The sequence below is a fragment of the Planococcus beijingensis genome (assembly GCF_016820615.1).
In the GTDB taxonomy this organism is placed as follows: domain Bacteria; phylum Bacillota; class Bacilli; order Bacillales_A; family Planococcaceae; genus Planococcus; species Planococcus notacanthi.
Window position 1 is genome coordinate 457,841 of record NZ_JADHDZ010000001.1, and the last position, 57,671, is coordinate 515,511.

Genomic DNA, 57,671 nt, shown 5'->3' on the forward strand with positions numbered 1-57,671 from the left:
CAGCTCTTCTTGGAGCCGGTCGACAATTTTCACGTCATAAGCGGAACTGGAAGGGCTCACCCGCGTATCGAGAAATTCAAGCTCTTCCACCGTAACTTCTATTTCGCCGTGATCCTTCATTTTCACTTCTTCGCTGCAGCCGGTGAGCAAGCCCGCAAACAGCAGTGCAGCACCGGATAGCCAAAATTTTCGTTTCATTATGTAATCCTCCATTAGTTGATCGGAATCATTAAACCTTAGTAACTTTACCATATATGAAAGTTATATTTCAATTTTATGATGGATTTTTATTACTTTCAATGAAGGGAATTTAAAGGAATTTGAATTCTTTGTGGCGAATGCAACTGAAAACGAAGCAAAGGAGTGTTTCCAATGGCAGAAGAAAACAAAGTACAGCCGGGATCCATCATTTCTTCAGATTTAACCGTTCATCATGCAGAAACGGTCCGCGATTTCTATAAGGAAGTCGTGGGGTGGGGGCATAGTGATTTTCAGATGGGAAACTATGCTGATTATATGATGAACACGCCGGATGGAAATCCGGCTGCAGGAATTTGTCACCAGGCGGGAGTCAATGAAGGATTGCCACAGCTATGGCTCGTTTATTTCGCGGTTGCGGATCTGAAACAAAGTCTCGAAGCTTGCCAAAACCGCGGCGGCATCGTCCACCGTGAACCCGAAGGCGCCATCGTGCCAGGAAGCTACGCCATCATCGAATATCCAGCCGGCGCTTTCTGCGGGCTGAGCCAGATTTAAAAAAGCTGTTGCCTAGAGAAAAAAGCGGAAAGCGCAGGCCTGCGCTTTCCCATACTTGGGCATCCGGCGGGTTTAGGGTGTTGGACAGTATTCAGGTGAGAACGGACCGTATTTTCCTCAATCTGACAGTATTTGTATCCCATTGGACTGTATATGCCAGAGTTTGGACTGTATATGCAACAACTGGAAGAATCATCGGCCTCGCATTTAAAGAATATTGACGATACCTCCATATAATCTCCTCGACAAGAATGATAGTCTATAAGTAATGAATTTATGATTGAAATGCGTTTCGGATTCTGTAGATAACGGACAAAAAACTGCTTATTCAGGAATTCCATTTCCTGTTCCAGGCGGAAAATAGCGTTGTTGAATCAAAAAAATATATTTAATATATACGCTTCAAAGTACTTATATTTTTTCCGGTATATGGTATGATTCAAAATAGATCAGCTATACGGAAACGATATTAATATATTAACTCACTCGACAATTTTTGAGGGTTGTCCGGTCGATTCTGTATGAAATGTCTATTATCAGCCGATCAGGATTCACCATCAGTTCATTAATTGGAGGTTTATTATGTACACTATAGGATTTGTCATCAGCCACAAAAATAATGAAAAAAGAAGAGCGCTTTTGCCGCAGGATATGCCGAACATCAAGAATATCAAACAGCTATTTTTCGAAGTGGGATATGGCGAGGCACTGGGTTACTCGGATGCCGAGTATGAAGTGTCAGGCGCTCAATTCGTTTCGCGTGAAGAAGTGCTCCAATGTGATGCCATTGTTGATGTGAAATTGGGCAATGCGGATTATTTCGACCAATTGACGCCAGGGAAACTGTTGATCGGTTGGGCACATGCCGTTCAGGATATTGCCTTTACAGATTCGGTGCTTGCAGGAGACCATACAGTGGTCGCTTGGGAGGAGATGTTTGAAGACGGCCGTTACATCTTTTACCGCAACCGCGAAGTTGCTGGAGAAGCGGCGATTCTTCAAGCCTACCAATATTGCGGCAAAATGCCTTATGAAACGAAAGTGGCGGTTCTTGGAAATGGCCATACGACAAAAGGTGTGCTGCGCATTCTTCACGGCTTAGGTGCCGATGTCGATGTCTACGGCCGCAAGCTGGAATCCCTGTTCATCAAGAACATGGGCAATTACGATGTGCTCGTCAACTGCGTTATGTGGGATACGACACGTACAGACCGCATCATCTATAAGGAAGATCTGAAGCGCCTGAAAAAAGGAGCGATGATCGTCGACGTCAGCTGTGACCCGAACATGGAAATCGAAACGTCCCGTCCGTCGACCATCGATGATCCCGTCTATACAGTGGATGGCATCATCCATTACACGGTGGACAACACGCCGGCAATGTTCCCGCACACAGTCACGAAAGTGCTGAGCGAAGGATTTTCCCCAATGGTCGATCACTTTGTCGAAGGCAATTGGACCGACATGATCCGTGATTCCGTAGTCATCGAAAACGGCCACATCATTGATCACCACATTAAAGAGTTCAGAGAAGCCAGAAACCTATTAGTGAAATAAAGAAAACAGCCGTTTCCAGTGAAATCATTGATTTCATGGGAAGCGGCTGTTTTTTATTGACCTCTTACTTACCGATCAGTTCCGTAGCCATGTAAACTTTGAGCTTATCAAACAAATAAGCTTGCCCTTTCGTATTCGGGTACAGCGAATTCTGCATCAATGCCGTTTGGGAGATGGCATCACTATGGATTTCAGTAGCCATCACTCCGTAGAAATCAAAGAAATGAACGTTGTTGGCAGCAGCCAACGCTTCGCTTGCCTTCATATAAGGCATCATCTCTCTATTGTCCCCGACAGAAGTAGTCGGGTTCGGCGTGCGGATCAGCACTTCCGTATCACCAGATGCCGTGATTTCCTCTAATATCACTCCGTAGTTTTTGGCATACTCTTCAACCGGAATTCTCCAACCGCCGAGTGCATCGTTCAGTCCAGCGGAAATGACGACCAAATCAGGTGAATGATTCAAGACGTCACTGGCAATGCGCTGTTTCATATGGGAAACGGTATTGGCATTCATCCCGGCGTTGACGATTGTTGCTTGATCCGGATAATTGGATTCGAACCATTTTTCCAGCAATGCCACATGATTCGGATTGCCGTCCGGCAGCGAGTCTGGGGACGTCACATAATCGCCTAGAAAGACGATGGTGACAGAATCTCCTGCAGCCAGTTTCTCCGCAAACGTCATGGGTTCTTCTGCAGCCAATGCCTGAGCGCTGCTCGTTTCAGGGAGGAGTGCTGTTTCTTCTGTGATTTCGATATGGCCGAAGTTGTTTTCGCCGATGATAATCACTAGGATTAGGCTAATGATAAGTACGTAAACTAACTTGTTGAGCATCATATTACCTACCTTTCTTGTTAAACGTAATTACATATTACCATAAATGATAGTATAATTAACTAAAATTTCAGAATTTTTATGAGTATTCAGCCTTAAATCCCTTGAATGGACTGTTTTCATAGTTTTAAACGGTTATAATGGGGAACAGTATAAGTAATGTATAACTGTCACGGATATAAAGGAGGCGCCGGAAATGAAGCAAATAGGAGAGAAATTGAAAAAATTAAGAGAAGGCAATCAGCTGAGTGTAGACGAGCTGGCGCTTGCATTGGGTTTTGCAAAAACAGTGATTTGGGGATATGAAAGCGGCAAAAAGCAGGTAAGTGTTTCCCATCTGGAAATATTGGCCGATTATTATAAAGTGACTGTCGATTTCTTATTGGAACGGGAACAAATCTCTGACACATTGGACCTTCTAAACCTAACGGATTTGAATTCCATCAAACTGGTTGTAGATGACCAGCCGGTGAATCAAGAAGAACTTGCAGAAGTAACCTCTTATCTACAGGTCAAACGCCGCTTAAAAGAAGAAGCTAATCAGCTTCAAGGACGGATTGCAGACTTGAAAGAGGGCTAATAAAAAGTGCAAAGCAGCCATCAATGGATGGATGCTTTTTTTAGTGGGTACAGAGTGCCGGGCAGTCACTTGGAAGTAGAGCGGACATCGATTCAGCTCTTTGTTTGAAATGCCCTTTTCAAGGGAAGAGACCCCAGTAATCGAACTGGAAGTATTGGAGGAGATAGGCATGACGGCGGCTTTGGCGACGGTTTTATTGTGCATCGGTTATTTGGCATTCACAGTTGATAAAAAACAAGAGAACTTTCCGGTGCCTGTCGTACTTGTGCTGATCGGCATCGGTTTGTCATTCATCCCTTATTTCAAGGAGATCGAAGTGACGGAAACGATGATTTACGATGTATTTCTGCCGGGGCTTTTATTTGTATCGGCTTATCAGTTCTCTACAGATGCACTGCGAAAAAATGCCGGCATTATCGGGTTGCTCAGTACTGTCGGACTTGGATTGACGATCGCCTTGGTCGGTTTGGCGGTCTATTGGATCGGGGGCTGGTTCTTTTCCGTCTCGTTGGCAGGGGCGATGGTGGTTGCGGCAGTTCTGGCGCCGACAGATCCGGCTTCGGTCGTTTCAATCCTGAAAAAGTCTTCGCCTGACAAGAGCATCGCCGATATCGTCGATGGAGAATCCATGATCAATGACGGCACCAGCATCGTTTTGTTCAGTGTATTGGCAGGGATCTATCTTGAATCGCAATCGCTCGATGTGCTGTCGGCATTGGGTGAGTTTTTCTATGTCTCAGCAGGCGGTGTTATTCTTGGCGTTGCAGTGGGGTGGCTATTGAGCAAAGCCGTCCATATCACCCATCACCGGGATTACCAGGTCATGCTCAGTATCGCTTTGGCATACGGGGCTTTTCAGCTGGCCGAAAGCTTCGGGTTTTCGGGTGTTTTGGCGACTGTTTCAGCAGGCATCATGCTGTCCTGGGAATTTTCCCACACCAATAAGGAAGACCATTACCGGGAGGCCTTATCCGGCTTTTGGGATGTGGTCGAACCTTCCTTATTGTCGCTGCTGTTTTTGCTGATCGGGATTGAAGCGACAGAGCATCTGGTCTGGGACAATTGGCTATTGGCCATCCTTATTTTATTCGTCAGTATCGCGATTCGTTTTGTGATCGTGGGCGGTACGTTCAAGCTGTTGGCTGGTGCAAAGCATGAAGCGATTTGGAAAAAAGCGCTCCTTATTTCCTGGTCCGGCATACGCGGTTCGATGTCGGTATTCCTTTTGCTCCAGCTCGGGGTGATGGCAGCAGGAGGCGCTGCAGATGAGTTGATTTCACTCAGCTTTTCCGTGGTCATCTTGTCGCTGATCATCCAGAGCCTGGGCATCCATCCTTTGTCTAAATTATTGGAATCAAAATAAACCAGCCCTCGTGTGGAAGCTAAGGCTTCTGCATGGGGGCTGGTCTGTTTATGCTTTTACATATAATTCTTCAATCATTTCAGGAAGCATCGGTTTATGGAAGAAATAGCCCTGAGCTTGATTGCATTTTTTGGTTTTCAAAAAAGCCAGTTGTTCCGGCGTTTCCACACCTTCTGCAATCACATTCAGCTCCAGGTTATGGGCCATCTGAATAATGGTATCAACCAGAGCCGCGTCTTTGGGATTGCTGTGGATATTGCGTGTGAAATGCTGGTCGATTTTTAATGTATCAATCGGGAACATTTTCAAATAGCTCAAGGAGGAATAACCCGTGCCGAAATCATCAATCGACAAATGGATGCCCATAGCTTTCAATTCCTGCATTTTTGAAATGGCGGAAGCTGTTCCTTGGATGATGCTTTCAGTCAATTCGAGTTCCAAAAACTCAGGAGCAAGCCCTGACTGGTTCAAAGCGGATGTAACGATTTCGGCGATATTGCCTTGGGAAAACTGCTTTGCAGAAATGTTTACAGCCACGCGGAAAGGCTCTAAACCAGCATCCTGCCAGGATTTATTCTGCTGGCAGGCCGTATGGAGAACGTATTCGCCGATCTGGAGAATCATGCTGTTTTCTTCCGCGATGGGAATGAATTCTGCTGGAGAAATCGGTCCCAAAAGCGAGTGATTCCAGCGGACCAACGCTTCGACGCCGATGATTTTTTCGGACGTGATGTCGATCTGCGGCTGGTAATGGACCGTAAACTCGCCAAGCTCCAATCCTTTACGGATACTCATGGAAATTTTGGATTTCCGTGAGACCAACTCATTCATTTCGGAAGTGAAGAATTGGAAGTTGTTTCGCCCTTCCTCTTTGGCGCGGTACATGGCGATGTCGGCATTCTTGACCAGTATTTCCGGTGACTGGCCATCAGAAGGGAAGAGGCTGCCGCCGATTGACGAAGTAGTAAAGACGGTTTCATCATTTAATAGGAAAGGTTCGTTCAGCGCACCGAGAATTTTTTGTGCAACCGCTTCTGTTTTCGTATAATCCGCATTCAGCAGCAATACGATGAATTCATCGCCGCCAAGGCGTGCTAGCGTATCTGTTTTTGAAAGGCAGGATTTGATGCGTGTGCTTGCCTCAACCAACAGGCGATCCCCGGTTTGATGGCCATAAGTGTCGTTGATCAGTTTAAATTGGTCAAGGTCCAGATAAAGGATAGACAGCACTTTCCCATTGCCTGCTGCCTGATCGATTGACGACTCGAGACGATCGTTGAATAAGCGCCGGTTCGGCAGTTCGGTCAAGGAATCCAAATAAACGAGATTGCTGATTTTCTCTTCTGTTGCTTTCCGTTCGGTGATGTCCCGGATGATCAGGCTGTAATAAGCGCTGTTCGCCATCTGCCAAGTGCCCATGGACAATTCCACTGGAAATCGGGTGCCATCTTTTTTAAAGCCAATCAATTCAATGGTTTTGCCGATCAGGTCCAATGAATCGTGTTCCAGATGAGTTTGATGTTCGAAAATCATTCGGACATTCTGTTGTAGGATCTCTTCTTTACTGTAGCCGAAAAGCGATTGAGCTCCATTATTCCATTGGCTAATGGTTCCTGCAGCATCTGTAACGACAATGCCGTCTGCAGTGGACTCGATGACCGAGTGGAATTGGCGATCGTAATCGTCTGACAGAGACTTCACTTTCGTCTCACTGCGGATCCTGGTGATGGCAATCAGCAAAATCAGCGCCATCCCAATTCCGACATTATAGGCAATATAACTGCTGCCCATCGTATTTCCGGCCATTGTATGTGTGTGTGAATCCATTTTAAATTGCACAGCTGCCATGCCGACATAATGCATTCCTGAAACGCCTATGGCAATCAATGCTGCACTGACGACTTTCAGTCCAATCAGCTTGCTGCGTGCCCGCGCATAAAACAGCAGGAACATCGCCAGGAGCGAAGCGGCCAAAGCGACGAAAACTGACAGGATAACCAAAGGCACATCGTATTGGATGTTGGCCTGCATCTGCATAGCTGCCATACCGCTGTAATGCATGGCAATAATGCCGATTGTAATCATTATGGCACCTATGGCCACTTCTATTTTGCGGACTTGTGGTTTGCTGGTGATGGCAAAGGCAATTCCGCTGGCAAATAAGGCAGGGAAAATAGAAAGAATGACTAAGGGTGTATGATAAGTGACCTCCACTGATAGATGGGAAGCCAGCATGCCGATGAAATGCATGGACCAAATTCCAAGGCCCATGACCAGAGCGCCATGAAGAATCCATTTAACCCGATCTCTGCCGACAGTGGAAAATAATGTGCTGCTTATAGTTAAAGCTGTATAAGCAGAAATGAAAACGACAGCAATGGATAAAACAAATAATGGCCAATCGTAAGATAATGGTAATAAGTTCAAAAATTTCACTCTTTCTTTTAACTTGAATGGGTGTTTAGGGTTGACTATACAGAAAAAACAGGAAGTTATTAATAGATTTATAGACCTATAGTCCATTTATTTTAGCATCTTAGTACTGTTTTGATAATAAATTTAAATTTCTGTCAACTCAAGGGTGCTTAATTGCTCAGACTGCTTTATACTGAATAGTAAATGGAAAATAAAGAAAATAATTTGGTTTATTTGTAGAACATTGTTCGGATTCAGCAAAATGTATGCAATGAGTTGTATCAGTCAAAAATGTGGATTGGGAAGGTGAAGAGATGAAAGTCAAAAAAGCGATTATTCCGGCTGCGGGGCTCGGAACCCGATTCTTGCCAGCGACAAAAGCCATGCCGAAGGAAATGTTGCCCATCGTTGATAAACCCACTATTCAATACATAGTCGAAGAAGCGATCGCTTCGGGAATTGAAGATATCATCATCGTAACGGGCAAAGGCAAGCGTGCGATTGAAGACCATTTCGATCATGCTTTCGAACTTGAAGATACGCTGTTGAAAAAAGGCAAGACCGATATGCTGGATTCTGTTTTGGAAACATCTACTGTCGAAATCCATTACATCCGACAAAAAGAGCCGCTGGGCCTCGGACATGCTATTTGGTCTGCGCGCCGCTTTATCGGCAATGAACCGTTTGCTGTCTTATTGGGCGATGACATTGTGGAGAATGAAGAGCCATGCCTGGGTCAGTTAATGAAGCAAAATGAAGAGACCGGCAAAAGCATTATCGGTGTTCAGCAGGTGCCGGAAGATGAAACCCACCGCTACGGCATCATCAATCCTGTTTCAATTGACGGGAAATTGATCAAAGTTGATAATTTCGTCGAGAAGCCCGCCGCGGGAACGGCGCCTTCGAATTATGCCATTATGGGGCGTTACATCCTGACACCGGAAATTTTTGAGTTTTTGGGCCGCCACCAGCTTGGCGCAGGCGGCGAAATCCAACTGACGGATGCTATTCAAATGCTGAATGAAGTCCAATCGGTCTATGCCTATGAATTTGAAGGACGTCGTTTTGACGTTGGTGAGAAATACGGCTTTATCGAAACGACCATTGAATTTGCGTTGAAGCGCCCTGAATTGAAAGATCGGTTGCTGAAGTTATTTGATGAAAAGTTAAAAGAGTCGTATATCAACGAAAAGTGATGGCCTGTGTATAGATAAAGCAAAGCGCTTCAGCCACTAAGGCGAAGCGTTTTTTTGCCTGCAGCCGGTTATTGCAGCCGGCAGATAATGGTACACTGAAAAGGTTCTATATCCATTGGAATAGGATTTGAAATTTTTATAATCGACTCTAAAAGAAATGAGTGTTTGAAGTGGTGAAAAATTTGAGTTTCAAAAAAATAGCGGTGTGGCTGTTGACGCTTTTCTTCATGGTCGGCTTACCGCTTGCAACATTGTATGTCAGTGAACGGCTGGTCCGTGAAGTGCTGACTTTGCCGCTGCGGGAATGGGTGGTGGAGTTGCCCCAGCGCTTTATGGTCAATGTGCTGTTGTTGCTGGCATTGTTCAATCTATTGTATATCCTGCCAAGAAAATGGTTCATGGTTACAAGCCTGATCTTGAGCAGCTTTTTGGTGGTCTTCGCTTATGCCAATCAAGTGAAAATGGAGCTCCGCAGCTCGCCGATTTCACTCGGGGATTTTGCGTTGCTGAAAGAATTGGGCAGTCTGGAGCAGCCGGTGGGCGTCAACATTCCGTTGCTTGCGGGCATTGGTTTGGCTTTCATTGCGTTGATTGTGGCGATTGTGGTCGGTGTACCGAAACTGAAGGAAAACTGGATCCTCAAGACAGGTGTTTTTCTTGTTTCCGTGTTGTTCCTGGCGATGATTTGGACCGAGAAACCCGCTTCTCCGATGAAAAATGCGCAATTTGAAAATACGTGGTGGAAGTTGGAAGTGGCACTAATGCGCAACGGCGTCTTCGGCAACTTCGTCATGCTGGCGAAAAATTCCCGAATTGACCCGCCTGAAGGTTTTTCTGCAGATAACATGAAAACCATTGCGGAAAAGTACCAGCCGGATGAAAGAGCAGGCGGGGAAAAACCGAATGTCATTTTCCTGATGAGTGAATCGTTCGTTGATCCATATTTATTTGGGGAACAGCATTTTGCTAAAGATCCAGTCCCTAATTTCCGCCGCCTGTTTAATGAATCACTGCATGGCGGAATGTATTCCTCGGAATTCGGTGGAGGGACGGCCAATGTAGAATTTGAAGCGTTGACTGGCTTCAGTATGCAGTTCATGCCGGCGAATTTCGTGCCGTACCAGTTGTATATTACCAAGCCGTTGCCGTCCGCGGCTTATGCTTTCAGGGAAGCGGATTATGAAACAACTGCAATCCATTCCTACTTTGGCTGGTTTTACCAGCGTGAATCGGTGTATCGCCAAATGGGCTTTAACCGTTTCATCTCGGGTGAATTCATGGATTTGGACCAACCCAACGATCCCGGAAAAGGATTTCCAAAAGACAAACACATTACAGATTCAGTTATAGCGACTCTGGATAGAACCGAAGGACCGGATTTTATTCATGCGGTGGCAGCTGAAGGCCATAGTCCCTATTACAAAACCGAGCAATCGGAATTTATGAACAGCGGCACGCTGCCGGAGGAAACCGAACAATATCTGGCCAATTATACGGGGAAAGTGCATGGCGCTGATGCCGAACTCGGCCGGATGGTGGAGGAAATTGAAGCGCGGGGCGAGCCGACAATCCTGCTGTTTTTCGGAGACCATTACCCATCTTTTACAGATAATGAAGCGATGTATGGAGAAGCGGGCACAGGCATTGCGAACGACATGCTGGGGGATTACGACGATTTTATTGCCACCCATAAAGTGCCGTATTTCATCTGGAAATCCGATGGCAATCAACCCGCAGAACTTGACGTCACCCCTAATCAGTTTAGTGCCTTGGCACTTGAGATGGCAGGCGTCCAGGGCAATACGGTGACGGCGATACTCGACGATATGCGGGAACAGGGAGATGCGGTGATTCCGTACAATCAGTGGCAAAGTGAAATGGGGCCGCAGACTCAACAGATGAAAGACTTGCAGATGATTCAATACGACTTGCTGCATGGCAAGCGCTACTCGGAATACTTGATGCCGGAACTTGTTAGGACGCCTTCTGCAGATTACCATTTAGGGCTTTACCCTGAAATGCTTGCACAAAAAGTCGTAGAGACTGCAGATTCGTTTGAATTTTATGTTGAAGGAGCTCCCAGATTTTCAGAAGTTTTGGTTGATGGCGAGCCTGTCACTGCCGAATGGCAGCCAGCGGAGCAAGGTTTGGCAGTATTCAGTGTGTTGAAAGATCAAGTGAAAGAAGATGCAGCGATTCAAGTGGTTGTCTACAACTCCAGAGGAGCCGTATTAAAAGAAACGTCTGAATTTACAATTGAAGAAACTGTTGTAACGAGCAGACAGTAAAGCAGCGGCCGAATTATCGGGCCACTGCTTTTTCACTAATTGGATAGTATCAGCGGAGTTATCTCCATAAATTCACATGAAAATATCCTCACATATTTAATAAGTACCCTCCATGAGTATCTGATAAATCATGGAAACTGCAAATGATAAATATTATAAAGATTTGATTAGTCGAAGGCGCCAGCTTATTTGTTTAGGAGAGGAGAGCCATTGTCATATGCTTCTACCTTGCAGTAGAGCTTGTTCTTTTTTCAGTCATTAAACAAAATTTCAGGGATCGATCAACTTATTTTGAAATTAAGTAGTTCAAATAATCTAAAAAATCAGTATTATCAGTGGAAATTCTTTGGAAGTATGATAAACTATCTAACTATAGATGAAATAATGTAAACGGTTGGAAATTCAACAAGAATACTGACTTTGCTATGGCAAAGAACAGCTACAAGGAGGCAGGGCCCAGGTGAAAGATATTTACTTTGAACGTGATTATGGGCGTTTATACGAAAAGATTGAGCAGGGGACATGCGAAGTTTTTGAATTCCAGCATCCATTAGGGAGTGTCAGCCATTTGTTCATCAAACGGCTTATTCCGGTATGCATCAATGAAGAGCCCTATTATGACATCAGTACCCCTTATGGCTATGGAGGACCAAGAATCATCAATTGCCAAGAGGGCAGCGAGAGCCAATTGGTTCACGCATTCCACGACGCCTTTGAAGAATATTGCCGAAAAGAGAACATTGTCAGTGAATTTGTCCGTTTTCATCCTTTATTTACAAATGCACAGGATTTCAACAGCAACTATGAATTGACATTCCGCCGCTACACTACCGGAACAAACTTAAAGGATTACGAAGATCCGATCAAATCGGAGTTTTCCAAGTCTAAGCAAAAAAGCATCCGAAAGGCGTTGGCGGCAGGCGTGGAGTATAGAGTGACAGTAAATCCGCCCGATTTGGAAGAATTCAAGCGCATTTACTATCGCACGATGAGCAGAAAAAATGCTGAGGCTGTCTATTATTTCAATGATGACTATTTCAAAGAGATGCTCGAGCATTTGGGCGAACATATTTTATTAGTAGAAATTCTATATGAAGGCCAAGCGATCGCAATGGGCCTGAATATGGTCTACGATAAATTTATCCACATTCACCTGTCCGGTACCATGGAGGAATTTCATCATCTGTCTCCGGCATTTGTCATGCGCCAGGCACTGGTGATGTGGGGGAAAGAAAATGGAATAGAACTGATCCACGAAGGCGGCGGTGTCACAGGCGAGATCGATGATCCGTTGTACTTGCTGAAAAAACAATTCGGCAAAAATACAGAATTCAAGTACTATGTCAGCTATAAGATATGGAATCAGAAAGTCTATGAATTGCTTTGCAAAACGGTGGGGACAGAAGTGGGCACAGGATCATTTCCGACATATCGTTCAAAGAAGAATCTTGAAGAACCTGTTGTTCCTTAAAAAATCAATAGGCTCTCTAGTAAAAAGTCTGCATCTTGATGCAGGCTTTTTTTATAGTTCGGTAAAAGTGTGGAACGAATAATGAGTGGAGGATCGAGTGCTGATGTCAGGTGAAGTTTTCCAATGCCGAATGCTATAATAAAACGAATGCCATTAATTGATTCTACTAGAAAAGGATTTGTAAAATGACTGCATATAGAAGTATTTCCTGGATTGCCGCCTTTTCGTGGATGGCTGTCATTTTTTATTTGTCGCATCAGCCAGGTTCGGCATCAAGTGATTTGAGTTCAGGCATAGTTGCGACACTTTTGAATTTTATCGATCAAGTAGCTCCGAACCTTGAATTAAATGTGGAAAGTTTCCATACCTTCGTCCGGAAAAACGCTCATTTTATGGCCTATTTGTTTTTGAGCCTGTTAAGTTTGAATGCTTGGAAAAGCAGTGGATATCGAGGTTGGAAACAATTGTTCTTGGGTTTTGGGATGTGTGTGTTGTTTGCAGCGACCGATGAAATCCACCAATTGTTTATCGAAGGGCGGAGCGGTGAAGTTAGAGATGTTCTAATTGACAGCACAGGAGCTGCGGTCGGAGTCGGGGTCTACATGATTGCCGCTAAAGTTGTGGGCTTATGGAAAAATAGCGATGATAAGCAGAAAAAAGCGGAATTGTAGTAATTGCCGCTGCCTATCTTATGTCATTAGATTCATCGATACTCACCTTTCTGTGACAAATGAACCTAGTAAATGCCAAAAATTTATCGTAAGATGGTATAAATAAGAAAAGCTTTATACTTGTTTGGGAGCAGTTTTCATCAAACTAGTATTTTGGAAATCACAAGGAGTAGAGTATGAATGACATCAGCAAGGTTGGAACAAAAGAGGTGGATCGTATGTGGGCTTTAATTACCGGCGGCTTTTTGTTTGTCCTGGCCGTTGTTTTTTCTTTAGGAAAAGCGAGCTCGAAGAGAGAAGATGTGGCCCGTGGCCATCGTCAGGAATTGCTTGCACGAGGAAACGAAACCATGCAGGAAAGCATAGTGGAAACATCCCTGATTGAAGAAACTGAACCCCCTAAACTTCACAAAGAGAGAAAAGCGCCACATCCATCAGAACAACTCTAATGGATGTGGTATTTTTTAGGACTAATTTACTGAATAAATTATAAACATTGAATTTTCAGTTATAAAACTGTGATTTTGCACCTATATTCTGTATGATAAGAAGGAAGGCTATTCTGCCTCAAGGAGGTGCATATCATGAAGAAAAACAAAAAAATAGGATCTGTTTTGCTGATGCTCTTAGGAGTTGTGGGACTCGGCTATTTCTTTTTGATGATTGAAAAGTTAACGCAAGGAAATGAAGAAGAAAATGGCCAGGAAAGTTATAGTGCCAATTTAGAAGAAGCGGTTGATAAAACGGTGGAACTTCAAACCGCCATTGATGAGACTCCAGCAGGAGGTACGCTGGAAATTCCGCCAGGCGTATACAAACTCAGTAAAAACCCTGATAATTTAGCCGTTACTGAATATGGCGAAAGTTATTTTGCTCTAAAGATCTCAAAACCAATTACTATTTTAATGGAGGAAGTCATACTCCAAACAACGGCAGAGGAAGAATATGGGGTATTTTTGATCAATGAAACTGACGATGTCCATTTAAAAGGCGGCGTTGTAATGGGAGAGCGTGAGCCGACAGAAGGAGAATTAACTTCCCATGTGGGAGTATTGTTTTTTTATACAAACGATAGCTCAATTGAAGGCACCTATCTGAAAAACTTTTCTCAAGGGGTCCACCTCAATCATTCAGATAATAATGTCGTCCGAAAAGTAACTTCAGAGTTCAATCATGGATCAGGCATTATCAGTTTCGATTCCAATAGAAATCTTATTGATTCTTGTGTGGTGAGGAATTCCGGTGACGGCCATTTATCTTTGTATGGAGGTGGCGAAGAGAACCATGTAGTCAATTGCATGGTTACTGAAGACCGCCCGGAATTTACCGATCAGCAGGGCATTACGGTAGAAAGTGAAAAAGGCAGTTTGATTGAAAACAACACCGTCAGCGGTTTTTATTACGGCATCGATGTTAAAAATGGATCGGAAGGGAACATTATCAAATCGAACATCGCTTACGATAATGAGTACAATATTGCTGTACGAGGCGGGGATGGCGGTGCAAATCTCCAACTGCCTAGTTACAACACGCAAATTTTGAACAATATGGTAGTCGATCCACGCGATAAATCTTCATACGGCATCTATGTCGGGGCGGGTGACGGGCATGTCGTGACTGGCAATACCTTGAACCCGGGCAATCTAATTCTGCCTGAGGAAGATTTAGAACTTTATGAAAGCCAAAATTATTTTGTGACGGAAGATGGAAGCTGAACACGTATCCTGTTGGGGCCAGCAATGGCATCAAGGGGAACGTGTTTTTTTATGGACAAAAAGGGGGGCGGCAAAAGAGTATGGAGGTGCGCTCTTTGGTTAGTGAAGTGCGGAAATCGGCTGTTGAGGTGCGGTTAGAACGAGTTGAGGTGCGCTTAAAGCCAGTTGAGGTGCGTTCAGCCAATTCTGATGGAAATACTTTCATACAGATTTCCTTCAAATGGTATAATTGAGGCAATAAACATCTTTTATGAGGTAGAGGAGGAAAAGGATTTATGGCAATACTGGTTTGTGGAGGCGCCGGGTACATCGGCAGCCATACAGTGAAGGAATTGGTCGATACATATGAAGTGGTGGTGCTGGATAATTTGACCACCGGTTTTGAATCGTTGATTGATGAGCGGGCGACTTTTGTCAAAGGGGATTTAGGTGATGGCGCGGTGCTTGATCGCATTTTTACGGATCATGCGATCGATGCCGTATTCCATTTTGCAGCCAATAGCCTGGTAGGCGAATCGGTGGAAAATCCGTTGAAGTATTACCGCAATAATGTCAGCGCGACGCTCGTGTTGCTCGAGAAAATGATTGAACATAATGTTAAGCGCTTCATCTTTTCATCAACCGCTGCCACTTATGGAATTCCGGATACGGAGATGATCACGGAAGAAACCGCCAATAAGCCGATCAATCCATATGGCCGCTCTAAACTGATGGTGGAACAGATTTTGGCTGACATTGCGCATGTCCACGATTTCCAATATGTCGTGCTCCGTTACTTTAATGCGGCAGGCGCGCATGAATCAGGAACAATCGGTGAAAGCCACGATCCCGAATCGCATTTGATTCCGATCGTGCTTCAGCATCTTTTGGGGCAGCGGGAAAAAATTTCAGTCTTCGGAACGGACTACGATACGGCTGACGGCACTTGTGTCCGGGATTATATCCATGTCACCGATTTGGCGCGTGCGCATATCCTGTCCTATGAGGGAATGGCCAAAGGGGAAATTGCGAATGAAACCTATAACCTTGGCAATGGAGCAGGATACTCAGTGAATGAAATCATTAAAGCTTGCGAAGCGATTTCAAAACGGCAAGCAACAATTGAGTATGTCGATCGGCGCGCGGGAGATCCGGCTACTTTAGTCGCTTCCTCCACTAAAATTGCAGCGGCTTTGGGGTGGAAACCGGCATTCGATTTGGAAGCCATCATTTCCAGCGCCTGGGCATGGCATTCAAAGTGAAAAATAACAGTTGAAAAGATCCCTTGAGCATCCAAACGCTCAAGGGATTTTTTATGCCTGTAAACTAAGGGCGATCAAACACTTTTGATGATTAAAAGCGCTGAAATTTAAATAACATAATTTATTTTCTAAATAGAGCGAATTATCTATATTTAAACCTATTGTTTGTGATAGAATGGGAAAAACAAAACGGAACTGAGTATATAGTAATGGTTTCGAATTTGTTTGCTTCCTCCATTTTTAAGATAGCTATTACCCCTTATCACTCAATCCCCAAATTACATTAAGAGGAGAGAAACTTATGAATAAGAATCCATTAGTCAGCGTTGTCTGTACAAGCTATAACCATGGGGATTATCTTGCTGAAGCAATCGACAGCTTTTTGATGCAGAAAACAAATTTTGATTTTGAAATTTTGATTTATGACGATGCCTCAACCGATCAAGGGCCGCGTGTCATCCGAGAGTATGAAAATCGCTATCCTGATCTGATTAAACCAATTTACCAAACCGAAAACCAATACTCAAAAGGAGTCCGTGTGGAATTGTTCAACCACAACCGGGCGAACGGAAAGTATATCGCTGTTTGCGAAGGGGACGATTATTGGACGGATCCTTATAAATTGCAAAAACAGATTGATTATATGGAGGCGCATCCGAATTGCAGCATGACTGTCCATGCAGCCGACCGGGTTTTATCGGATAAGAAAAAAATCCTTTCCACAGTGCGGCCCGAGAAGGCCAATGCCATTTTATCCATGGAACGCGTCATAGAAGGCGGAGGGGACCTGGTAGCCACAAATTCGATGGTTTATTCAAAAGAAAAAATCCCGGAATTGGCTCCGTTTTATTTAAATGCGACGGTAGGCGACTATCCGATGGTTATTTTAGCTGCGCTTCATGGAACGGTGGATTATTTGGATGACAATATGTCCGCTTACCGCGTCGGGGTGAAAGGGTCTTGGACAGAACGTGAGCTGGCGACCAGTATGAAACGCATCAACCATTATCACGATATGGAAAAAATGTTTGATGAAATCAACGAGTATACGAATTTTCAATACAACGGCGCATTGGAAAAAGCAAAACGGGGCTACCAATTTTCGCTTTTGGTGGAGCAGAGGAAGTTCAAAGAAGCAAAAAGCGGTGAATTTCGGCAAATCTATTTAGAGCTTGGCACAAAACAACGTGTCTTGATGGGGATGAAACGCTATTTCCCGAATGTTACTGAAAGCATCCGCAAAGCAAAGTGGAAATTTGTCCAGTAAATAGAGCAGTAAGAAGGACTGGGGGATAGGAGACCGTTAAATGGAACCACAACCATCATTGAAGAAAAAAACAATTGGCGGTCTGGTGTGGAGTTTTGGTGACCTGATAGGCAACCAAGGCATACAGTTCCTCATCCAGATTATTTTGGCGCGGTTGTTGCTGCCTGAACATTTTGGATTGATCGGCATGATTCTGATATTTATCGCCTTGTCAAATTCGTTGGTCGACAGTGGATTTACACAAGCTTTAATCCGTGAACGCCACGCCAACCAAACGGATTATTCAACCGTCTTTTATTTTAATCTAGTTGTATCGTTCTTGATTTATTTGATCTTGTTCCTGGCTGCTCCGGCAATCAGCCGTTTCTTCGGCGAACCGCAGCTGGTGGCACTGGTCCGTGTATTATCTATTGGAATCGTCATTAACGCATTTGCCGTCATTCCAAAAGCCATGTTCGCCAAAGAAGTAAACTTTAAAACGCAGGCCAAAATCAATTTAAGTTCCAGTATCTTGTCCGGTCTTTTTGCGGTGGGGCTGGCATTGGCGGGCTACGGGGTTTGGAGTCTGGTGCTGCGGCAATTATCGATGAATGCCATCCAGTCTCTGTTGTTCACGGTGACGAAAAAGTGGGTGCCTTCTTTGGTGTTCAGTGTGTCTTCGTTCAAGCGTTTGTTCGGATTTGGCTGGAAACTTCTTGTCTCCGGAATGATTGATACTTTCTATACGAATGTCTATTTCCTGATTATCGGAAGGCAATATTCAGCGGCACAGTTGGGCTATTATACAAACGCCTCCCGTTTCAGCGAAATCGTTTCGCAGAATTTGGCGGCGACTATTTTAAGGGTGACTTATCCGGTGCTCAGCAGCATCCAGGATGAACACGAACGCTTGAAACAGTCCTATAAAAACATCACCAGGCTTGCCGCTTTCCTCATTTTCCCGGTAATGGTCGGCATGGCTGCGATAGGGGAACCTTTAGTGTTGTTGGTGTTCGGTGAAAAGTGGCTGCCGATGGTGCTTTATTTCCAATTGCTGTCCATCGCTGGAATGCTGTACCCCATTTTGGCTCTCGATTTAAGTATTTTGCAGGTGAAAGGACGATCGGACCTTTACCTGTATTTAGAGATCATCAATAAACTTTCATTGACGATTCTTTTGTTCCTGGCAGTGTGGCTGGAATTGGGGGTCATCGGGCTGATCGGAGCAGCTATTTTAAACACGTATTTTGAGTTCTTCGTCAACAGCCATGTTTCCAAAAGGGAAGTGGCGTATCCGGCTATGGAGAAATTGGGTGACCTGCTTCCGATTTATTTGATTTCGTTTGGGATGGGCGCTGTAGCGTGGCTGATCGGTCAGCAAGTTGAAGGGAATCTTCTTTTCCAAATGGTCTTGCAGGTAACTGCTGGAATCTTTATTTATATCGCCGTTTGCCGAATTGCAAATATCGCAGAACTAAGAACGGTTTATGGGTTAATGACGTCAGTTCTTACTAAAAAAAACAAACGGTAAGCAGGATTATCTGCTTACCGTTTCAGCTTGTAGACAAAAGAATATTTATGTCGTTCAAAGGGTGAATATGCAATTTGTTGTCTTTCTATTGGATCCTGCACTCCAGGCGGACGCTTTCCTGCGGGCTTGCGCCGAACTAACTCGGACTGGCGCCCGAGTGGATTTCGGCACTTCGCTATCCCGCTGGAGTCGCCGCCTTGCGCTACGGATTTTTGTATGAAGGAGTTACTAAGTTTATTGGGACGATGGTTTCCGGATCCTGACTAGCAGACTATTTCCTTTGATTGAAGCTACACGCCCCCGATCGGGCCGGCCACGGAGACTCCTGTGGGACAGCGAAAGCTGAAGACCCCGCAGGAACGCAGTGACGAGGAGGCTGAAGCTGAGCCCACGGAACGCGAAGTGGCCGGACCGGTTGGGGTATGCACCGCTATTCATTTTGGAAAGACTTTATCTACAGTCTGAAACGGTAAGCAGGATTATCTGCTTACAGTTTGTTCTTTGGGCCACCGATATGCTGGGAAAAGTTCGCTTTCTGTATCGGTATTTGTCAGCTGATTCAACTGCTCGTATATTTGTTCATTCCAAACTTTATTGCCTACATAATAGTCGAATTCGGTATTTTTACCAAATCTTTTTTTGAATACATAGAGGGAGTCGTCGGGGCCAGGATGGACGCCGCCGCCGGAATGGATATATTCCACTCCGTGTTCTTTTGCCCACTCTACGATGGCGTAGGTCATGACATAAACAGGGGATAAATGATTGAAGCCGTCCACAGTTCCTGATAGGTGTGTATGGACAAACGCCCCCGTGTGAAAATGCATTTCTGCTCCAATCACTTGGGAGTCGTAGATGGCCTCAACTATTATAAGGTGTTCGCCTAGATTATCGATAATTTTGGAGAAGTATTGCTTGTCGAAAAAGTAGAAGTCTCCAGCGCCGACGCGCTTCATCGTCGTCAAGTAGATGTCCTGAAACTCGTCTAAATTAGAAGGATTTCTGGTAATCCGGTAAGTCACGCCGTCCTTTAACGCTTTACGGATTCTCTTTCGGGTTGAACCTGAAAACTCTTCCTGCACAGGATCTTCGAAACCTTTCAAAGTGACGCCGGTGGTATGGCGTCTGAACAAAACGTTATAGCAGGACTTGAAATCCAAAGCATTGTCAATAAGCGGGTGGAAGCGGACAAATTCCGTAACAATCTTATGGTCATCGCAATATACTTGAAAAGCCTGGCAAAAATGTTTGACCAGTTCATCTTTGCGCGTGTCATCTTTCAGTTCCGTGATGACTGGCCCCCCATAACCGTAGGGGGTGAGCAGATCAAAGTATGACCCGCCTTCCAGTTGGATGGGAATTTCCCGTTTAATGAATTGATGATAGACAGATCCCAAAGGATGTTCGAATTCGAAAACTTCACAAGTTCCTCCTTCGATATGCTCATACAACTGGGCATAATCTTTTATGAAAAATAAATCTTTCAAATCAAAACCTCATTTCTTCGTATATTTTGATGTGGATTCACGTCTTCACTAGTAGTGCAGACTGCAATCTAAGAGAAAATTCTGCTATATTAGCAGCTGTATGTTGAAGATGATTGATATTACTAAATTTTCAATTAAATTTAACTTCATACCGATTGTAACGAAAAAAGTAGGTAAATGCTAGTGATAATTTTGTTTTTGTCGAATTCATATAAGGAAAAGTAAGCAGTAAGAAAGGAAAAATTGTAATTTAAGTTTTTTATGGGGTATTAGTATTCAGAAAAATGTGCATTTTTAGAAAAAATATTCTATACTAAAGAATATGAAGTTCAGGGTGGATCGGCAATTTTAATCTTCAATTGCACTTAAGAGGAGAATGTGAATGGTTTCCAATAATAACCACAGCAAATGGCTCTTGTTTCTTTTGGGAATGATCGGAGTGGCACTCATTTTTTTTACCGGAAAACTTTTTTTACTGGAGGAAAACAGGATTGATGCAGGAGTACAATTTGAGGCGGAAGGTGACGGTGTGACGGATGATACAAGAGCGATACAGCGCGCGATTGATGAAACTCCAATTGGCGGGACGATTCATATTCCTCCTGGTATTTATAAATTGAGCAAAAATCCTGATTTCAAAGCAAGCACTGGATACGGGGACAGTTACTTTGCATTGAAGGTATCCAAACCTATTACCATTATCATGGAACAAGCGATATTCAAAACAGAATCCAAAGGCGAATACGGCGTATTCTGGATTACGGATACGGCGGATGTCCATTTGAAAGGCGGATTTTTGCTGGGAGATGAATTGCCGAAGAGCGGGTCATTGATTTCGAACATTGCCATTTTGCTTCAAGACAGCCAGAAAAGTTCGATAGAAAATGTGTATACAAAAAATTACTCTCAAGGCATCCACTTGCATCACGCCAATGACAATATCGTCCGGAATGTGACGAGCGAATTTAATTATGGTTCAGGCATCATTAATTTTGCGTCGGACTACAATACAATTGAATCTTGTGTTGTCAGAAATTCGGGAGATGGCCATCTTTCCTTATTCGGTGGTGGCAAACAAAATCTAGTCAAAGGCTGTGTAGTAACGGAAGACCGCGAAGGCTATACCGATCAGCAGGGAATTACGATTGAAAGCGAAAAGGAAAGTGTGATCGAAAAAAATTCAGTCAGTGGGTTTTATTATGGCATCGATGTTAAAAATGGCGCGGATTCCAATATCATCGTCGGCAATCTGACGTACGATAATGAATTCAATATTGCGGTCAGACCCGGTGATGGAGGCAATAATTTGATGACTCCTAGCCACAACATACGCATTTTTAATAATTTGGCCATCAATTCTCGGGAAGATTCCGAGCGGGGCATCTATGTCAATGTTGGGAAGGGACATCAAATACAAGGAAACACAGTAGAAGAAAATAATTTAATCATTCGAGATGAGAAGTTGCGGAAAGTTTATAAAAAAGATAATTTTTTTGTGAAAGGCGAATAACCTGAAATGAGTTACGAAATTGTTAAGTTATGGTTAATATTTCTGAATAATACGTTTATTCAGTTAAATTCATGCTAAGATGTAGTGTGTATAAAAGTTTCAGAGGCATTCCATTCAGCTGAAGCAGGTGCATACTAGTAAAGCCGAGGCACTATAGCTGGTGACGGAAACTTACTTAATTGAAGAGGAGTCTGTGGCTTATGGCAAACGAAATAATGGTGAGCGTTGAGTGCAACAGCTATAATCAGGAAGATTTCATAGCGGAAGCATTAGAGAGTATATTGATGCAGAAAACAAATTTCGCTTTTGAAATTCTAGTACATGACGATGCATCGACTGACCGGACAGCTGATATCATTAGAAGCTATGAACAAAGGTATCCGGATATCATCAAACCCATTTATCAGACGGAAAATCAGTATTCCAAAGATGTTCCGTTTGAGACGTTCAACGATGAACGGGCGCGAGGGAAATACTTGGCGATTTGTGAAGGTGATGATTATTGGACCGATCCGGAAAAGTTGCAGAGGCAAGTCGATTATATGGAGGCGCACCCCGAATGCAGCATGTGTGTCCATGCTGCAGAAAAGGTCTCTGCGGTAAGCAAGAAAAAAGTCGCGACTATACGGCCGAGCCATAAGGATAAAATCTTTTCGGTAGAAGAAGTGATTGAGGGTGGGGGAGATCTGTTCGCCACCAACTCGATTTTGTATTCTCGCGAAAAAATACCTAAGATGCCGGAGTTTTATTTGAATGCCACCATTGGCGATTATCCATTGGTTATCTGGGGGGCATTGAGAGGCACTTTCTATTACATGGATCGAAATATGGCTGCTTACCGGGTGGAGGTCAAAGGCTCTTGGACGGATATGCAAGTCTCTGATGTTGCCGCAAAACAAAAACACCTCCAGGAAGTCGCCGTTTTGCTCGACGAAATCAATACTTTCACTAATTTCAAATACGATTACGTCATCAATCGCACGAAAAGACGAAACCGCTTTTATATCTTGTTGAAACAATTAAAAATAAAAGAGACCTTGAAAAAAGGGTACCGGCAGTTCTACATGCAACCGGAATTTTTTAAACGGGTCTTCAAGCGGATTACCATCTGAAAAATGCCTGGATATAATCCTGAACAAATAAAAGGCGATTCCTGAAAGTTGGCGTGGCCAATTCTCAGGAATCGCCTTTTGTTATTAATTCTCATGCATTGGAATTAGTTTAAAGCGGCTATCTGGCTGGATCTGTAGAAGATAATTTTAGTTTCTAAATTTGATCAAATAAAAAGAGTTGGATGAACTTTAATCCGGCTCTTTTTTAATGGGGAAAGGCGAAAGCCGGTTTTAACAATTGGAATAATCTCCTTATTCAGCTTTTCTAAAAAACAGGAAGGATATAACAGATAAATGAAGAGTCTTACTTAGAAAATTGTAAGAATAGCTACGAAACTTTTAGTTTTATAAAAGATTGTGGAATAATTTTCATATTAAAAATATAAAAATAATCTAAATTATCTGTTATTTATGACTTATAGTATGTTAGAATGAAATTCAAGAAGTAAAAATAAGCATAAAGTATTGTATCTAAAAGGGAGGTAAGTTCTTATTGGCGTAAAATAGATGTTATTTACCTACTTTTTGTGATTAAATAATAGTTGAATTACAAATATCTGAACATTTAGGCACTTCGGACAACGTTTTGCATCAAAAGTTTTCATTGATAGGAGCCGGCAGATGAAACAGGAAAAGTCATTAAAGAAAAAAACAATCAGCGGTCTGTTGTGGAGCTTCGGAGACATGTTGGGAAATCAAGGCGTGCAGTTTATTATTCAAATTATCCTGGCGCGGTTATTGGCTCCTGCCGATTTTGGGTTGATCGGAATGATTCTGGTGTTCGTTGCACTCTCGAATTCACTTGTCGACAGCGGCTTTACACAGGCATTGATACGGGATCAAAGAGCCAATCAAACCGATTATTCAACGGTTTTCTATTTTAACTTGGCTGTATCTATTTTTATTTATGCAGCGTTATTTGTCTCGGCGCCCCTGATCAGCAACTTCTTCGATCAAGATCAATTAACGTCGATTATCCGGGTATTGGCATTAGGTGTCATCGTGAATGCGTTCTCGATCATTCCTAGAGCGATGTTCACCAAAGAAGTGAATTTCAAGGTGCAGGCTAAAGTTAATATGGCAGCAAGTGTGCTGTCGGGCATTGTAGCAGTTGCCATGGCGCTGACTGGTTTTGGTGTGTGGAGTTTGGTTATCCGGATGCTGGCTTTGAATCTTATTCAAGCGCTGTTGCTGGTTTTCTCCAGGAGATGGATGCCTTCACTGGTTTTCAGTGTAGAATCCTTCAAGCGGCTTTTTGGTTTCGGCTGGAAATTGCTTGTGTCAGGTTTGATTGATACAACCTATAACAACATTTACTACCTCATCATCGGCAAGCAATATACGCCCACTGCTTTAGGGCATTATACGAATGCCTCGAAATTCAGTGATGTCGCTACACAAGCGATGACGGCGACCATCCAGCGGGTAACCTACCCGGTATTGAGTGGGATCCAAGAGCAGCACGATAGGCTAAAGCAAAGTTTTAAGAAAATCATCAAACTTTCCGGATTTCTCATTTTTCCGGTTATGGTCGGTGTGGCGGCAGTCGCGGAGCCGCTGATTTTACTGGTTTTCGGTGAAAAGTGGACAGAGATGATCCCTTATTTCCAGCTGTTGTGCATCGCCGGAATGCTGTATCCGATACACGCATTAAATTTGAACATTCTTCAAGTGAAAGGGCGTTCGGATCTGTTTTTGTATTTAGAAATCATTAAGACCATTGTGCCGACAGTGCTGATATTTATTGTCTTCTGGATGGATTGGGGCATTACGGCCTTAGTGGCCACAGTGGTTATTGACTCGCACATTTCCTTATTCATCAATATTTATTTTTCTGGTCGCGAGATTTCATACAGCGTCAAAGAACAGATTCAGGACTTGTTTCCGATCTATTGCATTTCTTTGGCGATGGGCGCAGTAGTTTACGGCATCGGCGGATTTTTGCCCTTTTCCAATCTACCGACCTTGCTTTGCCAGATTGGAATTGGTGTAGTGCTCTATATCTCGATTAGCAAACTGTTTAAAATTCAGGAATTCGATACCGTTCTTGACTTATTGGTACCTGTCATAAAAAAGATTAAGCCCGCTAAGACGGGTTGATTGGCAGAAAGTGGATTTAAACCTTGGGAGGGAATGTAATGGCTAAAGCTTTTGAACAACCGATTTATGTGACGCGGCCTTTGTTGCCGGATATCACCGATGTCACAGAACGGATAAAAAAGGTCTGGGACAGCAAACAATTGACGAATTTCGGTGCGCAACATGATGAATTGAGCCGACAGCTCGAAAATCATCTGGAGGTAGAACATATTTCGATGTTTTCGAATGGCACGATGGCTTTACTGCTCGGCTTGAAAGCGTTGAAATTGACGGGGGAAGTCATTACGACGCCGTTTACATTTCCAGCCACGGTACAAGCTTTGGACTGGAATAATTTAACGCCTGTGTTTTGTGACATCGATCCGGAGACCTTCAATATTGATGCCGATAAAATCGAAGCGTTGATCACCGAAAAAACAAGCGCCATTCTGGGTGTCCATGTTTTCGGAAATCCGTGCGATGTGGAAAAAATTCAAGCAATTGCCGATAAGCATAACCTGAAGGTCATCTATGATGGCGCCCATGCGTTCGGTTCCAAAATCAATGGGGAGCCGATCAGCAGTTTTGGCGATATGACGATGTTCAGTTTCCACGCCACCAAATTGTTCAATACGATCGAAGGCGGTGCCTTAACTTACAATGATCCAGAACTCGGCAGGCAGTTGGATTTGCTGAGAAACTTCGGGCTTGCCAATGCTGAAGAAGTGGTGTTATCGGGATTGAACGCCAAAATGAATGAAGTCCAGGCGGGTGTCGGGATTGAAGTGCTGCAAGTGGTTGAAGGCGAACGAAGAAAACGCCATACCATCAAAAAAGCCTACGAAGAAAATTTATCGGATATTGACGGCATCCGGATTTTGACGAAGCTTGAAGACGAATCCAGCAGCTACCAGTATTTTGTCATTGAAATAGACGAAGTGGTGTTCGGGCAGTCGAGGGATACTGTCCATCAGGAACTCCAAAAATACAAGGTCTTTGCCAGAAAGTATTTCTATCCTTTATGCAGCGATTTCGAGTGGTACAGCGAACTGCCATCCGCGCGGCCTGAAAATCTGCCGAATGCGAAACGGGCGGTCCAACAGGTTCTTGCGATGCCTTATTACGGTGATTTGCCGATTGAATCGGTCAAAGCCATTTGTGAAATTATCCGGGAATTGCATGTTGCTCAGGAAAGTGTATCTCAACTATAAGAAATGAGGGATCAATGATGAAGGGAATTATTTTAGCTGGTGGAACGGGGACCCGCCTTTACCCGTTGACCAAATCGATTTCAAAACAAATGCTGCCTGTCTACGACAAACCGATGATCTATTATCCATTATCTGTATTGATGCTTGCGGGAATCAAGGAAATCCTGATTATTTCAACGCCAAGAGATATCTCCGGCTTTTTGAGTTTGTTGGGCAATGGACAAAAACTGGGCATCAAATTGGAGTATGCGATTCAGGAAGAGCCGAATGGATTAGCTGAAGCCTTTACAATCGGTGAAAGTTTTATTGGCGATTCGCCTGTGGCATTGGTGCTCGGCGACAATGTCTTTTATGGATCGGATTTCGGAAGCAGGCTGCAGGAATCAGCTGAGCTGAAGAATGGCAGCATCATTTTTGGCTGTCATGTAGCAGATCCGAGAGCTTACGGTGTAGTGGAAGTGGATGACGAGCTGAATGTCATTTCTATTGAAGAAAAGCCGGAGAAGCCGAAATCCTCTTATGCGATTCCTGGCCTTTATTTCTTCGACAATAAAGTCGTTGAGATTGCAAAAGGAGTCGCACCTTCCGCGCGTGGAGAAAAAGAAATCACTTCCGTTGTTGATGAGTACATGAAGCGCGGCGAATTGCAGGTCAATATTATGGGGCGCGGACTGGCTTGGCTCGATACCGGAACACATGAAGCTTTATTGGAAGCTTCCAATTTCGTAGAAGCCATCCAAAAGCGGCAAGGGCTATATGTGGCATGCCTGGAAGAAATCGCATACCGGAAAGGCTATATCAATCAAGCGCAATTGATCGAGTTGGCGCAGTCTTTGAAAAAGACGGATTATGGTCAGTACCTGCTGGATATTGCTTCTGAAAAATCATTATTACCGAATAACTCATAAAGGGGCGCCTCCATGGAAAATGTACTAGTAACCGGCGGAGCGGGATTTATTGGAGGGAACTTTGTCCAATACATGGTCGAGAAATATCCGCAATACCATATTTATAATCTCGATTTGCTGACGTATGCAGGAGATCTGACAAAGCATCAGCAAATCGAAAACAAAGAAAACTACAGTTTTGTCCATATCGATATCGCTGACCGACAGGCAGTGGGCGAATTATTCGAACGGGTGAATTTTACTTATGTCGTCCACTTTGCTGCTGAAAGCCATGTCGATCGGTCGATTACAGATCCGGAGGTTTTTATCCGAACCAATGTGCTGGGCACGCAAGTGTTGCTGGACGCTGCTAAATCGGCGGAAGTCCGGAAGTTCGTCCATGTCTCGACTGATGAAGTTTACGGCGAACTGAGCTTCGATCCCACAACATTCTTTACGGAAGAAACACCGATCCAGCCTAATAGCCCGTACAGTGCCAGCAAAGCGTCTTCGGATCTATTGGTCCGGGCTTATCACGAAACGTATGGGCTGCCGGTCAATATTACGCGCTGCTCCAATAATTACGGTCCGTACCATTTTCCGGAAAAATTGATTCCATTGACGATTTCACGGGTGCTGAATGACCAAAAAGTTCCGGTTTACGGCGACGGCAAAAATGTCCGTGACTGGCTCCATGTGCTGGATCATTGCTCGGCGATTGATTTGGTGATGCATAGCGGAACGGTCGGCGAAGTGTATAATATCGGCGGCCATAATGAGATGACCAATCTTGAAGTGGTGCGCACCATCATTCGGGCTTTAGGGAAGACCGATGAGCTGATTGAATTTGTCGAAGACCGTTTAGGCCATGATAAACGATACGCCATCGATCCAACGAAAATCGAAGAATTGGGATGGCGACCGGTTTATGACTTTGAAACAGGCATTGCCCAAACCGTTGATTGGTTTCTTGAAAACAAGGAATGGTGGGAAAAAATCATCAGTGGCGAATACCAGCAATACTTCGATAGGCAATATGCACGCAAATAGAGATGTGGGCCAGATGTTGTATGCCGGTAGACAAGGGGGAAGAGCAGCTTGAGCAATCAGTCGACAATCAGTGAATATATAAGGAAATTGTATCCGGATAAACAGGCAGTGAAAGTCCTGGAATTCAATGCTGAAACCAGCGGCCTGAAAAAACAGCTGGCAGCTTCGGGTTATGAAAATTATTTGGGGATCTGTACAGGCGAGCCGATGGGCAGCCGGGATCCTGATCTGTATTACGCGAATGAAAAGACGTTGACCTATAAAAACAATGCAGAAATATTAATCATCAACCGGGCTGATTTTATGGATCTGAAAAATGCGTTTCATTCTTCTGCGGATGTGATCTTGTTTATTCCGTCCAAAATCATTGACCGTGCCAGCTTCCTGCCGCTCTGGGCATATAAGCTGGCGAGAAAGAAAAAATGGTCTTTTCATTTTGAAGCGTTTGCCGGCGGTGCAGGTGAAACCCGGACCGGTATCGTCTTCAAGCGCAATCACCGGAAAGAAAAGGCAGCTCGGCAATACCTATCTCCTGAATTGGGGCTGGAAAACTTTTTTGACCTTTTGAATGAGCGGAAACTGGATTACGTCATTTTGCGCTGGTTTAATGAATTGCCTTTTTTGGATCTGGATGAAGACGTGGACTTGTTGGTTTCAGACACCCATATCGAAAAAGTCAGGGACTTGTTAAATGAAAAAGTCGGTATTTTGCCGTTTGATATTTATAGCGCAGGCGGGTTGCCGGGAAGCAACTTCCATAATATCGCCTATTATCCGCCTTACATCGCGGAAACGATTCTGGATCAAAAAGAATTGTGGAACAGCAAGTATTCTATTCCGTCTAAACGCCATTATTTTCTCAGCCTCATGTACCATGCGGTTTACCACAAAGGCGAGAAATCAGGGATTCCAGCCAAAGCCGGAGGTGTCGTCAAAAAGATTCCACAGGATCATGACTATCCGGGAGTTCTGCAAGAGCTTGCTGCACAGACCGGTGTCGTGCTGGAAGAAATCAGCCTGGAATATTTCCATCATTTTCTTGAAGAAGAAGGGTGGGCGCCGTCGACTGACACGATCCGGAAACTGATCGGCGTCAGTGGCATCTGGCTCGAGTCGACCATCAAATCGAGTGAGCATAATTTTGAAAAAGACGGGGAACTGATGGTATTTGTTGTGCGGGAATGGGCGGAAGAGCGGCAGTTGACCCATAAGATCATCGATTGGTTTGAACGCAACGGCCTGTGCTTGATTCGGGCGGTCAAATTGGATGAAGAACAGAAAAGAAATGCCTCCCAAAGCATGCGCGGCGGTAATTGGGGGCAAGGTCCATGGCCAGTGAGCGGCGGCAAGCCGTCGACTTTGCTGGTCATGTATGATTACCACCCGAAACCGTTAAGTGCAAAGATGAAGAAAAAATACCCGCATGTCTCGAACGAACATTATTTGTTGAAAGAGCAGTTGCGTTCGGAAATCAATTTTTCCTTATCCAAAGATGAGCGGGCCAATCCGCTTCACAGCGCTGACGATGAAATTGAAGCTTTGGATTATATTACTGCAGTCGCACCGGATCTCATTGGTGATATTAAAGCGATTGTCACTGAATGGGACAACGCTTACCGGACGCCGGAAAAAGTGATAGCGGACGTGTCTGAAAAAAAGCGGCGCGCCAAAGTGGAAGTCATTGAGTACCAAGGAGGAAAAGCGGTAAAGAAAACCTATAAAGCGGGCAAAGAACGGTTTTTGGAACGTGAAAAGTTTGTTTACGGCGAATTGAGCAAGGAATGTGATTTTATTCCGAAGCTGATCGACAGCGGCGAGAACTACATCATCGTCCCTTACTTGAAAACCCATAAAGTGACGGAAAGCTGGCACATCAAAAAGCAGATTCTGAAGCGGAAGCATAAACAGGAGATTTTCAAGATCAATGAATTCTTCTACAACAAAGGGTATGCGCTGATCGATTTCCATCCGGGGAATATCCTTTTGACATCTGAGGGATTGAAGGTCATCGACTTCGAATTCCTTTATCAATATGAAAAGAAGCCTTTGGATGTCCGTGAATCGTTCGACTTGAATGGGTTTCCGGAAGATTTTCCGGAAGATAAGCCATACGGGATATTTCCAAAGCAACGCCGCAATATGTGGAAAAAGATATTATATTAAACGCGATTAGAGGAATGGCCTATGGCGTCTTTAAAAAACCAAGCGGTGAGCAGCGTCAAGCTCACTTCAATATCGATGCTCGCAACGAGTGTCCTGCAGATCGGCCAGTTGCTGATTTTGGGGAGGGTGCTGGGGCCAGCTGTCTTTGGGCTGATCGCCATGGTGCAGATCGTCATCCAGTTTTCGCAATTGTTCCTGGAGATGGGCATCACGGATGCCATTATCCAAAAAGAAAAAATTTCTAAGCTCGAACTGTCCAGCCTCTACTGGTTTTCCATTTTCGTGGGGCTGGTGCTGTTTCTCGTTTTATTGATAGCCGCGCCTGTTATTGCCCTGTTGTTTGATGAGCCTAGCCTGACACCGATGATTCAAGTAGTCGGCATCAGCTTTTTGATCTTGCCGTTCGGCCTGCAGTTCCAGACGCTTGCTACAAAAAAACTGGAGTTCACCCAAATCACCAAAAACGAAATCCTGGCGACGACAATCGGTGTGCTGCTGACCATTTATTTGGCAGCCTTCACAACTCTTGGTGCGTGGTCACTGGTGTACGGACATATTGCCATGTCGCTGGTCAGAAGTGTCCCGTGGGTGGTCGGCGGTTACCGAAATCCGGAAACCAGGCCGCAGTTCGTATTTTCGTGGAATGCCATCAAAGGTTTCGTGTCATTTGGCATGTACCGGCTCGGTTCAACGAGCATCAATTATTTCACTACAAAAATCGATCAGGTGATCATCGGCATCACATTGGGGTCAGTGGCGCTGGGCTATTACAGCATGGCTATGAACCTGATCATGCAGCCTGTCCAGAAATTGAATTCCATGATCAACCGGGTAGCGTTTCCGGTATTTTCAAAAATTCAGCTGGACAGCGCCAAATTGCGCAGAGCTTATCTGTTGATCACCAATATGCTGACTACTTTTAATGCCCCTATTCTGGCGGGAGTGATTGTCTTGGCTCCTTATGCTGTCCCGCTTTTGCTTGGAGGAGACTGGCAACAAAGCATTTTGATCATTCAAATCCTTTGCCTCTATGCTTTGTTCAAAGCATTGGGAAATCCAAGCGGCAGCTTATTTATCGCTGTTGGGAAAGTAAGGTGGAGTTTTTACTGGCAGCTGGCTCAATTGGGGATTATACCCGCTGTCGTTTTCCTGTCCAGTTTATCCGACAACATCTTCGTGGTCGCATTGTCCGTTGGTTTGCTGAGGCTGGTGCTGTTCTACGTCAGTTATTTTGTGCGAATCCGCCACATTATCGGTGATAGCTTAGGTGAGTTGACGATGTCGATCGTCAAACCGATGGCCCACTCGGTTATTATGCTGGCTCCTTTATACGCCATCAACACCCAGTTAACAGGAGTCGGACCAATCGGCATCATTGTTATAGACGCTTTGATCGGTATGCTGGTGTATGGTTTGTTGCTAATTTTCAATCAACGCGAATTGGTGGTGGAAGTAAAAAGTTTTTTTCAAAAACGGTCGGTGGTTAAACAGGCATAAGCGATTGATGGAGTAGATGGGTTTCATTAAAGAGAGACATCACTTAAAAAATGTAATTATTTGTAATTTTAACATATGTAGAATATTAATTATCAAATAATCAAAATAATCTGTAATATTTAGACTATTGTATGGTAGAATGGAAAAATAAAATCAATCAATAAGTATATAGTCTTGGGTATATTGATGTTATTTGATTTTATCTTAGTCCTTGGCTATATATGAGCATGAAAAAGACACCAGCATCCATAAATTATCTATGGCATTCGCTGAGAAAAAGGTGGGGTAATTATGAATTTGGATTCAAAGATTTACGTGGCGGGGCATAGAGGCTTAGTGGGATCGGCGATTACAAGAAATTTGCAGGAAAATGGTTACACCAATCTTGTGTTCCGGACCAGTGGGCAACTGGATTTGACGAAGCGTGATCAGGTGGATGCATTCTTCGAAGAGGAACAGCCGGAATATGTATTTTTGGCAGCTGCGAAAGTGGGAGGGATTGTGGCGAACAATGATTTTCCAGCAGACTTTATCCGGGATAATTTGATGATTCAAACCAACGTCATTGATGCATCCCATCAGAACCATATCAAAAAGCTGCTGTTCCTTGGCAGCACGTGCATCTATCCGAAGTTGGCGGCTCAGCCGATGAGGGAAGATTCGCTGCTGACTGGCGAACTTGAGCCGACAAATGAAGCTTATGCCATTGCGAAAATTGCGGGGATTAAAATGTGTCAGGCCTATAACCGGCAGCATGGGACAAATTTCATTTCCATCATGCCGACCAATCTATACGGACCAAATGATAACTTTGATTTGAACAGCTCCCATGTTTTGCCGGCACTGATCCGGAAATTCCATGAAGCTAAATTGAACAATACGCCGACTGTTGAAGTGTGGGGGACCGGGACACCGAAACGTGAATTCCTCTATTCGGATGACTTGGCGGATGCTGCGATTTATTTGATGAATACGTACAATGGCAGTGATTTGGTCAATGTTGGGATGGGCAAAGACATTTCCATCAAAGAGCTCGCGGAGAAAATCGGAAAAACAGTCGGTTACTCCGGGGCAATCGTCTTTAATGCTTCCAAACCGGATGGCGCTCCACGAAAGCTGGTCGATGTCAATCGCCTGAAGGACCTTGGCTGGACAGCGAGAATCTCGTTGGATGAAGGCTTGGAGATGGCCTATACATGGTTCTTGGAAAATATAGAAAAAAATACAATGATGACGAATTGAGGGGGAAAATCATGAAGAAGGCATTGATTACTGGAGTTAACGGGCAGGATGGATCGTTTCTATCGGATTTCTTATTGGAGAAGGGTTATGAGGTTCATGGCATTATTCGCCGCAGTTCAAGCTTCAACACCAGCCGCATCGAACACTTGTATATTGAAGAATTGAAGTCGAGTGAGAATTTTTATATCCATTATGGGGATATGACCGATACCTCGAATATCATCCGGTTGATCAGTGAAATCAAACCAGACGAAATCTACAACTTGGCAGCGATGTCCCATGTCAAAGTGTCGTTCGAAACGCCGGAATATACAGCAGACGTTGATGGTATCGGCACGTTGCGCATCCTGGAAGCGGTCCGTATCCTAGGCTTGGAGAAAAAGACGCGCATCTACCAGGCTTCGACTTCTGAACTATACGGCAAAGTGCAGGAGGTCCCACAAAGGGAAACCACGCCGTTTTACCCACGTTCACCTTATGGCGTAGCGAAGCTATACGGTTATTGGATTACAAAAAATTACCGGGAGTCATATGATATGTTCGCCGTGAATGGCATCCTCTTCAACCATGAATCGGAACGCCGAGGCGAAACGTTCGTGACGCGCAAAATCACGATGGCGGCTGCCCGCATCGCCCATGGCAAACAGGACAAACTATTATTGGGCAACCTCGATGCCAAACGCGACTGGGGCTATGCCAAGGATTACGTAGAATGCATGTGGCTGATTCTTCAGCATGAAACACCGGAAGATTTCGTGATTGCCACCGGGGAAATGCATACTGTCCGTGAATTTGCGACGCTGGCTTTTAAACATGCAGGAATTGAAGTCCAATGGCAAGGTGAAGGAATTGACGAAAAAGGCATTAATGTGAAAACGGGTGAAGTGGTGGTTGAAGTAAATCCTGACTACTTCCGTTTAGCAGAGGTCGAGTTGCTGTTGGGGGATCCTTCAAAAGCGAAAAAACTGCTTGGATGGAACCCGACTTCCACATCGTTTGAAGAACTCGTGGAAATCATGGTGACACACGATTGCAATTTGTTGAAAGAAGAAAAAAGTGCCATCACTGAGTACTAATCTAAGCGGGTTCCTTATCGGGTGGGGGGAAATCTAATGGTGACCTTAAATGATAAAGTCAGTGTGATTATTCCGACGTATAATCGTTCGGAGTTGCTGAAAAAAGCAATAGAAAGCCTGGAAAACCAAAGTCATCAGAACTTCGAAATCATCATCATCGATGATTGCTCGACAGATGATACGGCTGAAGTCGTGAGGGGGATGGATGATGAGCGCATCATCTATCTCAGACACGACACTAACAAAGGTGGATCGGAAGCCAGAAACACTGGAATCAAACAAGCCACGGGGAGTTTTATCGGCTTTTTGGATTCGGATGATCAATGGCTGCCGGATAAATTGGAAAGGCAGCTCAAACAATTTGAAGGCCAGCCCGATGTTGGAGTGGTTTATACGGGAGTACAGGTTGTCGACGAACACAACCAGCCTACCCGTAAAATCGTTCCGGCATACAAAGGGGGAATTTTGCCGAAACTGTTTGAATCCAATTGCATTGATACCACATCGTCGGTTTTGGTGAAGAGTGAAGTGTTGGATCAGGTGCAGGGCTTTGATGCCAGTTTGCCGAGTTGCCAGGATTGGGATTTATACATAAGACTGGCGCAGGTGACAAAATTCGATTTTGTCAAAGAAAGCCTGGTGCTATTCTATCACCACAGTGGCGAGCGGATCACCACCAATAAAAAGTCGGTGCTGACTGGGCATATGAGTATTTTTGAAAAGTATAAAGGATTGGCGAAAAAACAGCCCAAATCGACTTTTCATCGTTTTACGTTAACCATTTGGAAAGTGATTTTCAGGACCGCCATCATCAGCGGAAACAAAGAAACCGTTCGGCTGTCACGCAACGTATTGGCAGAAGGGTTTAAAGATGATCGCATTTCGTTGAAGTTCCTGTTCTACTATCTGTCGACTTTTTTGAATATGAAGGTCTTATCTTATCTTTATACGCAATCCAAAAAAAACAACAGGAAATCCCACCTATTATCCGCGACTACTCCGTCCTGAGGATTGAAGTAGCCGGAAAGGTATGCGGTTGGCAATCAGGAAAAGGACATCACGAATAAAGGACTGAGACGATGGAAAAACAACTTGAGGCCGATGATCGATTTGAAAAAGTCCTGTATATCATCGTCAATTTACTAACCGGGATTTCTGTGATTTATTATCTGCTTCGTATTGGCCAGGTTTTCAATCCAGAAGATCCGTGGAATTTGTTCATTTTAATTATTTTTTCCTTTAAATTCCTTTTGGATATTTATGTCTTTAAGGTGGGATTTGCAACTTTTTCGCTGGTCCTGCTATTTTTGCCGATCATCAGCATATTGGGTTTCGGGCCAGTGGGAGAAGTGCAGCCATTATTCAATGACCGCACCCATCTCATTGAAAAGCATTTCTACACATTGGCATTCGGTGCCTTGTTTTTCTACTATATCTGGTCAATTCTGCTGTGGCTGACCAATAAAACATACCGCAGTTACGATGCGAAGATTTTGGCGTTTTATTCAGGGACGGTCCAAAGCTTATTGGCTACCTGGTTTTTCAGTGCAGTCGCCATCGTTTCTTCTATTATTTATTTGCCGGATCTGCCGGGGAAGGCCTATCATGAGCTGTCGCCCAGCCTGCTTCCCGGAAATGCCTGGAATTCTGTGGTCGTCATCTCGTATTTCTTCGTGTTGATGGGTGTCAAAGGCAGTGCGATCCGGAAGTTCGCCATTCTGTTTGTGCCGTTTTGGCTGCTGGCGCATTATGCCAGAGTTGATATCTTGGGCTTGTTGCTGATCCTGTATCTGCTTCTGACAGCTACCAAAAAAGCGGATGTCATCCGGTCGAAGTTCTCTTTTAAAAAAGCGGCATTGATTGTCGGCGGTTTGCTGGTCTTCTCTTATTTGGGGCTGGTTCGGCATACTGGGTTGATTTTTGACGTGGAAGCCATTACGGAATCGCTCTTCATGCTCATCAACTATCCCACTGTACAAGACCTTGTCTATTCGACAGCCGCTGCAATGGAAGTGACACATACCTATGGCAACTATAATACGCTCATCGACTATATTCCGCAGTTGATTCCTTCGTTCTTCGGAATCGAGGCGCAAAGTCCACAGGCGGCCCACTTGGTGGCATCGCTGATCCATACCAATTATGGATTGTTTGTCTACGGGGAATACTATTTGAATTTTGAGGTTATCGGATTGATCGTGGCACCTTTTGCGACTTATGCTGTTCTGTTTGTGCCGGCGGTCTTGCTGAAGAAATTTTTCGGCAATATGGGGATGGCTCTGGGGTATTACTGGATTGTGCTGACGATTGCCCGAGTGTTCTGGTACGGCTATATCTATTATATCAAGCCGTTGATCATCATCATGCCGATTTTCATCATCCTGTATCTGGTCATTGCATCTTTTGAGAAAGATTTGGTGGACAAGCCTGCATTGAAATCCACTGATCCACATGCATAGGTAATTTCCTGCTTGTCCATGAAATTCTTTGGCAGGCAGATGTCATTCAATGAGAGGTGAGTCAGTATGGCTAGAGTAAAAAAAGGGAATTTAATCTTTGTAGGCCCGCTTCCTCCTCCCATTTTGGGAGAGAGTATCGCTTTGCAGTCTTTGTACAAATCCGAAAAACTTCACCAGCGGTATAAAGTGAAGAAAATCAACTTGAGCCGGAAGGATTTTGAACATCCGGGGGCTCTTTCTTTTGATAAATTGTTGACCGATTCCTTGGCGATTCTTTACTCCGGTTTTTTATCGGCCGTGATGAAAAATCCGATTTTGTACATTTCCATTTCCCAGACGAAAATGGGCTTGCTGCGGGATTGCGTCATGATCCAAGCATGCAAATTATTGGGGCGCGGGAAAGTGGTGACGCATCTGCATGGCAATAATTTAGGCGGCACGATTGATGCGACTTCTGGGATCGCCCAAAAGTTCATCATCAATTCATTGAAGAAAATTGATGTTGGCATTGTATTGGGTGGTAAGTTGGCCCCCAATTACCGTGGCTACGTCGGCCGTGTGGAAGTCGTATCCAACGGCATTCCAGAAGATTTCATCCTTAAAGATGAAGTGGGGCAACGTAAAAAAACAGGACCTATTTCGTTATTGTATTTAAGCAACCTGATGTTTGAAAAAGGTTATGTGGAATTGGTCAAAGCGACAACTGCCTTAGTTAAAGAAGGGCATAATCTGCGGCTGGACCTGGTTGGGGGCATCCAAAATGAAACCGAATTCCAGGAAGTGAAACGGTATATTCAAAACAATGATATGGAAGCACATATCCAATACCATGGGCTTAAACAAGGTGAAGAGAAAAAACGTTTTTTCCTGGAATCGGACCTGATGGCGTTGCCGACCAAGTACAAAGTGGAAGGGCAGCCGATGTCCATCATTGAAGGGATGGCGGCAGGGTTGCCGATCATTTCATCAGACCGAGGAATTATCGCCGAACTCATTAAAGATTGCGGCGTCATTATCGAGCCGACTGTCGAAGGCGTCAAATCCGCTATTAAGAATTTGGTGACGGATGATGCAGAACGCCTTCGCCTTGGAAAAGTGAGCAGGGATACATTTGAAGCGTTCTACACGGAAGATAAATACACCGATTCGTTAATCGCTATTTTTGATGAACTTTAAAGGAAGACTGCGCGTATTGCGGCATGTTCTTCGGGAAAGGAAGGCTCAGAATGCTACGTAAAAAAAAGATCACCTTTGTCATCAATTATTTCTATCCGGATCTCGCAGCGACCAGCCAATTAATGACAGAGTTGACGGGACGCCTCCAGAACAATTTTGATATTACGGTCATTGCCGCGCAGCCGGGATATGCCGGAGAAAACCATGATAGCAACCGCCTATTCGAGGTGGATTATCTGGAGAGCATCAAAGTGGTCCGGATCAAACTGCCTGAGGTCGATAAGAATTCCAAAGTCAGTCGGATGAAATACATTTCGTCCTATTTTTTATTGGCGAATATCGCTTTGCTGAAGGAAAAAGGGACGGATGTCATTTTCACGATTTCGCAGCCGCCGGTATTGGGCGGTTTGATCGGTACCATCGGCAAGTTCCTGAAGCGTTCGCGCCATATTTACAGCGTCCATGATTTTAATCCGGAACAGGCGGCAGCAGTTGCTTATACGAATAACCAGACCGTCTTTAAAATCGCCAAAGCTGTCGATAAATTGAATTGCAGCTACGCGGACCAAGTGCTGCTGGTGGGTGAAGATATGGCTGAAACCTTGAAAGGGCGCTTTGTCGGCCAAAAGGTGCCGCCTCATACCGTCATCAGCAATTGGACCGATGAAGAAGCCGTAGTGCCGCTGGACAAAAACGAACCAGCTATCCGTGGGTTTTTGGAGACCCATGGGCTGCAGGATAAATTCATCGTTATGTATTCCGGAAATCTTGGCCTATACTATGACTTGGAGAATTTAATCCGAGTTGCCAAAGAATTTACGGACCAGCCTGATATTGTCTTTTTGTTTATCGGTGAAGGTGCTGTAAAACAGCGGATACAGGATTACGCGGCTGAAAACCAACTTGAAAACGTCAAGTTCCTGCCGTATCAGCCTAAAGAATTTCTTAAGTATTCGTTGAATGCGGCAGACGTCCATCTGGTGGTCAATCAAAAAGGCATCAAAGGGGTTTCTGTGCCAAGCAAAATCTACGGGGTCATGGCTGCTGGGAAACCGGTGCTGGGCGTTCTGGAACAAGGCAGTGAAGTGCAGCGCCTGATTTTTGAAAGTGGCGCAGGAGTGGTCATTGAACCGCAGGATTATCGAGGAGTCGTCCATGCAATCCAATATTTGCGAAGCCTGGATCCGAATGAATTGAAGGCGATGGGACTCAAAGGACGCGTTTATCTTGAAGAGAATTTGACGCGGGATACATCCATCAATAAGTATCGGGCTGTCTTCCAGGAAGTCGCTGGTACTCCGCAACTGGAGGCGGCTTATCAAGCCGATCCTTATAATGAAGTGATCAATAAAAAGTGAATATACTTTTTCGAACCGTCTCTCTAAAACAGGAGAGGCGGTTTTTTGTGTGCAAATATTAAGAAATGAAAAATTTGACAGTCGATTAGCTTCAATTTAAAAATTTAAATGTTTATAATTTCTAAAAAAACAGAAAAATTAAATAACTATTAACCTATTGTTTTCAAAGGTTCCGGATTATAAAATAGGTAAATATATCTGACATTTCTAATTAATTAGAAAATTATATTGAATTATTAGGTATTTATATATATAATACGGGTATACCTTTTTCAATTGATGTGAAAATATGATTACTTGATTTTTATCACAGGTATATATTACCTATAAGTTTTTTTAGTCAATTATATTTTCTGAAAAGCGTGATTAATATGAACCATCCACAACTTAGAGTTGCAGATGGAGAAGGAGGACGTAATATGCGATTAGTAATGTTGTCAGGGGGATCGGGAAAACGCCTATGGCCGCTTTCCAATGATGCGCGTTCAAAACAGTTCCTCAAGGTTTTAAGTGATGAGGAGGGCAATAAGGTTTCAATGGTGCAGCGTGTCTGGAAGCAAATAGAAGAAACGGGCATGGCTGAAAACTCCATTATTGCCACCAGCAGTTCGCAGGTGGATATGATAAAAGCTCAATTAGGCCAGGATGTACATGTGGTGACTGAGCCCGAGAGAAGAGACACTTTCCCTGCAATCGCCTTGGCGGCAGTTTATCTTTATTCTGTCCAGAAATGCGGATTGGATGAAGTGGTTGGGATGCTCCCGGTCGATCCATATGTTGAAAACCGCTTTTTCAATCGGGTTCAAGATCTGGAAGAAGTCCTGCTTTCATCCGGTGCCGATTTGGCATTGATGGGCGTAAAGCCGACTTATCCTTCTGCGAAGTATGGCTATATTATTCCAGACAGCCAGTCGCACGATTCCTATTTGACGGTTGATTACTTTAAAGAAAAACCGACGGAACAGCAGGCGGAAGAATTGATTGAAAAGAATGCCTTATGGAATTGTGGGGTATTCGCTTTTAAATTGGGGTATATTATCGGCTTGCTGAAAGAAAGAGGAATGCCGATTGAGTATTCCCAGTTGCTCAGAAACTATCACCGTTTGCCTAAAAACAGTTTTGACTATGAAGTGGTCGAGCGTGCAGAACATATCATCTCCTTGCCTTACGACGGGTATTGGAAGGATTTAGGGACATGGAATACGCTGACGGAAGAAATGGCGGTCCAGGTAACGGGGAAAGGAATCATTGGCAAAGGAGTGGAAAACTCACACATTGTCAATGAATTGGATATTCCGATTACGTTACTGGGGTTGGATAACGTGGTGGTTGCTGCGAGTCCGGATGGCATTTTGGTCACGGACAAAGACGCCAGCACCAAGGTGAAGGAATACGTTGAAGGCTTCAACAACCGTCCGATGTATGAGGAACGCCGTTGGGGTTGGTACCGTGTATTGGAGTACACGCGCTACGCAGAAGGCAACGAAGTGCTGATCAAACGCCTGGGCATAAACGCCGGCAAAAACCTCAGTTACCAGATGCATTATAAACGCAGCGAAGTATGGACGATCGTTAAAGGGGAAGGGATTTTTGTATTCAATGATCAATTGAGCCACGTCAGAACAGGAGATGTCATCCATATTCCGTTAGGCGCTAAACATACTTTAAAAGCGACGACCAATATGGAAATCATCGAAGTACAGACAGGCAGTGAGCTGATCGAAGAAGACATCTACCGCACATCCAATGAGTGGGAAGAAATAGAAGCAATCTGCAAAGTACGCCAAACCGCCCGCCACGGATAATGGGTGGGCAGCGCATATGATTTGCTTGTCATTTCCATAGTGGGAGGGAAGATTATGTACAAGGAGCCCGTTTTCTTAAAACCGGTTTTTCAGGAACGCATTTGGGGTGGAGAGAAGCTTCAAAAACTATTCGATTATGATATTCCTTCAGAAACGACTGGAGAAGCGTGGGTCATCTCTGCCCATGAAAATGGACCGTCGATTGTCATGAACGGTGAATTAAAAGGGATGAGCCTGCTGGAGGTTTGGCGGAACTATCCTGGTTTATTCGGCTCAGAAACAACTGGCAGTGATTTTCCGTTATTGGTGAAAATTTTGGATGCCAATGACCAGTTGTCTGTGCAGGTGCATCCGGGTGATGCATACGCCAAAGAGAAAGCGCAAATGCCCTATGGCAAGACAGAATGCTGGTATATTCTGGATTGTGAAGAAGGTGCTGAGATTATTATCGGCCATCAAGCCAAGTCCCGTGAAGAGTTTCAGGAATTGGTCAGCAAAGGTGAATGGCAAAAGCTGTTTCAGCGCATTAAAGTAAAAAAAGGCGATTTTGTCTATGTTCCGAGTGGCACCTTGCATTCCATCGGAAAAGGCATTGTGATTCTTGAAACTCAGCAAAGTTCTGATATTACTTACCGTCTGTACGATTACGACCGTGTCGATCAGGAAGGCAAAAAGCGGGAGCTTCATTTAGAGGAAGCAATGGCGGTCATGACCTGTCCGCATCAGCAGGTCATGCAGGAGAATCTGAAGGAACAGCTGAACAACCTGCAATCAACCCGTTTGGTTGAAGGGGAATACTTCACTGTCTACCATTGGATGCTGGGCGGAAAAGTTGAAGTCCCGGTAACCACCGCGTTCCTGTTGGTCAGTGTCATCAGTGGTTCAGGCCAGATTGTGACAGAAGAAAGCGTCTCGACAGTGAAAAAGGGCGACAACTTCATCGTGCCTGCGACCATCGGAAATTATTTCATCGACGGTGAGCTCGAAATGATTGTATCCCATACTTAAAAATGCCTTAAATTATCAGAATATTAAAATATATGAAACAGGATAATTTAAGTTATTATGAAGGTAAAAAGTAGGTATTTAAAACTATTTATTCTGTTAAAATTAAAAATTCTTAATAATTGAACTATATTTCGGGGACTATCGATGTTACAATGGGACAATATTTGAGGGTTTTGTGTACAAAAAACTTATTCTGTCCCATTCGTAAAGATAGGAATCGATGATTCGGAAACTATCAAAGGCGGGTGGAGTTTATGGCAAAGAAAGTGACAAAGGCAATTATTCCAGCAGCGGGGCTTGGGACTCGATTTCTTCCAGTGACAAAGGCAATGCCCAAAGAAATGTTGCCGATCGTAGACAAACCGACAATCCAGTACATTGTCGAAGAAGCAATTGCTTCCGGGATAGAAGACATCATTATCGTAACGGGGAAAGGCAAGCGCGCCATTGAAGATCATTTCGATAAAAATTTCGAGCTGGAAGACAATTTGTTCAGAAAAGGAAAATTTGATCTTCTTGAAAAAGTTCAGCATACCTCGAATGTGGAGATTCACTACATCCGCCAGAAAGAACCGAAGGGCTTAGGGCATGCAGTCTGGAGTGCACGTAAATTTATCGGCAATGAACCGTTTGCGGTATTGCTGGGAGATGACATTGTTAAAGCGGATAAACCATGTCTCAAACAATTGATCGACCAATACGACAAAATGCAGTCTTCCATTATCGGTGTCCAGCAAGTCCCTGATCAGGAAACACACCGTTACGGCATCATTGATCCGAGTGCGGTCGATGGACGCTGCTATGAGGTCAGCAATTACGTAGAAAAACCAAAGCCAGGAACAGCTCCTTCCAACCTGGCGATAATGGGACGCTATATTCTGGTTCCTGAAATTTTCGATTTCCTGGGCACCCAGCAAGCTGGTGCAGGAGGAGAAATTCAATTGACGGACGCCATCCAAAAACTCAATGAACTGAAAAAAGTTTACGCATATGATTTTGAAGGAAAACGCTACGACGTAGGCGAGATGCTAGGGTTCCTGCGGACAACCATCGAATTCGCTTTGGATAGCCCAGAATTCGGAAAAGACGTGGAAAGCATCATTAAAGAATTGATGGCTGAGAAATCAGCTTCACCATTATTTTAAGTTGGGGGCGTCCGTATGAAGATTTCGGTAATAGGAACTGGGTATGTCGGATTGGTAACAGGTGTGAGCCTGTCTGAAATCGGCCATCATGTAACCTGTATTGATGTCAACCAGGACAAGGTTGCTAAGATGCAACAGGGGATTTCGCCTATCTATGAACCCGGTCTCAGTGAAATGATGACAAAAAACATCAATGAAAACCGTTTAAGCTTTACAACAGACCACCGGCAAGGCCTTAAGCATTCGGATGTGATCTACATCGCGGTGGGTACACCCGAAAATCAGGACGGATCTGCTGATATGTCCTATGTGATCCAGGCTGCACATGATATCGCTGAAAATATTCAACAAAATGTAATTGTGGTGACAAAAAGCACCGTTCCGGTAGGCACCAATGACATGATCAAGCAGACCATCCAATCGCATATGGCAGCGAACCTGCAGATGGAAGTGGTTTCGAATCCTGAATTTCTGAAAGAAGGGTCGGCGATCCATGACTCGTTCCATGGAGACCGTATTGTGATCGGAGCGGAAAACGAGTATGCAAGCAATGTCATTGAACAGATCAATCAGCCTTTTGGCGTCCCTATCTTCAAGACGGATATCAAAAGTGCAGAAATGATCAAGTATGCCTCGAATGCATTTCTGGCGACCAAAATCAGTTTCATCAATGAAATCTCCAATATTTGCGAATTATTGGGAGCCAACATAGAAAATGTATCAACGGGCATGGGGCTGGATCAGCGAATCGGCAGCCAATTCCTGAAAGCGGGAATCGGCTACGGAGGATCTTGTTTTCCAAAAGACACAAAAGCTTTGATCCAAATTGCGGGGAATGTCGAGTATGAATTCGAGCTGTTGAAAGGTGTAGTCAATGTCAACAAAAAACAGCAGGGGATTCTGATCGGGAAGTTAAATGACTGCCTGCCGATCCTTACAGGCAAAAGAATAGCGGTGCTGGGACTGGCATTCAAACCAAATACTGACGACATGCGGGAATCAGCATCCATTCGGGTCACTGAAGAATTGATCGAACAAGGTGCGCAAGTAATTGCTTATGATCCGATTGCCATGGGAAATGCAAAGTCCATCCTGAACCCACTTGTTGAATATGCTGATTCAATTGAAGAAGCGATTGCCGATAGTGAAGCTGCACTGATATTGACCGATTGGGATGAAATCAAAAATATCGAGCTGGCCCTGTTCAAAACCATGAAAAAGCCACTCGTTATTGATGGAAGAAATTGTTTCTCATTGGAAGCTGTGGAGAGCAATGGAATCGAATATCATTCAATCGGCAGACCTGTTGCTACAAAGGTGATTGAAGCAGCGCCCATCTGATTGATAAGGTGAATTTAAGATGAAAGTGGTGATTCAAATGTCAGTGTCCGCTCCTGAAAAAGAAGAAATGGATATGAATACTAGATACAGTGACATGGTGTTTGAAAGCGTCAAAACAAATACCAGCAATGGCTATTTATATACAAAACGCTTTCTGGATATCGCTGGTTCGCTGATGGGGCTGATTATCTTGATTCCCCTATTCCTGATCGTGAGCTTGATGATTAAAATAGAGGACCCTAAAGGCCCTGTATTCTTCAAGCAGAAACGAGTCGGAAAACATGGCAAGACCTTCAATATGTACAAATTCCGTTCGATGGTCTGCAATGCAGAAGATTTGAAAGCCTCGTTGCTCAAGCAAAATGAGGCATCAGGACCGGTATTTAAAATCAAAAGCGATCCGAGAATCACTAAAATTGGAAAGTTCATCAGAAAGACCAGCATCGATGAATTGCCGCAATTGGTTAACGTATTGAATGGAGATATGACCATCGTCGGCCCAAGACCCGCTCTCCCTGATGAAGTAGCACAATACACAAACTACGAAAAACAGCGCATCAGCGTGACACCTGGATTGACTTGTTTTTGGCAAGTGAATGGAAGAAGCAATATCAGCTTCCAGGAGTGGGTTGAGATGGATCTGGATTATATCCGAAACCGCAATACGGTGATGGACATCAAGTTGATTTTAAAGACCATTCTCGTATTGTTCGGTTCGAAAGATGCATATTGACGAAGCGAGCGATGATTGCATAAACCATGGGCTATCCGGCACATGGGCATTACATATTTTGATTGTCGTTACCCATTCACAATAAGCCGGTCCTGGGACATCAAACATTTAAATTGATGTCCCATAGCTGGGTAATCAGCGAAAAACCGATTCGCCATTTAAAAGGCCCGGTTTGGTATATAAAAAGCGACAATAGATCCCTTGTCCCCGTGATTAAGATTTCTCTTCATTGAAAGGAGGGGTGGCGAAATGATGGAAACCATCAGCCTGCGTGAAATTTACGGAATTTTGAAGAATCGAATTCGATTGATCCTGACCATCATGATTGCATTTATGGTCTTAACCGCATTAGTGTCGTATTACATGATCACCCCTATTTACCAAACATCTACACAACTCCTGATCAGCCAGCAGCAAGCTGGAGCAGCCCTGGACAATCTGAGCATCGAGACTGATCTTCAATTGATGGGTACATACAGTGAAATCATTGAAAGTCCGGTCATACTCGAACAGGTCATCAGCCAATTGGGGCTGGATATGTCTTATGAAGAGTTAGCAGAAAAAGTGACAGTGGAAATTGCGGAAAGCTCCCAGCTCCTTAATATACAGGTGCACGATGCTGATTTGGCTGCAGCAGTAGAAATAGCGAATCGGACGGCTGAAATATTTGAAGTGGAAGTTACTGAATTAATGGGTGTAGACAATGTTTTTATTTTGTCGCAGGCCGTCGTGATGGATAATCAGACACCAGTGTCTCCGAATCCGCCATTGAATATTTTATTGGCAGCAGTTGTAGGGCTTCTCGTTGGAGCAGCTGTCGCCTTTATTCTCCAATATTTGGATACAACTCTCCGAGGTGAACAAGACATTCATGATGTATTGGGCATCCCGGTTTTGGGGGCCATCTCACCGATGAATGAAGAAGAAGACATCCCGGCAAACGAGCCGATAGCTTTTAAACGCAGGGAGGCTTAACTGAATGTTGAAAAAGAAGAGCAAGCCTGAAGTAGAAAATAGAAAGCTGATTGCATTCACCAATCCTCGGTCGCGCGTATCTGAACAATTTAGAACGCTGCGGACGAATATCCATTTCACTTCACCTGATGGAGACATCCGTTCGTTGGTCATTACTTCGGCTTCCCATTCAGAAGGCAAGTCGACCACAGCTTCAAATTTAGCGATTGTCTTTGCACAGGAAGGCAAACGCGTGTTGTTTATTGATGCCGACATGAGGAAGCCGACTATGCACCACACATTCAAAATCAATAATTCCAGAGGGCTGTCGAATGTGCTGGCACGTCAAATTGCATTAAAAGTGGCAATCCAGCCAGCTGAAATTGAGAACTTGGATCTTTTGCCGTGTGGTCCGATTCCGCCGAACCCGGCAGAGTTGCTGAGCTCCCAAAATATGGACCTGCTGTTCGAACAGGCATTGGACGTCTATGATTTGTTGATTTTTGATACGCCTCCTGTCTTATCCGTCACAGACAGCGTCATCCTCGCGAATAAATGCGAAGGCACCATTCTGGTGATCAATTCAGGAAAGACCGAGAGAGACCACGCCATCAAAGCAAAAGAAGCCATTACGGCTTCCACGAAAACCCGGTTGCTTGGAGCGGTCATCAATAACGTGAAGGTCCAGAAAGATACTGCTTATGCACAGTATTATGGAGCAGACGGATAAAGAAGATTTGAAAGCAAAAAAAGTTCAATCAGAAGGCTGATTGAACTTTTTTCATGCATTTATTCTGTGCGTTCCCGTAAGTCGATGGGGCGGATGGTTCCCCAACTGGAGACGTCAATGGTCACTTGCAAGTCACGGGCCGATTCGAGATCCGGACCGGTACCTTGTTCTACATAGAACTGTTCCAATTGTGGGGCGGTGACACTGCCGTCATAGACAGATCCGGTGATGGCTCCGAAGAAGGGCTCGTTTTCGATGCGGTCTATGACGGCGTATCCATCCTCCGCCCTTTTCAGTGTGAAATAGATGGAACTGTCGTTTGTGATTTCGCTCGATTTGAGATCTGGATATTGCAGCATGACGTATTCGCCGTAAAATGGATCAAACGGGTCAAACGGTTCGGCCCGCAGAACATATTGTTCGCCAAACCAGGATGCGGCGTAATAACTCACGAGCAGCAAGACGACGATGAGTGTTTGGGCAATCGGGAATATCCAGGATTTCATCGCTCTACACCTTCTTTCCGGCGATTGATCCACCAGGCGATAGCTGATAACAAGAACAACAGCAAGGCTCCAATCAAGAAGAACAGCGACATATCGAGCCGTTCCCAAGCGTAAATAATGTAGATGACAAACTGTACAACGATAAAGTATACAAAGCCGAGTCCGAGTGGTTCATTTTGCCGCTGGGCGATAATCAGGTATCCAAGAGCGGACAATTCAGCAACTACTGCGAGACCGATCGCGGTTTCGTCGAACAGCAATAGGCCGATGAGACCGGGGACGGCGATCCATAAGAGTGAGCGGAATTTGAAAAAACTCAATACCAGCACACCGAAAGCGGCAGCTGCTAAAGCGATAGCTTCTGCCATATGGCTTTCATCCACCAGACTGATAAACGTCTGTCCGCGAACAGCCAAATAAACGACTAGCAACATGCCAGCTGTCAACAGATAAAATGGACGAATCTGTCGTTGTTTGTTCTCTGGGACGATCAATAGCAGGAGCAAGAGTGCAAACAAAGTCCAAATTGGCCATAACAGGCTGTCGTATTCCACTAGCCCCCACAACATGAATCCCGAAGCGAACAGCAGAAGCCAACTGAAGGCTACTGGGGCAAAAGTTTTACTGAAGTAAAACCAGGTGACGGCCACGGCGATGAAGAGGACCCATTCGACCCAGCCGATATCGGGAAGAAACGACAGCAAAACGGTTGCGCCAAAGAAAAATCCAATGACGGAATAGATGAGATTCCGCCAATAAAAATAATGGGCAAGCGCAGCCAAGAACATGATCCATGGAAGCAAGGAGTTTGCCAACGGAAAGTGGAATGTCTGAGCAGCTACGAGTAATGTAGCTCCGAACATCGCAAGGCCAATCACCCTGAAGAGAAGCGGAGAGCCAAACGCTTTCTTTTCAGAGAAATAAGCGATGGTATAGAAAAGCCACATCAATGCAAGCATCACCAGCACTTTTGCCAAATCCGGTATGGCCTGCCAGTTGGCAGCGATAAAACTGAAAATCGCCAGTGAAAAGAAAATCAAGCCGATCATCAAAAGAAGCGGCAGCTTTTTAGGGGCAGGCTGGCGTTTTTCAAATACTGAAATTCGTTCGGCAGTTTCGGAATCCAGTAATCCCGCTTCCTGCCATTGTTTCAGTTTTTGTTCGGTGTCCACGTTAATCCCCCCATTCTATTTGCTTCCATTATAGCCCTAAATAATCAGGCTAGATAGGTAAATGATACGAGATTGAAAAAACCGAACGACGGATGATTCTAGCCGTGTTCGACTCGTGTCATTATTGAAGCTTTACGACGACTACGTCGTCAATTACGCGGACTGCATTCGGTGATGGCCATGCCTCCATCTCTGCAAACCATTGGGAAGCAGCAATTTCCTGGCGTTCCTGTTCAGAAATGAATTTGTAATTGACGCCAAAATGGCCTTTCATCATGGCGTTGTAATGGTAAGGGAGCGGAAGGATGCTGTCTCCTAAAGAACCCATAACTCTAGGTATGCTTTGGGGGATGATCTCTTTGCTCAGTGGGGATCCCAATTGAACTCTGCCAATCAACGCCAGTTTCGATTCCGGCGTCACTCCTTCGGTTTGTTCAATTCTGCTGATCAGCCGGTTTACAAATGCAGTGGACTTTTCATATCTTAATTCCATGTTGAGGTAGGAAATGTTCGAGATGACGGCAAAATTGAATACGACAACGAATGCACTCACTACAGCTAACCAAGAGAACCCTTTGGCGGCCATGGTCGGAATGGTGAGATGTTCATAGAAGAGCACAGGCAGCAGATAGAAACCGACAAGCGACAGCACCATCAGCATATGGTACACCACGTCAGGAGAAACAAAATACAGGATGTAAGAGCTTAGCGGCATCAACAGCAGCAACCCCAATGAAATCAAGGCCATCGGAACATTGGTGAATATGCGATTTTGAATGAACAGCAGGACAAATCCGATAGCAATCAGCAAGAAGACGGCGGCGTTCAACCATTCAAACAGCTGGACCGGGAAGTCTGTCATAAATCCGCGGAAAAAGAAAAACGTGAAAGCCTCATGGATCTGTTCAAAACCGTCAAAAAAGGAGCCGCTGCTTTCGCCGACCGAATCCAACCCTTGATAACTGGTGATCGTTCCAGCAAATAGACTCGAATAGAGTTTGAAGTTAGTGGCATATAAAGCCATGCCGAGGGCTCCCATTCCAAAGATGCGAAGGATGTAGCTTTTGAATTGCTGGAAAGAGATGTTTTTCCCCAGGATTTCACTGATCAAAAAGACAATCACAATCGTTAACAAAAACGGCAGGTTGGCTTGGTAAACGCCTACGGCTATGTAAAAAACGATGGAACCTGCAATGAATCCGTAGGTATATTTGATGGTGATGAGCAAAGCCAGCACGGTCAGCAACGAAGCGAGCATATAGCCGTCTGCTGTAAACATATAGGAAAAGGTGGAAGCGATGGTCGGAAATGTAACGATCAGACCGCTGACTGCCACAATGGAAAAGGTCTTTTTCAATTGGAACAACTCAGCTAAAACCACGGCGGTCAATGCCAAATAAAAAACAGAAAGTGTCCCGTTGATCCAAGGCAAATCGAAATAAGAGCTGATGCCACTGACAGGCGACAGGAAAAAGCGTCCAGACTCTCCTTTTAATTGAGGGCTGTGCATATTGACCAAGCTATCATGGTTGGGAAGGATATTTGTGAACACAAACATATGGCACAAAAAGCCGATGATGGCCGCAGATAGAAAGGCGGTTTTCCATTGCGGTTTGATTGCGGATTTCCACTTCGACATGAATTCTTCAGGCATTTCAATCGGCTCCTAATCTCTTACAAATTTCTACGTGCATTTGGTTAATAAATTCCATTTCCAATCATAGCAAACTTTGTATGTGGAAAACAGAGTATTTCTTAATTCCGGAAGAGTGCGCCAGTGAAATCAAGAGATCTAGAAAAATTGAGAGGCAAATACCTTTTGAAATGGTAAATAGCCTAATCTTGTAAATAACAAGTTGGAAACCTGAAACGACGGGGGTTTCTGCCTTTTTATTTTCCATATTCCCAAAACTAGACAGGGATACAATCAGCTAGTATCGAATAAACGAAAGACAGCTGATTGGTGGAATGTGAAAGGTGATTTTCGCATTGAAAGCGGGTCGGCATGGACCCAAAAGGGAAAAGAATAACAATAGAGATTGTTAAAGGGGGAAACGGCAATGATCATCGATCCGCTGAATATGACGGCCAAGCAAAACTATAAATTATTGATCGGCAGTGTGGTGCCTCGGCCGATTGCCTGGGTGTCGACACTGTCCCCAGAAGGCATTGCCAATTTAGCGCCTTTCAGCTTCTTTACAGTGGTATCGCGAAATCCGCCGATGCTGGCATTTTCTGTAGGGGAAGGGGTGGAGGAACGCGCGGGCACGGTCAAAGATACTTTGCAGAACATCCGGGACAACCAGGAGTTTGTCATCAATATTGTCACAGCATCGCTGGCCAACGAAATGGCCAAAAGCGGGGAACATGTACCGAGTGAAGTCGATGAATTTGCGTACGCGGGATTGACGGCGACGGAATCGCTTGCTGTATCGGTACCGCGCGTATTGGAAGCGCCCATCAATATGGAATGCAAACTGCATGACATCATCCAGTTGGGGGACGACCATCTCGTGATTGGCCGACTGGTCAAGTTCCATGTGAAAGACGAGCTGTATCAAAATGGCCGCATTAATTTGGAGAAACTTGCGCCGATTGGCCGGTTAGCCGGAAATTATGCGCCGGTGGAAACCATTTTTTCATTGCCGACTGAAAATCTGGAAGACATCTTGAAGACGCCTGTGGACAAATCAATGAAACCGTGAGTTTTTGTTTGTAGCATAGAATAAAGCACAGCAGTTTTTCTTTCTAGAAAAACAGAAAGGGGTGTTGGGATGGGCTTGGATATACGGAAAGTCAGTTTTCGTCGATTGCGGCGTGAACATTTGCCGCAGCTCTATGATTGGATTACTAAAGAACCACCAACAAATCGCTTCTGGGGTTATGTACAAGGCCATACATATGGCCAATTTCTGCAGGAATTCACAGCCAGCATCAAGGGCAAGGATTCGACCAAGCCCTATATCATCTATTACGAAGAGACGCCCATCGGCTATATTCAGACATATCACTGGAGTGATTATCCAGGCAATGAAAAATACGAGGAATTGCAAAAAGCTGCCGGTCTGGATATATTGATCGGCGCAAAAAGCTATCGGAACAAAGGGCTCGGTTCCAAAGTACTTCAAAAATTCCTGAAAGAAATCATTTTTACAGATCCAAAAATCCAGTTCTGCGTCACTGATCCGGACATCCGGAATACAGTTGCCATCCGTGCTTACGAAAAAACAGGATTTGAAAAGACGCGGCAAGTTGATGAAGTACTGGATGAACCGAGGCCCGTGATGCTGATGCGTGTGAGCCGGAAAAAAGTCATTTGACTAAAACCGTTTGCCCGGAGAATTGCCGGGCAAACGGTTTTAGTTTGTGTAAATAGCTGTTGTGCATCAGCAACTAGGATTGCAGGCTTTTCTCGCTTTCCATGATGGCTAAATCGATGGCATCAAGCGGTTTGTCGATCATCTTGCCATGTCCTACAGCCAATAGCTGCGGATTTAATTGCCGGATTTTCTTGGCACTTTCCAATGCGGTTTGTTTGTTCCATGTGGCAAAGGCCGGAAACGGAAACAACGGCTTAAATGTACCGGAAACAGCTATGCCGCCGCGTGTTTGGAAAGCGTCTCCAGCGATCAGGAAATGAGAGCGTGTGTGCAGCAACGAAATGGAACCCGGCGTGTGGCCAGGTGTATTGACCACTTGCAGGGAGCCGGCGGAATCTCCTTCTTCAAGCAAGCGGTCGGGCTGTGTTTTGACGTTTCTGGGAACGCCGCCTTTGATCGGCGAATCAGGTTCGCCAGGCAGCAAGCTCATGTCGCCTGCAAGCAGACGCGCATCACGTGGCGACATGAAGACGACGGCATCGGGCCATTCACGTTTAATGGCATCAAGTGCGCCGATATGGTCACTGTGGGCATGGGTGATGATGATGCGGGTCAACGGCTTTTCCATAACCTTGATGGACAATAAAATCTGTTTTGCGTTGAATCCCAGCGCAGCATCCACAAGCGTCAATTCCGTTTCTTCGTCGACGATATAGCAATTAACCGGGAAAAATCGGGGCATGAATGTCAATTGATAGACAGGTCCTTTTTTCGTCATCTGCACAGCCAACCAGCTCCTTAACGATTAAAGTATAGTAGTTCCAGTTTACCCATTTTTGTGAGTTTGAAATCGGTGTTCATCCGATGTTTAGGCTGTTGGAATGAGTTTTATTCGTCGTAGACAGTATTTTTTGAGTTTGGACAGTGTGGTAATGGAATTGGACGGTATTTCATCAATCTGGACTGTATTTGAATGAAGCCGGACTGTATATCCAATTAACTGGAATTCCACGCGGATTTCCATAGAAATGATGGCAATGAAAGACTTTTTCGGGCGTGCTCCTTATAATAGGAGAAAGGGGGCATGATCATGAAATATTTCGCCGTGTTATTGCCGATGAAAGAGGCAGACAAGAGCCGGGATTTTCGGCCGCAGCATCTGGCGTTTCTCGAGAAAATGCGCAATAGCGGACACGTGGCAGCCAATGGCAAGTTTGCAGACGGTTCGGGCGGATTGGTCATCTACAAAGCTCCATCGCTTGAAGCCTGTGAAGCGCTGGTCATTACAGATCCGTATATTGTGGAAGGCGCCAGGCGATATGAAATTTTTGAATGGGAAGCCGTTTGGGCGGAGGAAGCTCCGTAAGAATTCTGTAATTTGATTGAGGGGGAAACTCGGTGCATGAGTTAAAAGGCGTTTTGCCGGTTTTGCGTAATATGAAAGAATTTGAACGCTTGTTGAAGAGCGATCACGAATACATCATCTTTTTGGAAATCCGCTTGGCGCAACTTAAGCAATTGGTGCAAGTCGCGAAAAAAGCCAAAAAGAAAGTCATCCTTCATGTCGATTTGATTCAGGGACTGAAGACAGATTCTTATGGCTTTGAATACCTTGTGAGGGAAGTCAAACCGGATGGCATCGTTTCAACACGCAGCAATGTCATCGCATTGGCCAAGAAAAATAACTTGATGACAATTCAGCGGCTATTCTTGCTGGACAGCCAGGCGCTGGAACACAATATCAACCTGATCAATCAAGTGAAGCCGGACTATATTGAAATCTTGCCTGGAATCATTCCATCTGTTATCAAGGAAGTTTTCGATAAAACCGGCATTCCGGTAATTGCCGGCGGGTTGATCCGCACAAAAGAAGATATTTTATTGGCTTATGATGGTGGAGCCAAAGCAATTTCAACTTCTCAGCCCGAACTTTGGGAGTTATAAAACGTTGACAGCGTTTTCATGAACTGGTAACTTAGTATTTACAAGTTAAGAACTGTGTAGGAGAAATGGAGACCCACACTGGAACGAGCGCTTCTTATGGAGAAGTCGCTTGGTTCAGCGTGGGTCTTTTTATGTTTTCCTGATAATGGTTCAAAAAATACAAAGGGGTTTGTGACAATGACGGAATTTTTAGCAGAATTGATCGGCACGATGATTTTAATTATTTTCGGTGCGGGTGTGGTAGCAGGCGTGGCATTAAAAGATTCCAAAGCTGAAAATGGCGGCTGGATCGTCGTTACGATTGCTTGGGGATTGGCAGTAACGATGGGCGTTTATGCGGTCGGCAGTTTTTCAGGAGCACACTTAAATCCGGCGGTGACACTTGGATTTGCAGCTGTAGGCGATTTTCCTTGGTCGCAAGTGCCCGTTTACATAGCCGCACAGATTTTGGGGGCGATCATCGGGGCAACGATTGTCTTTTTAAACTACTTGCCGCATTGGGAACGCACCAAAGATGCAGAAACGAAGCTTGGGGTATTCGCGACAATTCCAGCGGTCCGCCGGCCATTTTCAAATATGGTCAGCGAAATCATCGGCACAGCCGTATTGGTCATGGGCTTGCTGTTTATCGGTGCCAATGAATTCACGGAAGGCTTGAATCCGTTGATTGTCGGTGCATTGATTCTAGCAATCGGGCTGTCGCTCGGCGGAACGACGGGTTATGCCATCAACCCGGCACGTGACCTCGGACCGCGTATCGCGCACGCATTGCTGCCGATTCCTGGCAAAGGAAAATCGGACTGGTCATACGCCTGGGTACCGGTTATCGGACCTATCTTCGGCGGCGTTTACGGAGCGTTGTTCTATAAAGCATTGTTCACTGGTGCATACGGCTTGCCGTTTTGGATCATGAGCGCAATCTTGTTCCTGGTTTTATTCGGTGCAGCAAGTGTAGAATTGAAAAAAGAGCGGACCACCGCTGATAAATTAGAAGAGAAAATTGTTTCATAACCATTGGAGGAGATCGTTTTGAGTAAAGATTATATTTTATCCATAGACCAGGGCACAACCAGTTCGCGTGCCGTATTGCTGAACCACAAAGGTGAAATTTTTGAAACGGCCCAACAGGAATTTCAACAGTTTTTCCCGAAACCGGGCTGGGTAGAGCATGATGCCAACGAAATCTGGACGTCTGTTTTAGCTTGTATCGCAGAAGTATTGCGCAAATCGGACATCGACCCGAGCCAGATTGCCGGCATCGGAATTACGAATCAGCGTGAAACGACAGTCGTCTGGGACCGCAACACAGGCAAACCGATCTACAAAGCAATCGTCTGGCAGTCACGCCAAACAGACGGCATCTGCAACGACTTGAAAGAGCAAGGCTTAAACGAATTGTTCCGCAAAAAGACAGGCTTGCTGATTGATGCCTATTTCTCCGGGACGAAAGTGAAATGGATTCTGGACAATGTGGAAGGCGCACGCGAAAAAGCGGACAACGGCGATTTGATGTTCGGAACGATCGATTCGTGGCTTGTCTATAAACTGTCAGGCGGAAAAGCACACGTCACGGATTACAGCAATGCATCCCGTACATTGATGTACAATATCTACGACTTGGAATGGGACCAGGAGCTTTTGGATATCCTGACAGTGCCGAAGAGCATGCTGCCTGAAGTCCGCCAGTCTTCTGAGGTCTATGCCAACACTGTTGATTATCATTTCTTCGGTCAGGAAGTGCCGATCGCCGGCATCGCCGGTGACCAGCAGGCTGCACTTTTCGGCCAGGCATGCTTTGAAAAAGGCATGGCGAAAAACACATACGGCACAGGATGCTTTATGCTGATGAATACCGGTGAAGAAGGCGTCGTATCGGAGCACGGTTTATTGACGACATTGGCATGGGGCGTTGACGGCAAAGTGGAATACGCATTGGAAGGCAGTATTTTTGTTGCCGGTTCAGCGATCCAATGGCTGCGCGACGGATTGCAGGTCATCGAAAATGCGCCGGAAAGCGAAGACTACGCCATGCAAGTCGATTCAACAGAAGGCGTCTATATGGTTCCAGCCTTTGTGGGTCTTGGAACACCCTACTGGGATACCGATGCACGCGGCGCTGTTTTTGGCTTGACACGCGGCACGACGAAAGCACATTTCATCCGTGCGACGCTTGAGGCGCTCGCATACCAGACAAAAGACGTCGTAGATGTTATGATAGAAGATGCAGGGATCGAATTGAAGACCTTGCGCGTTGATGGCGGAGCGGTCGGCAATGATTTGCTGATGCAATTCCAAAGTGACATCCTGGATGTTCCAGTAGAACGTCCGGTGATCCAGGAAACGACAGCACTGGGTGCGGCTTACCTGGCAGGACTCGCAGTCGGTTTCTGGAAAGACAAAGAAGAGATCGCCCAGCAATGGCAGATTGATAAGACCTTTACACGCGACATGCCGACTGAACAAAGCGGAACGCTTTATGAAGGCTGGAAAAACGCGGTAACTGCAACACGTACTTTTAAACCAGTGAACTAACCTACAAGTTAATAAATGAGAGATATACGGCCGGAGACTATGAGAGACCAAGCCAGTTTTGCAGAAGAAATTCTGCAGCTGTGCCTTGATCTCTCTTTTTATATGGGGAAATGGTGATTCAAGCCGAGTGAGAACTTGTCTTCCACACTGCTTCGAGTCATCCGAATCAGCTTAGCACCTTACAAAATAGGGTAGTGATGCAGTATCAGAAAGAATGAGATTTCACTATCAAGCATCAACGTATTTTCTTTAACCTACACACAAAAAAGGAGCAGATCAACTTATGAAATTTTCAAGCTTGAATAGAAACGAACGTTATGAACAAATGAAACAAGCGCAATTGGACGTCCTGGTTATTGGCGGCGGAATCACGGGTGCGGGCATCGCACTTGATGCGGCTGTACGCGGCATGGATGTGGCGGTTGTGGAGATGCAGGATTTTGCAGCGGGGACAAGCAGCCGTTCCACTAAATTGGTTCACGGCGGATTGCGTTACTTGAAGCAATTTGAAGTGAAGATGGTCGCTGAAGTCGGCAAAGAACGTGAAATCGTTTATGAAAATGGGCCACACGTGACAACTCCTGAATGGATGCTGTTGCCGTTCTATAAAGGCGGGACATTCGGGCCTTTGAGCACTAACGTCGGCCTGCGCGTCTACGACTTTTTGGCAGGCGTCAAAAAAGGGGAACGCCGCAAAATGTTGAGCAAGGAAGAAACCCTGCGCCGCGAGCCTTTATTGAAGAAAAAAGATATTAAAGGCGGCGGCTATTACGTAGAATACAAAACCGACGATGCACGCCTGACAATGGAAGTCATGAAGAAAGCTGTTGAAAAAGGCGCATTGGCGATGAACTACGCGAAAGTGAAAAGCTTCATCTACGATAATGGCAAAACAGTCGGCATTCAAGTGGAAGACCAAATTGATGGCACCATCCACGAATTGTACGCGAAGAAAATCGTCAATGCAGCAGGGCCATGGGTTGATACGCTGCGTGACAAAGACCATTCGAAATTCGGTAAAACACTTCAACTGACGAAAGGGATTCATTTGGTCTTTGACGGCCGCCGCTTCCCGTTGAAACAGGCGATTTATTTTGACATGCCGGATGGCCGTATGGCGTTTGCGATTCCTCGCCAAGGAAAAGTTTATGTAGGGACAACAGATACAGTCTACAAACAGGACATTGCGCATCCGACGATGACTTTGGAAGACCGCAATTATGTTTTGAAAGCAATCGACTTCATGTTCCCTGAAGTGAATATTTCAGAAGCGGACATCGAATCGAGCTGGGCTGGGTTGCGTCCA

49 protein-coding genes (2 of these 49 running past the window's edge) are annotated in these 57,671 nt (G+C 44.7%); 41 read left to right on the forward strand and 8 right to left on the reverse strand.

The genetic code is table 11. The features are described from left to right. Window positions 1-198, reverse strand: partial view of an aryl-sulfate sulfotransferase gene (locus IRE19_RS02135; protein WP_203339169.1) — the start only. 1,419 nt of this gene lie to the left of the window's left edge; 198 of the gene's 1,617 nt are visible here — the first part of the coding sequence; the start codon lies at window positions 196-198; the stop codon falls past the left edge of the window. Window positions 199-372: 174 nt separating this feature from the next. Here IRE19_RS02135 and IRE19_RS02140 point away from each other — a divergent pair, with 174 nt between their 5' ends. Further along, a complete protein-coding gene (locus tag IRE19_RS02140; protein ID WP_203339170.1) occupies window positions 373-756 on the forward strand; it encodes a VOC family protein in 384 nt (127 codons plus the stop codon). 582 nt (window positions 757-1,338) lie between these two features. Continuing rightward, window positions 1,339-2,313: a N(5)-(carboxyethyl)ornithine synthase gene (locus IRE19_RS02145; protein ID WP_203339171.1), complete on the forward strand. Its 975-nt coding sequence runs from the start codon at window positions 1,339-1,341 to the stop codon at window positions 2,311-2,313. 64 nt (window positions 2,314-2,377) lie between these two features. On the opposite strand, the gene IRE19_RS02150 is transcribed toward IRE19_RS02145, so the two are convergent. Beyond that, window positions 2,378-3,154: an SGNH/GDSL hydrolase family protein gene (locus tag IRE19_RS02150; protein WP_203339172.1), complete on the reverse strand. Its 777-nt coding sequence runs from the start codon at window positions 3,152-3,154 to the stop codon at window positions 2,378-2,380. A 193-nt stretch (window positions 3,155-3,347) separates the two neighbouring features. On the opposite strand from IRE19_RS02150, the gene IRE19_RS02155 reads away from it, so the two are divergent. Both IRE19_RS02155 and IRE19_RS02160 read left to right on the forward strand, forming a co-directional pair. Then, window positions 3,348-3,731, forward strand: a complete 384-nt coding sequence (locus tag IRE19_RS02155) for a helix-turn-helix domain-containing protein (protein WP_203339173.1) — start codon at window positions 3,348-3,350, stop codon at window positions 3,729-3,731. A gap of 169 nt (window positions 3,732-3,900) precedes the next feature. Further along, window positions 3,901-5,094 carry a cation:proton antiporter gene (locus IRE19_RS02160; protein ID WP_203339174.1) on the forward strand — a complete coding sequence of 398 codons (1,194 nt, stop codon included), beginning with the start codon at window positions 3,901-3,903 and terminating at the stop codon, window positions 5,092-5,094. A 48-nt stretch (window positions 5,095-5,142) separates the two neighbouring features. Here IRE19_RS02160 and IRE19_RS02165 read toward each other — a convergent pair whose 3' ends face one another. After that, a complete protein-coding gene (locus IRE19_RS02165; RefSeq protein ID WP_432419927.1) occupies window positions 5,143-7,530 on the reverse strand; it encodes an EAL domain-containing protein in 2,388 nt (795 codons plus the stop codon). Window positions 7,531-7,823: 293 nt separating this feature from the next. Between IRE19_RS02165 and galU (IRE19_RS02170) the strand changes: the two genes are divergently transcribed. The 9 genes from galU (IRE19_RS02170) to IRE19_RS02210 all read left to right on the forward strand — a co-directional run bounded on the left by galU (IRE19_RS02170) (window position 7,824) and on the right by IRE19_RS02210 (window position 18,868). Continuing rightward, on the forward strand, window positions 7,824-8,705 hold the full coding sequence (galU, locus tag IRE19_RS02170; RefSeq protein WP_191713696.1) for a UTP--glucose-1-phosphate uridylyltransferase GalU: 882 nt from the start codon (window positions 7,824-7,826) through the stop codon (window positions 8,703-8,705). A gap of 182 nt (window positions 8,706-8,887) precedes the next feature. After that, window positions 8,888-10,993 (forward strand): LTA synthase family protein, encoded by a 2,106-nt coding sequence (locus IRE19_RS02175; RefSeq protein WP_203339175.1) that lies wholly within the window; start codon window positions 8,888-8,890, stop codon window positions 10,991-10,993. Between the two features lie 460 nt (window positions 10,994-11,453). Further along, window positions 11,454-12,464 carry a GNAT family N-acetyltransferase gene (locus tag IRE19_RS02180; RefSeq protein WP_203339176.1) on the forward strand — a complete coding sequence of 337 codons (1,011 nt, stop codon included), beginning with the start codon at window positions 11,454-11,456 and terminating at the stop codon, window positions 12,462-12,464. A 185-nt stretch (window positions 12,465-12,649) separates the two neighbouring features. Beyond that, entirely contained in the window at window positions 12,650-13,135 is a 486-nt protein-coding gene (locus tag IRE19_RS02185; protein ID WP_191713700.1) for a VanZ family protein, read from the forward strand. A gap of 176 nt (window positions 13,136-13,311) precedes the next feature. Beyond that, a complete protein-coding gene (locus tag IRE19_RS02190; RefSeq protein ID WP_238943032.1) occupies window positions 13,312-13,584 on the forward strand; it encodes a hypothetical protein in 273 nt (90 codons plus the stop codon). A gap of 135 nt (window positions 13,585-13,719) precedes the next feature. After that, a complete protein-coding gene (locus IRE19_RS02195) occupies window positions 13,720-14,850 on the forward strand; it encodes a right-handed parallel beta-helix repeat-containing protein (protein WP_203339177.1) in 1,131 nt (376 codons plus the stop codon). 275 nt (window positions 14,851-15,125) lie between these two features. Then, window positions 15,126-16,091 carry a UDP-glucose 4-epimerase GalE gene (galE, locus tag IRE19_RS02200; protein WP_203339178.1) on the forward strand — a complete coding sequence of 322 codons (966 nt, stop codon included), beginning with the start codon at window positions 15,126-15,128 and terminating at the stop codon, window positions 16,089-16,091. Between the two features lie 301 nt (window positions 16,092-16,392). Beyond that, the gene (locus tag IRE19_RS02205) at window positions 16,393-17,358 is read left to right on the forward strand and encodes a glycosyltransferase family 2 protein (RefSeq protein ID WP_191713704.1); all 966 of its coding nucleotides are present in this window, start codon (window positions 16,393-16,395) and stop codon (window positions 17,356-17,358) included. A 40-nt stretch (window positions 17,359-17,398) separates the two neighbouring features. Further along, window positions 17,399-18,868, forward strand: coding sequence for a lipopolysaccharide biosynthesis protein (locus tag IRE19_RS02210; RefSeq protein ID WP_203339179.1), 1,470 nt, complete (start codon window positions 17,399-17,401; stop codon window positions 18,866-18,868). A 479-nt stretch (window positions 18,869-19,347) separates the two neighbouring features. On the opposite strand, the gene IRE19_RS02215 is transcribed toward IRE19_RS02210, so the two are convergent. After that, complete coding sequence (locus IRE19_RS02215; RefSeq protein ID WP_203339180.1) at window positions 19,348-20,355, reverse strand: GNAT family N-acetyltransferase; 1,008 nt, start codon at window positions 20,353-20,355, stop codon at window positions 19,348-19,350. A gap of 382 nt (window positions 20,356-20,737) precedes the next feature. On the opposite strand from IRE19_RS02215, the gene IRE19_RS02220 reads away from it, so the two are divergent. The 21 genes from IRE19_RS02220 to IRE19_RS02320 all read left to right on the forward strand — a co-directional run bounded on the left by IRE19_RS02220 (window position 20,738) and on the right by IRE19_RS02320 (window position 46,891). Beyond that, entirely contained in the window at window positions 20,738-21,865 is a 1,128-nt protein-coding gene (locus IRE19_RS02220; protein ID WP_238943033.1) for a right-handed parallel beta-helix repeat-containing protein, read from the forward strand. 200 nt (window positions 21,866-22,065) lie between these two features. Further along, window positions 22,066-22,977, forward strand: a complete 912-nt coding sequence (locus IRE19_RS02225) for a glycosyltransferase family 2 protein (RefSeq protein WP_203339181.1) — start codon at window positions 22,066-22,068, stop codon at window positions 22,975-22,977. Between the two features lie 621 nt (window positions 22,978-23,598). Next, window positions 23,599-25,077, forward strand: coding sequence for a lipopolysaccharide biosynthesis protein (locus tag IRE19_RS02230; protein WP_203339182.1), 1,479 nt, complete (start codon window positions 23,599-23,601; stop codon window positions 25,075-25,077). A gap of 38 nt (window positions 25,078-25,115) precedes the next feature. Further along, window positions 25,116-26,267, forward strand: coding sequence for a DegT/DnrJ/EryC1/StrS family aminotransferase (locus tag IRE19_RS02235; RefSeq protein ID WP_203339183.1), 1,152 nt, complete (start codon window positions 25,116-25,118; stop codon window positions 26,265-26,267). 17 nt (window positions 26,268-26,284) lie between these two features. Further along, window positions 26,285-27,175, forward strand: a complete 891-nt coding sequence (gene rfbA, locus IRE19_RS02240; RefSeq protein ID WP_203339688.1) for a glucose-1-phosphate thymidylyltransferase RfbA — start codon at window positions 26,285-26,287, stop codon at window positions 27,173-27,175. Window positions 27,176-27,187: 12 nt separating this feature from the next. Further along, window positions 27,188-28,204 (forward strand): dTDP-glucose 4,6-dehydratase, encoded by a 1,017-nt coding sequence (rfbB, locus tag IRE19_RS02245; protein ID WP_203339184.1) that lies wholly within the window; start codon window positions 27,188-27,190, stop codon window positions 28,202-28,204. 48 nt (window positions 28,205-28,252) lie between these two features. Beyond that, window positions 28,253-30,367 carry a protein kinase family protein gene (locus tag IRE19_RS02250; protein WP_203339185.1) on the forward strand — a complete coding sequence of 705 codons (2,115 nt, stop codon included), beginning with the start codon at window positions 28,253-28,255 and terminating at the stop codon, window positions 30,365-30,367. A 21-nt stretch (window positions 30,368-30,388) separates the two neighbouring features. Continuing rightward, window positions 30,389-31,864, forward strand: coding sequence for an MOP flippase family protein (locus IRE19_RS02255; RefSeq protein WP_203339186.1), 1,476 nt, complete (start codon window positions 30,389-30,391; stop codon window positions 31,862-31,864). Window positions 31,865-32,155: 291 nt separating this feature from the next. Continuing rightward, on the forward strand, window positions 32,156-33,106 hold the full coding sequence (gene fcl, locus IRE19_RS02260) for a GDP-L-fucose synthase (protein WP_203339187.1): 951 nt from the start codon (window positions 32,156-32,158) through the stop codon (window positions 33,104-33,106). Window positions 33,107-33,117: 11 nt separating this feature from the next. Continuing rightward, the gene (gene gmd, locus IRE19_RS02265; RefSeq protein ID WP_203339188.1) at window positions 33,118-34,182 is read left to right on the forward strand and encodes a GDP-mannose 4,6-dehydratase; all 1,065 of its coding nucleotides are present in this window, start codon (window positions 33,118-33,120) and stop codon (window positions 34,180-34,182) included. A 36-nt stretch (window positions 34,183-34,218) separates the two neighbouring features. Next, window positions 34,219-35,190 carry a glycosyltransferase family 2 protein gene (locus IRE19_RS02270; RefSeq protein ID WP_203339189.1) on the forward strand — a complete coding sequence of 324 codons (972 nt, stop codon included), beginning with the start codon at window positions 34,219-34,221 and terminating at the stop codon, window positions 35,188-35,190. A 71-nt stretch (window positions 35,191-35,261) separates the two neighbouring features. After that, window positions 35,262-36,641, forward strand: a complete 1,380-nt coding sequence (locus tag IRE19_RS02275; RefSeq protein ID WP_203339190.1) for a hypothetical protein — start codon at window positions 35,262-35,264, stop codon at window positions 36,639-36,641. 66 nt (window positions 36,642-36,707) lie between these two features. Further along, on the forward strand, window positions 36,708-37,817 hold the full coding sequence (locus IRE19_RS02280; RefSeq protein WP_203339191.1) for a glycosyltransferase family 4 protein: 1,110 nt from the start codon (window positions 36,708-36,710) through the stop codon (window positions 37,815-37,817). 50 nt (window positions 37,818-37,867) lie between these two features. Continuing rightward, on the forward strand, window positions 37,868-39,175 hold the full coding sequence (locus tag IRE19_RS02285; RefSeq protein ID WP_203339192.1) for a glycosyltransferase family 4 protein: 1,308 nt from the start codon (window positions 37,868-37,870) through the stop codon (window positions 39,173-39,175). Between the two features lie 419 nt (window positions 39,176-39,594). Continuing rightward, complete coding sequence (locus IRE19_RS02290) at window positions 39,595-40,980, forward strand: sugar phosphate nucleotidyltransferase (RefSeq protein ID WP_203339193.1); 1,386 nt, start codon at window positions 39,595-39,597, stop codon at window positions 40,978-40,980. A 54-nt stretch (window positions 40,981-41,034) separates the two neighbouring features. Then, window positions 41,035-41,988: a mannose-6-phosphate isomerase, class I gene (gene manA, locus IRE19_RS02295; RefSeq protein WP_203339194.1), complete on the forward strand. Its 954-nt coding sequence runs from the start codon at window positions 41,035-41,037 to the stop codon at window positions 41,986-41,988. Between the two features lie 254 nt (window positions 41,989-42,242). Beyond that, complete coding sequence (gene galU, locus IRE19_RS02300; protein WP_191713721.1) at window positions 42,243-43,133, forward strand: UTP--glucose-1-phosphate uridylyltransferase GalU; 891 nt, start codon at window positions 42,243-42,245, stop codon at window positions 43,131-43,133. A gap of 15 nt (window positions 43,134-43,148) precedes the next feature. Then, complete coding sequence (locus IRE19_RS02305) at window positions 43,149-44,474, forward strand: UDP-glucose dehydrogenase family protein (RefSeq protein WP_203339195.1); 1,326 nt, start codon at window positions 43,149-43,151, stop codon at window positions 44,472-44,474. A gap of 19 nt (window positions 44,475-44,493) precedes the next feature. Continuing rightward, entirely contained in the window at window positions 44,494-45,207 is a 714-nt protein-coding gene (locus IRE19_RS02310) for a sugar transferase (RefSeq protein ID WP_191713723.1), read from the forward strand. A 249-nt stretch (window positions 45,208-45,456) separates the two neighbouring features. Next, a complete protein-coding gene (locus IRE19_RS02315) occupies window positions 45,457-46,182 on the forward strand; it encodes a YveK family protein (RefSeq protein WP_203339196.1) in 726 nt (241 codons plus the stop codon). Window positions 46,183-46,186: 4 nt separating this feature from the next. After that, window positions 46,187-46,891, forward strand: a complete 705-nt coding sequence (locus IRE19_RS02320) for a CpsD/CapB family tyrosine-protein kinase (protein ID WP_203339197.1) — start codon at window positions 46,187-46,189, stop codon at window positions 46,889-46,891. A gap of 59 nt (window positions 46,892-46,950) precedes the next feature. Here IRE19_RS02320 and IRE19_RS02325 read toward each other — a convergent pair whose 3' ends face one another. The 3 genes from IRE19_RS02325 to IRE19_RS02335 all read right to left on the reverse strand — a co-directional run bounded on the left by IRE19_RS02325 (window position 46,951) and on the right by IRE19_RS02335 (window position 50,223). Then, a complete protein-coding gene (locus tag IRE19_RS02325; protein WP_203339198.1) occupies window positions 46,951-47,397 on the reverse strand; it encodes a GDYXXLXY domain-containing protein in 447 nt (148 codons plus the stop codon). After that, window positions 47,394-48,569: a DUF2157 domain-containing protein gene (locus IRE19_RS02330; protein WP_203339199.1), complete on the reverse strand. Its 1,176-nt coding sequence runs from the start codon at window positions 48,567-48,569 to the stop codon at window positions 47,394-47,396. Before IRE19_RS02330 ends, IRE19_RS02325 begins: the two co-directional genes overlap by 4 nt. Before the next feature lie 121 nt (window positions 48,570-48,690). Next, a complete protein-coding gene (locus IRE19_RS02335; RefSeq protein ID WP_203339200.1) occupies window positions 48,691-50,223 on the reverse strand; it encodes a glucosyltransferase domain-containing protein in 1,533 nt (510 codons plus the stop codon). Between the two features lie 406 nt (window positions 50,224-50,629). Between IRE19_RS02335 and IRE19_RS02340 the strand changes: the two genes are divergently transcribed. Both IRE19_RS02340 and IRE19_RS02345 read left to right on the forward strand, forming a co-directional pair. Continuing rightward, the gene (locus IRE19_RS02340; RefSeq protein ID WP_191713729.1) at window positions 50,630-51,274 is read left to right on the forward strand and encodes a flavin reductase family protein; all 645 of its coding nucleotides are present in this window, start codon (window positions 50,630-50,632) and stop codon (window positions 51,272-51,274) included. A gap of 69 nt (window positions 51,275-51,343) precedes the next feature. Then, entirely contained in the window at window positions 51,344-51,889 is a 546-nt protein-coding gene (locus IRE19_RS02345) for a GNAT family N-acetyltransferase (protein ID WP_203339201.1), read from the forward strand. Window positions 51,890-51,962: 73 nt separating this feature from the next. Here the strand turns inward: IRE19_RS02345 and IRE19_RS02350 are convergent, their stop codons facing one another. After that, a complete protein-coding gene (locus tag IRE19_RS02350; RefSeq protein WP_191713731.1) occupies window positions 51,963-52,673 on the reverse strand; it encodes an MBL fold metallo-hydrolase in 711 nt (236 codons plus the stop codon). Between the two features lie 306 nt (window positions 52,674-52,979). Here IRE19_RS02350 and IRE19_RS02355 point away from each other — a divergent pair, with 306 nt between their 5' ends. From IRE19_RS02355 to IRE19_RS02375, 5 genes are all read left to right on the forward strand, one after another. Next, entirely contained in the window at window positions 52,980-53,255 is a 276-nt protein-coding gene (locus tag IRE19_RS02355; RefSeq protein WP_203339689.1) for a YciI family protein, read from the forward strand. Window positions 53,256-53,287: 32 nt separating this feature from the next. Further along, window positions 53,288-53,833 (forward strand): glycerol-3-phosphate responsive antiterminator, encoded by a 546-nt coding sequence (locus tag IRE19_RS02360; protein ID WP_191713732.1) that lies wholly within the window; start codon window positions 53,288-53,290, stop codon window positions 53,831-53,833. A gap of 177 nt (window positions 53,834-54,010) precedes the next feature. Continuing rightward, entirely contained in the window at window positions 54,011-54,844 is an 834-nt protein-coding gene (locus tag IRE19_RS02365; RefSeq protein WP_191713733.1) for an MIP/aquaporin family protein, read from the forward strand. 18 nt (window positions 54,845-54,862) lie between these two features. Then, window positions 54,863-56,365 carry a glycerol kinase GlpK gene (gene glpK, locus IRE19_RS02370; RefSeq protein WP_203339202.1) on the forward strand — a complete coding sequence of 501 codons (1,503 nt, stop codon included), beginning with the start codon at window positions 54,863-54,865 and terminating at the stop codon, window positions 56,363-56,365. A gap of 283 nt (window positions 56,366-56,648) precedes the next feature. Continuing rightward, a protein-coding gene (locus IRE19_RS02375; RefSeq protein WP_203339203.1) for a glycerol-3-phosphate dehydrogenase/oxidase crosses the window boundary here: on the forward strand, window positions 56,649-57,671 show its 5' portion. 654 nt of this gene lie beyond the right edge of the window; only the first 1,023 of its 1,677 coding nucleotides appear in the window; its start codon is at window positions 56,649-56,651; its stop codon lies off the right edge, out of view.

Excerpts from the sequence above, each read along its gene's own strand:
- IRE19_RS02140 (WP_203339170.1), top strand. The coding sequence starts at position 373 with ATGGCAGAAGAAAACAAAGTACAGCCGGGATCCATCATTTCTTCAGAT.
- IRE19_RS02145 (WP_203339171.1), top strand. The coding sequence starts at position 1,339 with ATGTACACTATAGGATTTGTCATCAGCCACAAAAATAATGAAAAAAGA.
- IRE19_RS02150 (WP_203339172.1), bottom strand. The coding sequence starts at position 3,154 with ATGATGCTCAACAAGTTAGTTTACGTACTTATCATTAGCCTAATCCTA.
- IRE19_RS02155 (WP_203339173.1), top strand. The coding sequence starts at position 3,348 with ATGAAGCAAATAGGAGAGAAATTGAAAAAATTAAGAGAAGGCAATCAG.
- IRE19_RS02160 (WP_203339174.1), top strand. The coding sequence starts at position 3,901 with ATGACGGCGGCTTTGGCGACGGTTTTATTGTGCATCGGTTATTTGGCA.
- galU (WP_191713696.1), top strand. The coding sequence starts at position 7,824 with ATGAAAGTCAAAAAAGCGATTATTCCGGCTGCGGGGCTCGGAACCCGA.
- IRE19_RS02185 (WP_191713700.1), top strand. The coding sequence starts at position 12,650 with ATGACTGCATATAGAAGTATTTCCTGGATTGCCGCCTTTTCGTGGATG.
- IRE19_RS02190 (WP_238943032.1), top strand. The coding sequence starts at position 13,312 with ATGAATGACATCAGCAAGGTTGGAACAAAAGAGGTGGATCGTATGTGG.
- IRE19_RS02195 (WP_203339177.1), top strand. The coding sequence starts at position 13,720 with ATGAAGAAAAACAAAAAAATAGGATCTGTTTTGCTGATGCTCTTAGGA.
- galE (WP_203339178.1), top strand. The coding sequence starts at position 15,126 with ATGGCAATACTGGTTTGTGGAGGCGCCGGGTACATCGGCAGCCATACA.
- IRE19_RS02205 (WP_191713704.1), top strand. The coding sequence starts at position 16,393 with ATGAATAAGAATCCATTAGTCAGCGTTGTCTGTACAAGCTATAACCAT.
- IRE19_RS02210 (WP_203339179.1), top strand. The coding sequence starts at position 17,399 with ATGGAACCACAACCATCATTGAAGAAAAAAACAATTGGCGGTCTGGTG.
- IRE19_RS02220 (WP_238943033.1), top strand. The coding sequence starts at position 20,738 with ATGGTTTCCAATAATAACCACAGCAAATGGCTCTTGTTTCTTTTGGGA.
- IRE19_RS02225 (WP_203339181.1), top strand. The coding sequence starts at position 22,066 with ATGGCAAACGAAATAATGGTGAGCGTTGAGTGCAACAGCTATAATCAG.
- IRE19_RS02230 (WP_203339182.1), top strand. The coding sequence starts at position 23,599 with ATGAAACAGGAAAAGTCATTAAAGAAAAAAACAATCAGCGGTCTGTTG.
- IRE19_RS02235 (WP_203339183.1), top strand. The coding sequence starts at position 25,116 with ATGGCTAAAGCTTTTGAACAACCGATTTATGTGACGCGGCCTTTGTTG.
- rfbA (WP_203339688.1), top strand. The coding sequence starts at position 26,285 with ATGAAGGGAATTATTTTAGCTGGTGGAACGGGGACCCGCCTTTACCCG.
- rfbB (WP_203339184.1), top strand. The coding sequence starts at position 27,188 with ATGGAAAATGTACTAGTAACCGGCGGAGCGGGATTTATTGGAGGGAAC.
- IRE19_RS02255 (WP_203339186.1), top strand. The coding sequence starts at position 30,389 with ATGGCGTCTTTAAAAAACCAAGCGGTGAGCAGCGTCAAGCTCACTTCA.
- fcl (WP_203339187.1), top strand. The coding sequence starts at position 32,156 with ATGAATTTGGATTCAAAGATTTACGTGGCGGGGCATAGAGGCTTAGTG.
- gmd (WP_203339188.1), top strand. The coding sequence starts at position 33,118 with ATGAAGAAGGCATTGATTACTGGAGTTAACGGGCAGGATGGATCGTTT.
- IRE19_RS02270 (WP_203339189.1), top strand. The coding sequence starts at position 34,219 with ATGGTGACCTTAAATGATAAAGTCAGTGTGATTATTCCGACGTATAAT.
- IRE19_RS02275 (WP_203339190.1), top strand. The coding sequence starts at position 35,262 with ATGGAAAAACAACTTGAGGCCGATGATCGATTTGAAAAAGTCCTGTAT.
- IRE19_RS02280 (WP_203339191.1), top strand. The coding sequence starts at position 36,708 with ATGGCTAGAGTAAAAAAAGGGAATTTAATCTTTGTAGGCCCGCTTCCT.
- IRE19_RS02285 (WP_203339192.1), top strand. The coding sequence starts at position 37,868 with ATGCTACGTAAAAAAAAGATCACCTTTGTCATCAATTATTTCTATCCG.
- IRE19_RS02290 (WP_203339193.1), top strand. The coding sequence starts at position 39,595 with ATGCGATTAGTAATGTTGTCAGGGGGATCGGGAAAACGCCTATGGCCG.
- manA (WP_203339194.1), top strand. The coding sequence starts at position 41,035 with ATGTACAAGGAGCCCGTTTTCTTAAAACCGGTTTTTCAGGAACGCATT.
- galU (WP_191713721.1), top strand. The coding sequence starts at position 42,243 with ATGGCAAAGAAAGTGACAAAGGCAATTATTCCAGCAGCGGGGCTTGGG.
- IRE19_RS02305 (WP_203339195.1), top strand. The coding sequence starts at position 43,149 with ATGAAGATTTCGGTAATAGGAACTGGGTATGTCGGATTGGTAACAGGT.
- IRE19_RS02310 (WP_191713723.1), top strand. The coding sequence starts at position 44,494 with ATGAAAGTGGTGATTCAAATGTCAGTGTCCGCTCCTGAAAAAGAAGAA.
- IRE19_RS02315 (WP_203339196.1), top strand. The coding sequence starts at position 45,457 with ATGATGGAAACCATCAGCCTGCGTGAAATTTACGGAATTTTGAAGAAT.
- IRE19_RS02320 (WP_203339197.1), top strand. The coding sequence starts at position 46,187 with ATGTTGAAAAAGAAGAGCAAGCCTGAAGTAGAAAATAGAAAGCTGATT.
- IRE19_RS02325 (WP_203339198.1), bottom strand. The coding sequence starts at position 47,397 with ATGAAATCCTGGATATTCCCGATTGCCCAAACACTCATCGTCGTCTTG.
- IRE19_RS02335 (WP_203339200.1), bottom strand. The coding sequence starts at position 50,223 with ATGCCTGAAGAATTCATGTCGAAGTGGAAATCCGCAATCAAACCGCAA.
- IRE19_RS02340 (WP_191713729.1), top strand. The coding sequence starts at position 50,630 with ATGATCATCGATCCGCTGAATATGACGGCCAAGCAAAACTATAAATTA.
- IRE19_RS02345 (WP_203339201.1), top strand. The coding sequence starts at position 51,344 with ATGGGCTTGGATATACGGAAAGTCAGTTTTCGTCGATTGCGGCGTGAA.
- IRE19_RS02355 (WP_203339689.1), top strand. The coding sequence starts at position 52,980 with ATGAAATATTTCGCCGTGTTATTGCCGATGAAAGAGGCAGACAAGAGC.
- IRE19_RS02365 (WP_191713733.1), top strand. The coding sequence starts at position 54,011 with ATGACGGAATTTTTAGCAGAATTGATCGGCACGATGATTTTAATTATT.